Source organism: Trichococcus sp. TS_SC_9 (assembly GCF_056156325.1).
On sequence record NZ_CM149591.1, the window covers coordinates 805,755 to 863,425 of the forward strand.

Here is a 57,671-nt window from a genome sequence, read left to right on the forward strand (position 1 = left end):
CGATGACTTCAATATCCTCGTTCGCAGCTTTTTCCAATACGTTTGTCAAAGCAGAACCATCGATGGGGGCTATCACCAAAAGATCGACACCTTTCGTGATCATGTTCTCGATTTGCGCAATCTGATTTTCGACTTTGTCTTCTCCATATTGCAAGTCCGTTTTATAACCCAGCTTCTCCAATTCCGTCACCATGTTGTTACCGTCCGAAATCCATCGTTCCATCGATTTCGTCGGCATCGCAATCCCGACATAACCACTTTCTCCGGTAGAAGCGTTACCACTTCCGCAAGCTCCTAACACCAATGCAGATAACAAAGTTGCTGTTGCAAGGATACCTTTTTTCAAACTGAATTCCATTCCGAATTCCTCCACTGCTGATTATTTTTACATCTGTACCACACCAATAAAAATAACGCTTACATTAAATGGGTTGCCCGTTACTCGGCATCATTTCGCGAATCGTGGCTGGATGGTTTCATACCCTCCAGCCACGATTCGTTCCCATGATTCAAACCCAAAAATCTTAATGATGCACGCTCAAATTTCTGCACAAATAGACTGTTATTCTTTCGCCAATGCATGACACAATTCTTTAGTCGCTCCGTAAACTTGCGTATACAGTGCATATATTTTTTGGTAGGCTGCAACGTTTTCCGGAATAGGCCGTAAGACATCTTTGTAGGCAACAAATACGTCCGCGCAAGCAGTCACTGTCGGGAACCACCCAAGTCCGACCGCAGCCAACATTGCAGCACCCAACCCAGGTCCCTGTTCGACTTCCAGACAGGCGATTTCGGCATCGAAAACATCTGCTTGGATCTGCAGCCAATCCGGATTTTTGGCGCCCCCGCCAACGGAAACAATCCGCTTAAAGGATTTGCCAGCTACTTTCTCCATCAATACTTGCGAATCCTTCAAGGAGAAAGTGATCCCTTCCAGAACCGCTCGCGCAAAATGTTTGATCGTATGATTCGTGTCCATCCCGATGAAACTGCCGCGGATTTTGCTGTCGACATGCGGCGTACGTTCGCCGACGATATACGGGGTGAACAGCAAGCCGGCCGCACCCGGTTTGATCGCATCCATGCCTGCAAGCAGTTCTTCGAACGTGCTGTCCGGCGCGAATGTATCCTTGAACCAGTTGAGGCTGTGGCCCGCCGCCAAAGTGACGCCCATCGAGTAGTAGCCATCCTCAATGGTGTGATTGAACAGATGCAACTTGCCTTGGTAATCCTGCTCAGCCGAACCCTCGAATGCGAGGAACACACCGGATGTTCCGATGCTGGCCATGCCTGTCTCAGCATTCACGATACCGGCGCCAATCGCAGCGCAGGCGTTATCTGCCCCACCCGCAAATATTTTTACTTCCTTTTCAAAGCCGAAGCGATTCGCCAGTTCCGGCCGCAGGTTTCCGGTCATGCCCGAAGATTCGATCAATTCAGGCAGATAGGTTTCCGGGATGCAAAATTTTTCGAGAACAGCTTTAGACCATTCTTTCTTTTCAACATCCAGAAGTAGCGTACCGGCTGCATCCGAGTAATCCATATGCATGGTGCCAGTCATCCAATATCCCAGATAATCCTTTGGAAGCAGCATATGCCGCACCTTGTCCCAGATTTCCGGCTCGTTTTCCTGGATCCACAGAATTTTTGGTAAAGTGAATCCTTCCAACGCAATATTTTTTGTGATCGCAAGCAGTTCTTCTCCGAAAGCGTCGGTGATCGCCTTGCACTGTTCGGTGGTCCTGACGTCATTCCACAGAATCGCATTGCGGAGGACATTATTATCTTCATCCAGCACAACCAAACTGTGCATTTGGCCGGAGAAGCTGATTCCCTCCAATTGTGCAGTGAAGTCCGCAACTTCATCCTTCAGCCTGTCCAGTACATATTCGCAGGCCAGGATCCATTGCCCCGGATCCTGTTCGCTGTATCCGGATTTCGGATGGATCAGCGGATACTCTTTTTGGGCGGAAGCTACTGCCTTTCCTTGCTCATCCAGTAGCAACCCCTTCAATGAACTTGTTCCCAAATCTATTCCTAACACATACGCCATAATTTTTGCTCCTCTTCTGTTGCATCCATCAACCGAACGACTTCTGTATGGATTATACCAAGTAGTCGTTCAAGCGGGATTTGACGAATTCAAGATGGCTCGACTCTAATTTGATGTCTCCGTTTTGCAGGGAATACTCTGTCAATGATTCCAAAGTTTCTTTGTCCGACAAGATTCTTGCGCCAACGCCATCGTTGTAGCTGGCATAGCGTTTGTCTTTCAGGTCATCGAAGAAACGTTCCTCTTTCAACTTAGCAGCAGCTTTCAATCCTCGGGCAAAAGTGTCCATCCCGGCAATATGTGCCAACAACAGATCTTCCATCTCGAATGAAGAGCGGCGTACTTTGGAATCGAAGTTGATTCCGCCCGGTGCAATCCCGCCGTTCTCAAGGATTTCATACATAGCCAATGTCGTATCGTAGATGTTTGTCGGGAATTCGTCTGTATCCCAACCCAACAGCATGTCGCCTTGGTTGGCATCAATCGATCCTAAAGCGTCGTAGCAACGGGCTACATTCATTTCATGCTCAAATGTATGTCCAGCTAATGTCGCATGGTTCGCTTCCAGGTTCAGTTTGAAGTCGCCTTCCAAACCATATTTTTGGATAAAAGCCATTGTTGTTGCTGCATCGAAATCATATTGGTGCTTGGACGGCTCCATCGGTTTCGGTTCGATCAGGAACTGTGGTTTGTGGCCGATTTTCTCGCCGTAAGCAACCGCCATTTTGAACAAACGAGCAATATTGTCTTGCTCGAATTTCATGTCCGTATTCAATAAGGTCTCATAGCCTTCACGGCCGCCCCAGAAGACATAGTTTGCGCCGTTCAATTTCTTGCTGATGTCCAAGCCTTTTTTCACTTGTGCCGCTGCATAGGCAAAAACTTCAGCGCTATTGGAGGAAGCTGCCCCGTTCACATAACGTGGGTGGGAGAACATGTTTGCTGTATTCCACAAGAGCTTGATGCCGGTTTGATCCATTTTCGCTTTGATCAGGTCTGTGATCTCATCGATATTTTTGAAAAATTCTTCAAGGGAATTTCCTTCTGGGGCGATATCGACATCGTGGAAGCAGAAGAATTCAACATCCAATTTTTCCAAAATTTCGAAGAAAGCTTCCACACGGTTTTTTGCAGTTTCCATCGGAGTGGACCCTTCCCATGTGCGGATATTCGTAGGGCTTCCGAAAGGATCAGAACCGTCCTGCGTCATTGTGTGCCAGTAAGCGACACCAAAGCGTAAATGCTCTTTCATCGTTTTGCCCATCACGACTTCTGACGGATTGTAATGACGGAATGCCATCGGGTTCTCTGTGGTAACGCCTTCATATTTAATTTTATCTACTGTTGAAAAATAACTCATTTCTTTTCCTCCTCAAAAATGTTATCTTGTCTTTGGGTTAGTTCGCTCAACTAACTCATGAACATAATATAAACGATTATTTTTTTGTTGTCAAGCGCTTTCAGAAGATATATGATAGATAACGAAGGAAGAAGGAGTGGTTTTATTGATTCATAGCAAATACACAATCCGCGAAAACAACGAGGCCACCATTTTGAATGCAATCATTGGCCAGAAAGAAATTTCCCGCGCTGAATTATCCGTCCATATCGGACTAAACAAAGCTTCCGTGTCCGCGATCACCAAAAAACTGTTGGACGACGGATTGATCCATGAGGACCGGGTCGGCGACGCAGCCCGAATCGGCGGCAGGAAGCCCATCATGCTCACTTTCAATGGAAAAGCTGCGCTTACCCTTTCCTTGGATGTCGCACCCAATTACATAGAGGGGCTCATCGCTTATATCGATGGAAAGGTCCTTTATGAATCCGAAATCAGAGGCATCAAAGTTTCCTCCGCCAATGTCCTCGACTATATCACGGAAATGGTTGAAAAATTGACGCAACATGCTGTGGAAACGCCGCACGGCATCACTGGCGTCTGCGTTGCGATCCACGGACTCGTCAATCAGGAAGAAATCATCTTTACACCGAACTATACTTTGCAGAGCGATCTGAAGGCTCAATTGGAAGAAATTTATCCCTTTTATGTATATTTGGAAAATGAAGCGAATCTGGCGGCGCTGGGTGAATATACCTTCGGATCCATTTCGGACAGCGTCGTCAGCCTGAGCATCCATACGGGCATCGGAGCCGGAATTGTCGAAAATGGGAAACTGAGGACCGGGAAAAAAGGTATAGCCGGTGAAATTGGCCACAGCATCCTCTACCCAGACGGCCGTAAGTGTCCTTGTGGCAATGAAGGTTGCCTCGAACAGTATGCATCCCACCAGGCCATCTACAGCGAATTGGAACAGATGCTTGCGTTGCCGGACATCAATTCTTCCGTGGTGATCGAACGCTACAAAAAAGGCGATCCCATTGTCCAAAAAACACTTCGGACCAATGCGCATTATTTGAGCATAGCCGTTAATAATCTGGCGGTGATCTACGAACCAGATCTCGTGGTTATCAACAGTTCAATTTATTCGCAAATCCCTGAATTGATCAGTATTCTTAAGGGTGATCTCAAAGGTAAATTTTCATGTGGCACCAGTGTCGTCAGCAGCTCGCTCAAGAGAAAAGCGACCTTATTCGGGGGTGTGGCCAGGTCCACGCAGAACTTCCTGAACATTCAGAATCTGAAAATGAATACGGACAGCTGAAATCAAAACCACCCGTTATGTTGCTACGGGTGGTTTTGATTTGTTGTCTCGTTCTAATAGCCCAACCTTTTCAATTCCGCTTCCATACTGGAGTTCGTCGGCTTTTCCGCATTCTTCGTCCCCTGAACAGTCAACACACTCAACTTGTGTTGACTGTTCTGCATTCATTGTCCTCTGTTCAGCCGACACCATCGAATTGTCTCGACTGTTCTGCATTCTTCACCCTCCGTTCAGTCGACACTCCCGACTTCCGAACCCACCCTAAATTACCGGAAACCGCGAAAAAAGAAGGCACCGACGCTAATCGGCACCTTCTTCCCTCTCCATTTATGCTTTAAACAAGTACTTCCTCTTTCTTGACTGCGTTCATAACGCTGGCGGCTACGATGTCAGCCACGCCCGGAGTGAAGACATCCGGCATGATGTAGTCTACGTTCAGTTCCTCATCGCTGACGATGCTGGCGATGCCGCGCGCTGCAGCAAGCTGCATTTCGATCGTGATGTCTTTGGCACGGGCATCCAAGGCGCCGCGGAAGATCCCTGGGAATGCCAGCACATTGTTGATTTGGTTCGGGAAGTCGCTGCGGCCGGTGCCGACGATATAGGCGCCGCCTGCTTTCGCTTCATCCGGGAAGATTTCCGGTGTCGGGTTCGCCATCGCGAAGATGACCGGTTTTTCGTTCATGGTTGCGATCCATTCCTTCTTCAGGACGCCCGGCGCGGATACGCCAACGAATACGTCCATCCCGACAACTGCATCCTCCAAAGTGCCGGTCCGGAAGCTACGGTTCGTCACTTTGGAGATTTCCACATGGCGTTCGGCCAATTCAGGATCGGTTTCGGAAATGATGCCGGTGCGATCCACAACCATCAGATTCTTGATGCCAGCAGAAAGGAACATTTGGCTGATGGCGATCCCTGCAGCACCGCCGCCATTGACGACCACTTGAATCTCATCGATTTTTTTGCCTGTCAGGCGCAAGGAATTGTAAAGGGCAGCTAGAACAATGATCGCGGTCCCATGTTGGTCATCATGGAAGACCGGAATGTCCAACATCTCTTTCAAGCGACGTTCGATTTCGAAGCAGCGAGGCGCGCTGATGTCTTCCAGGTTGATCCCGCCGAAAGAAGGTGCGATGGCAGCAACGTGCGAGATGATTTCTTCAACATCCTGCGTATTCAAGGAAATCGGAACGGCATCCACATTCCCGAAGCGTTTGAACAAGGCCGCTTTGCCTTCCATAACCGGAATGGCTGCTTCCGGTCCGATATTGCCCAAACCCAGGACAGCCGATCCATCCGTTACGACGGCAACCAAGTTTTTCTTGGTTGTATAAGTATAAACGGATTCTTTGTTGTTCGCGATTTCCATACAGACAGCAGCGACGCCCGGTGTATAGGCGATGCTCAGATCTTCCATTGTTTCAATCGGCACTTTTGAGATGACCTCCAATTTACCGCCGAATTTTTTGCTGATAGCCAATGCTTTTTCATTTACATTTGTCATAATGAACACACTCTCTTTCTTCTCGTTTTAGTTTTTTGTTTTTATGTAGTTAGAACAGGAAACGCAATAAGGATGTCATGGAAATGACGGTGATGGCTCCACCTAAACGCGTAGCTACTTGGGCAAATGGCATCAGATTCATGCGGTTGGAAGCAGATAGGATGGCGACATCCCCGGTTCCGCCCATGCCGCTTTGGCAAGCCGTTACGATGGCTGCTTCGATCGGGTTCATGTTCATTTTTCCACCGACGAAGAAACCGGTCAGGACTACGGTCAACACGACTGAAATCACGACCACGAAATACTGCCAAGAAAGCATGCCGACGACGTCTTTAAGCGGGATGTACAACAAACCCAAGCCGACCATCAACGGGAAAGTGAAGTTGCCGGAAACGAATTTGTAAAGCTGTTTCGAACCTTTTTCAACATCTTTAGGCAACAGGCTCAAGTATTTGATGCTTGCAGCGATCAGGATCATAAGGACCGGTCCCGGGAAACCCGTAAGTCTTTCCAAAAGTCCGCCTGCGATGAAGAGTGTGCAGGCCGTCAATACACCTGCGCCCATCAATTTGATGTCCAGCGGGCTCTTGTCTTCCTGCATGGCATCGGCCATATCGTCGTCGCCGCCGAATTTGATCAATTGGCCCTTACCGCTTTTCTCAGGATATTTTTCGCCTAGGCGATTCAAAATACCGGAGCAGATGATCGCGAAGAAGTTACCGATGATTGTTGCCGGAATCAATTGTCCTACCAATTCTCCACTAGGGATACCGGTGATAGCGCTGTAGCCTAACGATAACGGCAGGATGCCTTCGCCGATTCCGCCGGCGATGATCGGTGTCACGATGTAGAAAAGCGTATGCTCAAAACCCAGTCCCAACAAAGTTCCGACTGAAGTTCCGACGATCAAAGCAGAGATCATAGCCACTGCCATCGGGATGATCATCCGGATCAAGCCTTGCACCAGAATCTTGCGGTGCATCCCCAGAATACTTCCGCAGACAAGACAAGCGATGTAGAAATACAGGAAGTTTGCTTCCCTCATCAGCATGTTCGCTGCATCTAGCGTATTTTGATTGAATATATTCATGAATACCATGATCGATGGCACCATAAGCGACAGGATGGCCGATCCCCCGAAATTCTTCAATCCCGGGATGCTTGCACCGATCCCTCCCAGTAGCCAACCCAAACTCAAGATGACTGCGAAACCGCCCAGCATGTTGACGGGCAATTCGCCCAGATACGCAGAAGTTATTATAATGGCTGACATCACGAGATAAGTCGGCAACGGAATCGCGCCTACCTTCGCATTCTTAAATCTGTCGAAAACCGTCAACTCTGAAATGCCCGGGAGCTGTTCAAGCTCCAATTCTTTTGTCGTGTCTCTCACTTTCCTTCTCCTCCTTTTGATTAACCGCAATCTTGAAGCGCTTTCTTTAACATGGTTTCATTATGCTACCGCTTACAGAATTAAAATAGATTATTTAATTAATTTAAGTGTTATTCAATTAATTAAATTGAGAACGCCTACTTTTCATTTGGTATAATGGCTGTGTAATAGGAAGGGAACATGGATGAATGATCAAATTGAAGCAAAAATGGAAAAATCAGCGCTTATGGGTGAAGCTCACCCTTATGGTATTGGTGACGGTGGCTCTGACGGTCAGCGTCCTGTACCTGTTGCTGACGAACCGCATCTATGAAGCGACGCAGAAGCAGGAAGAGGAACAGCTCTTGTCCATCGCCGAAATCGTGGCTGCACAGCCGTTGGTGATCCAAACGCTGAGCGACGGAGCCACCAATCCGGAAGTGCAGACCTATGCCAATCAGATAACCGAAACTTACCAGTTGGACTTCGTCGTGGTCATGACGATGGACCGCATCCGCCTGACCCATCCCGATCCGGAAAAGATCAATGCCCCCTTCCAGGGTGGCGATGAAGAAGCCGCCCTTTCGGGACAGGAGACGACTTCAATCGCGCAAGGTACGTTGGGCCAATCATTGCGCGCCTTTGTCCCCGTCTTCAATGCGGAAAACGTGGAAATCGGTGTCGTCGCAATCGGCATAAAGACGACAACGCTCACTTCGATCGCCCAGAAAACGATGCAGCCCTTCTCCGTCAGTTTCGCAGTCAGCCTACTGTTCGGAGCTGCCGCAGCAATTTTCACAGCTTTCCATCTCAAAAACCAAATGTACAACCTGGAGCCCATCGAGATAGCCCGGCTATTGGAAGAACGCAATGCGATGCTGGAGAACACGAAAGATGCCATCATCGTCACTGACAAGGACAACCGAGTCGTCCTTTCCAATCTGGAGGCCAAAAAGTTGTTCCGGCCGCTTTCATCGGATGGAACAACGGAGAATGGAGAGGATGGTGGGGAGGAAGTGGACAAGACCATCATCGGCATGCCCATCCAATCGCTGTTGCCTGTTGCGCAGGACCTAAAGCTGTTGACCGGACAAAACAAAACGACCGACCGGATTTATCATCAGGACGGCGTGGACTATTTGCTTTCAACCGCACCGATAACCGTTGCTAAGAAAGTCATCGGCCAGATCATCCTGATGCGTGATGCCACCGAGCTCTATCTGCTGACGGATCAGTTATTCAACGCGGCCACCTACACCACCACCCTGCAGACACAATCGCATGACTTCCTGAACAAACTGCATGTCATCTACGGTTTGGCGGATCTGGAGGAATATGAGGAACTGAACGACTACTTAAGCAAAATACTCGAACCGGAGCAGGAATTTTCGCATCGCATGATTTTCCTGGTCAAAAATCCCGTCATCGCAGGCTTCCTGATCGGCGAGCGCAGCAAGTTCACAGAGCAGAACTATCCGTTCATGATCGAAGTCTACCCGGATGTGCCGCCGACCACCGATCACACGGCTGTCCAGTGCTGGATCAACATCATCCGTTTCCTGGACCAATTCATTTTGGAAAACCGGTTGGCCGATGACCTGCAGATCCATTTCGGCTTCTGGAACGACCGGTTGGAGACCGTTTACGAAATACAGCTGGAACCCGCCACGAAGGTTCGGCTGACGGAAGAACTGCACGCGCCGGTCATTTCCCAACTGCTGAAAAGAGTGAACGGACAACTGGAAATCGAAAGCAATGAGCGCCGGGTTAAGATTTCTCTGAAGACGGCGTACCGAAAGGAAGGAAACTGATGGTCTATCATGTATTGATTGTGGAGGACGATCCGATGGTGCTGTCCATCAATCGTCGCTATCTGGAGAAAATACCCGGCTTTATCGTATCGGGGACTTGCGGCAGCTTTGATGAGGCCATCCGTTTGACCAGCAAGCATACTTACGATTTGCTGCTGGTCGACGTCAACATCCAAGGGAAGAGCGGCTTGGATCTGATCCGGGCACTGCGGAAACGGGATTACCCAGCCGACCTGATCATGATCACGGCAGCCGGTGAACAGGAAGCGATCCGCATCGGCCTGCAGTGCGGCATCATCGACTACATCCTCAAACCGTTCCAGTTCAAACGCTTCGAGAAGAGCATCGAAGCTTTCATTCAGCGCCAGGAACTGCTCAATACTCGTAAGCCAATTACGCAAAAGCAGTTGGATCAACTCCGATCGCTGGATAATCACCCTGAAGAGAAGGAAGATGACGCCATCGACAAGGGGTTGACCCCTTCGACGCTGACCATGATCATGTCCTGCATCGACCAACAGAAAGGCGATTTCACAGTGAACGACATCACCAGTCTGGCGAATCTTTCCCATGTGTCGGTCCGGAAGTATCTGCGCTATCTGGAGGACAAACAGGTCATCGAAATGCGGCTGGAATACGGGACGGTCGGAAGGCCGACCGCTTTTTACCGGAAAAAATAGGAGAAGCAGCTTCATCGGAGCTGACTGATCGGTTTCAGTCGTCAACTCCGGTGAGCGGATCCTCGCCGGAGTTGATGACTGGATTTCGTCCGGCTCCTCCGGGGAACAAGCCCTCGCAGGAGTTGGCGATCAGGTTTCATTCATCAACTCCGATGAGCAGGCCCTCACCGGAGAAGCCAACCCCAACAGTGGGTACACCACAAAAAAGAGCAGCAGCGAGGCATTTTTGCCTCGCTGCTGCTCTTTTTATTGTCTTGTGCAATGTCCGCATGCGTCAGCAAGCGAACCGGTTAGTCCTTAGACGGACAAATCTTCACCGTTGCTGGCGATGACTTGTTTGTACCAGTCGAAGGATTTTTTCTTCGTACGTTTCAGTGTGCCGTTGCCTTCGTTGTCGCGGTCGACATAGATGAAACCGTAACGTTTCTTCATTTCGCCTGTTCCCGCGCTGACAAGGTCGATACAGCCCCAGCTGGTGTAACCCAACAGATCGATGCCATCCAAGTTTACAGCGTCTTTCATGGCTTCGATATGTGCAGCCATGTAGGCGATGCGGTAATCGTCTTCGACATATCCGTTTTCGTCCGGCACATCGACAGCTCCCAAGCCATTTTCAACGATGAACAATGGTTTTTGGTAGCGATCGTACATCGCATTCATCGTGATGCGTAGTCCCAATGGATCGATCTGCCAGCCCCATTCGCTCGCATCCAAATAAGGATTTTTGACGGATTCAAAAATGTTTCCGCCTGTTTTTGCGTTCACTGCAGGGTCAGCTGAAGCTACGCGTGAAGAATAATAGGAGAAGGAAATGAAATCGACTGTGTTTGCTTTCAGGATTTCTTTGTCGCCTTCCTCCATTTCGATTTTGATGCCTTCGCGCTCCAATTTTTTCAGTGCGTAAGCAGGGTATTCGCCGCGTGATTGCACATCGATGAAGAAGTAGTTTTCACGGTCTTCTTCTTGCGCTTTGAATACGTCTTTAGGATCGCAAGTATATGGATAGTAGTTTCCAGCAGCCAACATACAGCCTACTTGGTTTTCAGGATCCACTTCATGCGCGATGCGGGTAGCGATTGCGCTGGCCACCAACTCGTGATGTGCAGATTGGAATTTGACTTGTTCTTCGTTTTCGCCTTCTTCGAAGTACAGACCGGCACCCATGAATGGCGCGTGCAGGATTACGTTGATTTCATTGAAAGTCAACCAATATTTAACCAGACCTTTGTAGCGGTTGAAAATGGCATGGCATAGATTCTCATAGAATCCGACCATTTTGCGGTTGCGCCAGCCGCCGTACTCTGTGATCAAGTGCATCGGGCAATCGAAATGCGTGATTGTCACTAATGGCTCGATTCCGTATTTATGACACTCTTTGAATAAGTCTTCGTAGAATTTCAGACCTTCTTCGTTCGGCTCTTGCTCGTCGCCGTTAGGGAAGATGCGTGTCCACGCGATTGATAGACGGTATGTTTTGAAGCCCATTTCGCCAAATAGTGCGATGTCTTCTTTATAGCGGTGATACATGTCGATAGCTTCCAACGCAGGATAGAAATGCTCATCGTCAAAATCGAACATTTTCATTTTTCCTGTGATGATGGCCCCTCTGTCCTTGCCGACGGGAACAACGTCAACGTTGGCCAAACCACGTCCGCCTGCGTTGTATCCACCTTCACATTGATTGGCAGCAGTAGCGCCGCCCCATAAAAAGTCTTCTCTTAAAGCCATTTGCCATCCTCCTCGATCTTTTATACATAAAAATTGAATACACTGTTCATTGTCTCCGCTTGCGCAAAGGCTTTTCGTAACCGCTACCATTTTATTGAATCTTTCCGGCATCGGTTACATTAATAATACTAACACTTTTGGATGGACAATGTAAATATTGTTAGACAAGAAGTCGAATTATTGTGGACTCACAGGCAAAATAGAGGCGAGCTTGTTTTTCTCCGGTGAGTGGGCCTGTCGCCGGAGGAGGAGACCAAAAAAGATCATCACCTCTGATTACAGCGGCTTCGCCGGAAGACAGCCGCACGCAATACCGGCTCCTCCGGCCAGCATCCGCTCACCGGAGTTGAGTTACCGGAGCTAGACGATTTCCTCAAATGATAGAGGCGCATCCACATCCCCAAACAAAAAGGCGCCCCTGTTAAAAGCGCCTTACCTATCAAAAATCCTTGCAAGCCTTAATCATTCGAACAGGCTTTCTCCGTTTGTCGCGATGACATCCTTGTACCAATGGAAGGATTTCTTTCTGAAGCGGTTGTAGGTACCATTGCCGAGATCGTCGGCATCCACATATACGAAGCCGTAACGTTTCGTCATCTGGGAAGTCGAAGCGCTGACGATATCGATGCAGCCCCACGAAGTGTACCCCATCAATTCGACGCCGTCCTTGATGGCCAAGTTCATCTGTTCGAAATGGTCGCGGAAATAAGCAATCCGGTAATCGTCCTCTACTGTGCCTTCTTGGGTCAGCACATCGGTCGAGCCGATGCCATTCTCGACGATGAACAAAGGAATGCGATACGTGTCATAAAGATCGATCAGGGAAATGCGCAGCCCGACCGGATCGACTTGCCAGCCCCACTCGGAGGTGTCCAGATATGGATTCTTCACGCCAGTCGTCAGGTTACCGCCGACTTTTTCGCGCTGGGACGCATTTTTCGATACGACCATTGACATGTAATAGCTGAAGGAAAGGAAATCGACCGTGTAATCTTTCAACAGCAGTAGGTCCTCAGAGGTCCTATCAATCTTGAAGCCATTCTCTTCGAAATAGTTCAATACATGCTTCGGATATTCCCCGAAAATCTGCACATCCGCGTAGAAATGATTGTCGCGGTTGGCTTTTTGCGCCATCAGCACCTCATCCGGATCGCAAGTTTCGGCATAGGTCATCGTTTTCGTCAGCATGGCGCCCATTTGCGCCCCCGGGATGATTTCGCGCAACTGCTTGGTCGCTTCCGCACTGGCCACAAACTGGTGGTGCAGCGCTTGGTAGATGGCTTCTTCGGCGGCTTTTTTGTCGGCGTATTTCTCTTCGACCACGCCGACCGTCGTGAACGGATGGCGGAAGACGCTGTCGATTTCGTTGAAGGTGAGCCAGTATGTCACCAGGTCCTTGTACTCGCGGAAGACCGTCTCGCTGAATTTGGTGAAGAAAGCGACGACTTCACGCGAAACCCAACCATCGTAGTTTTCCACCAGATATAGCGGCATTTCATAGTGCGACAGCGTCACCAACGGCTCGATGTTGTGCGCACGTAGCGTTTCCAACAGATCACGGTAATAATCCAAGCCTTTTTGGTTCGGCTCCGCTTCGTTTCCGTTCGGGAAAATCCGCGTCCAGGCGATCGAAACGCGCAGCACCTTGAAGCCCATTTCGCCGAACAAGGCAATATCTTCCTTGTAGCGGTGGAAGAAGTCGATGCCTCTTCTTTTCGGGTAATAAACGACATCATCGGTCTCTTTCGCGACGGCGATGTCCTCCAATGAAACGTGCCATTGCGACTTGTAGTCCTCGACAGAGATGCTTGGTTTGAAACGGGCGACATCGGCTACCGACATGCCCTTTCCGTCAACGTTCCAGGCACCTTCCGCCTGGTTGGCGGCGATGGCGCCGCCCCAGAGAAAATCTTTCGGATAGTAACTTTTCATTATTATGTCCCCTTTTCTGTTGTGGTTATGCTGTGCTTAGATTTTTTCTGTAGCAATTTGGCTTTCATTTTCGATTTCCGTTTCCTCCGCCGCAACCGTCACTTTATTGGCAGCCAAGACGAACGGCATGTACATCACGACACCCAAGGCCATGATCAGCATCTGCACGATGACGCCGTTGATGCCATAGCCAAGGAAAGCACCTACGCCAAGCGGAAGGCCGAACGGCACATCGACCGTGTTTGGCTGCAGGAAGCCAATCTGGTTGAAGAACAGCGCAATCGCCGTTCCAATACTGGATGCGAAGACGAACGGAATCGCAAACACCGGGTTCAATACTAATGGCAGACCGAAAACGACAGGCTCGCTGATCCCGAACAAGCCGGGCATGAAGGATACTTTAGCCACGGCCTTGTGGTCATCCCGCTTGGAAGCGATCAGGATGGCAATCAGCAGCGACAACGTCAATCCGGCTCCGCCAGGAACGATGAAGGACATCCAGAATCCCATTGTGACAGGATTCGTTGCTGGCTCACCGGCTTGGACGGCTGCAATGTTGTTAGCCAAAGCAGCGATCAATAACGGATTGCGGATCGGCGAAATAATCAAGCCGCCATGGATGCCCACTAGCCAAAAGATTTGGCTGACGATGACCAGCAGCATGATGCCGCCTGGGCTTTGGACCAATCTTTCCAACGGTGCCTGCACGATTTTGTAGATAAATTCATTCATGTACATGCCAGTGGTATTCAGGAACAATTGAGCTGCAAGTGCCACGATGATCAAGGTCACAAAAATCGGCAACAGCACGTTGAAGGAAGCAACGATTCCACCCGGAACGCTCGGCGGCATTTTGATGCGCAAAGCATTCACATTGGATAATTTCGTGAACAGTTCGACGACCAAGATCGTCAAGATCATGCCGATGAACAGGCCGGACGCGTTGGTGCTGGTGGCCGGCAAACCTTTGACGGCCTGCTGCACCCCATCGACTGTGGTGGTGAAGAATTGCGGAACTACAATGACGTATGCGATCAATGCGACCGCGCTTGTAATCAACGGGTTCGTATTATTGCTTTTTGCAAGATTAGAAGCTAAAAATAAAGGAATGAGCAGGGACATGATGTCCATCGTTGCGAAATTGATCGTGCTGAATGCCGGTGCCAACGCGGTCAGGAAGCTGAACGGCGCGAATTGGGCAAGTCCGGTCGTCGGGCTCGTCAGCAGCACATTGAAAAGCAATGCGAACGAACCGATGATGATGAAAGGCATGTAGGCGGTGAATGCATCCTTGATGGCGCGGAGATATTTGTTCCCCTCGACCTTTTCGGCGACGACATCGATCCCTGAGCTAAGTTTGTCCATGAAACTCATTTAAAATTCCTCCTTCAACTGTTCCAAGCTGTCTTACTTATGATCAACCTGTCCTATTCGAACAGGCTTTCTCCGTTTGTCGCGATGACTTCCTTGTACCAATAGAAACTATCCTTCTTGAGGCGCTTCAGCGAGCCGTTGCCTGCATTATCCTTGTCGACGTATACGAAGCCGTAGCGCTTCTTCATCTCGCCGGTGCCGGCGCTCACGATATCGATCGGTCCCCAATAGGTGTAACCCATGATCGGAACGCCGTCCTTCACTGCCTCGGCCATTTCGACCAGATGTTTCTTGGTGTAATCGATGCGGTAGTCATCATGGATCTTGTTGTCCTCCGTCACCTCATCGTTGCTGCCCATGCCGTTCTCCACGATGAACAGAGGTTTTTGATAACGATCATACAGTTCATTGCAGACATAACGCAGTCCCAGCGGATCGATTTGCCAACCCCAAGGCGTTTCATCCAGGTACGGATTCTTCTCGCCGATGATGCCGCCCGTGTTGCCCAGGATTTTCATGCCGTCTTTGTAGGTCGTGCTGCGGTAATAGCTGAAGCCAAGGTACTCACTCGGATAAGCAGCGATTTCTGCCAGATCGTTTTCGCCCATCTCGAGTTGGATCCCGAACTCTTCGAAAATGCGGTCGGCGTAGGACGGGTATTTCCCTCTCAGCATCACATCGCCGAAGAACAAGGAGCGTCTTCGCAACGACATCGCCCCGAAGATGTCCTCCGGTTTGCAGGTGTTCGGATAGACCGCGCTCAAGGAAAGCATGCAGCCGATCTGCGCTTCCGGCATAATTTCGTGGCAGTGCTTATTGACCCTTGCACTGGCGACGAACATGTTGTGGGAAGCCTGATAGATGACGCGCAGTTTCTCTTTTTCATCCGTCTCATCCAGAATTACGGCGCCTGCCGCAAATGGAATCGTGTGCATGTTGTTGATTTCATTGAAAGTCATCCAGTAGCTGACTTTGTCTTTGTAGCGTTCGAACACGGTATTGCAATATTTCTCGAACAGCCCGATCAGTTCTCGACTTTCCCAGCCATTGTATTTCTCTGTCAAAGCATACGGCGTTTCGTAATGCGACAAAGTGACGACCGGCTCCATGCCGCGTTTCAGCATCTCCGCAAACAGGTCATCATAGAACTGCAGCCCTTTTTCGTTCGGTTCCTCTTCTTCTCCAGTCGGAAAGATGCGCGCCCAAGAAATCGATGTCCGGAAAGCTTTAAAGCCCATTTCTTCCATATACTGCAGATCTTCTCCGTATCGGTGGTAAAAATCAATTGCTTCATGGCTCGGATAATATTTATCAGAATCTATCGCTTTATCCGGCTCGGTCAGGAATCCATTCGTCAATACATCGGAGATGGCCAAACCTTTGCCTTCTTCCAGATAAGCGCCTTCCGCTTGATTCGCAGCAATCGCTCCACCCCATAAAAAACCTTTTGGAAATCTACTCATTTTTTTCCTCCTCTAAAGCCTTTATTAATGCTATCATAACCATTAAGAGAACCGGCGTATATACTTCCGGACGCATTAGGAAAGCGGTTACAAAATTTGTTTTTATCCTGCCGTTTGCGTGTAACGGCATTACGGATCGTATGATATTAAATGAGGTGAACAGCAGAATGGACTTGCAGACGAAGCTTGCTTCGGAATCTTTTTCCGGAACGGAAAAAGCAGTAGTAGAGTATTTCATCAATCATTTTGACAGCGTCGTCGATATGACGACTTTACAGGTGGCAAAGCATACTTTTACGTCGAACGCCACCGTCGTCCGGGTCTGCCAAAAGCTCGGATACAAAGGATTCAATGATTTCAAACTCAAGTACCTGACGGAACAGAAATCGGACTCCCACTCGGCCCAAAAATTGGACGCCAATTTTCCGATCCAAAGCGGGGATAAAGTGCAGAAGATTGCAACCAACATTGCAGCATTGAAGGAAGCCGCCATCGCGGAAACAAAAAGCCTTTTGGATTACAACCAGTTGGAGAATGCAATCGCACTCTTGGATGAGGCCGAAACGATCAATGTCTACTGCTCCCATTCGACGATCGCCCATGCCAAGGAATTCCAATACCACTGCATGCGCATCGGCAAACGCGTGATCGTCGCCAGCGGTCCAGGCGAACAAGACTATTATGCCAGCCGTTCCAATGAAGAAAATGTGGCGATCCTGCTGTCCTATACCGGCGAAACCCGCGAAACGATAGGCGATGCCAAACTTTGCCGTTACGGCGGAACTAAGACGATCTCCATCACATCATTCGGCCAGAACAGTCTCAGCGAGGCTTGCGACTACAATTTCTTTATCCCGCCTTGGGAAAAGTACTATTCAAAAATCGGTCAGTTCGCTTCTTCCGCGGGTTTCAGCTATATCCTCGATCTTTTCTACAGCGGCATCTTCGAAAAAGATTACTTAGCCAACTACGAATACATGCTGGAGCATACCGGTCGGTTGAGCATGGTTCAGATCAACAAGAAGATGGGCGATATTTAGACGAGGCTTGATGGTTATCGTTTGCATAATTTTTGGTGTGTTATATACTGATGTCAGAAGGAAATGTTGGTATTGTACACATTGAGGTAGGTCCTTGGTAAGCAATCGTTTGTCTTGATGTCCGCTGGCAGTGTTCGCGTTGCCGCATGAAGAAGGAGGAACCAAGAATGGGAAAATTTTCTAGTTTCGTCAAAGGGATTATGATTGGCGGAGGAATCGCCCTACTATTGTCACCTAAGCCAGGAAAAGAAATTCGCAAAGATTTGGCCGACAAAGCCGATGAGACCTTGGACAAGGTGATGGACTACACCGATAAAGCCAAGGAAACTGCAAAAGAAGCCGTCGATCAAGCCAAAGAAATGGCCCAAGAAACGACAGACACGGTGAAGCAACAATTCGCCTCGAAGGCTGCTGAAGTTGAGGAAAAATTAGATGCCGAAACGGAAGCGCCCGTGACCGAGTCGGACGAACTCGATCCGATTGAGGAAGCAATGAAGACATTGTGAGTATATATAAATAGAGTGGAACAGGCATCCTTTCCGGATGGCTTTTCCACTCTATTTTTTAGCTTATTTCCGCTCTATTGAACTTTTTCTGCCACAGCAGTTTGCACTAAGCGTTCCTGCCATTGCGACTGTCTGCCATTTAGTACATCATCGATTCCGACGGCTGCATGGTAGCCCATCAGATCTAGCGCTTCATGCGTGATGATGGCGTTATGCGGTGTCATGATCAGGTTATCCAATTCGAAGAAAGGATGACCCTGCGCGATCGGCTCCTCCTGAAAGACATCCAGGGCGGCCCCATTGATGACGCCGCTCTTCAAGGCTTCATGGAGCGCCTCCTCGTTGATGAGTTCTCCGCGGGCGCAATTGATCAGGTAAGCGTTCGGTTTCATCAAGCGCAGCGTTTCCTTATTGATCATCTCTGTTGTTTCCGCTGTGACAGGGACATGCAGGGAAACGAAGTCGGATTTTGCTAAAACTTCCGTCCCGTAAAATAATAATATACCGCTTACAGCTACTTTTTGTTGTTCCGCAAAACAAAAAGCAGTGCGGCTTTACAGAAGGTATCTCAAAACTTAAAATGATTTCGAATACTTGATGCCGGTCAAGTTCTTTCCGGCGCATTCCGCTTATACTATAGTCATACCAGACAAATAGGAGGAATGAATCATGAGCCAAGCCGTTATCCAATTAGGACCCGTCACTTGCCCATCCTGCATCAAGAAAATCGAATCCGCCGTCAGCAAAATCGAGGGGGTCGAAACTGTCAAAGTGTTGTTCAACTCAAGCAAAGTCAAAGCCGCATTCGACGGCACCAAGACTTCAGCGAACGACATCAGTGAAACGATCCAAAAATTGGGCTACGAAGTCCAATCGGTCAAAGAATCCTAGCTTTTTTAGTAGGGGGCTATCTCATTTTTCGAGGCGTCCCCTGCTTTTTTATTTTTCGAGGGTTTCCGAAAACATGGATTCCTGATAGTTATTCATCTTTTCATCCAGATTCGGGCCATAACCATGGATTCCTGATAGTTATTCATCTTTTCCGCGCCCACCACATCACTCCCGCAAATTCAATTATTCCTGAACCGAGGGATATCAGTTGCTTTCGAAAAATAAGCGTGCTATCATAAAAACACAAATGAAAATAAGTTGTGCGATGAAGAGAAGAAGTACCTTTCAAGGTCATCAAAGAGAGCCTCAGTCGGTGAAAAGAGGCATGGTCAGGAAAGCGAAAATGCGTCTCGGAGCAAAATGATGCGTTAGTGTCATTTCGGTTTGTACCCGATAGCGTACAGAAGTATGGCTGATTTTGCGTACTTCATAAGGCACAATCCGCGAGGTTCGTGCGAATAAGGGTGGATCACGAAGAGCTTTCGTCCCTGTACTCCAAGCTTTTGGAGTATAGGGACGAGGGCTTTTTTACGTTCTCGGGATAGATAAATTAAAGGAGGAGTTCAAATGGACATCATTTCCATTGTCATTATTTTAGCCGTATTTGCGGCATTGCTTTTCGCACTTTATCGTTTGGGCGCCAAACACGTCAAGTTCTCAAAACGTGTTTTCATCGCGCTGGCTTTGGGGGTTATCTTCGGGGCTGCCATCCAGCTGCTATTCGCATCGGACAGCACAATAACAATCACTGCCATCGACTGGATCAACATCGTCGGTAACGGTTACGTCCGCTTCCTACAGATGCTGATTATCCCCTTGATTTTCGTGTCGATTGTGGGCGCGTTTACCCGCATTGAAGAAACCAAAAATCTGGGCAAAATCAGCGGATCCGTGCTCGGCACTTTGCTGGGTACAACCGCCATCGCTGCCCTTATCGGGTGGGCATCCGTCATCCTCTTCAATCTTGACGGCGCGCAATTCACGCAAGGTTCCGCTGAAACCGCAAGGATCGAAGCCTTGACTACCCAACAGACGCAAGTCGCTGACTTGACGATCCCTGGCCAAGTACTCAGCTTCATACCGACCAACATCTTCCAGGATCTGGCCGGTCTGCGCAGCACAAGTACGATTGCCGTCGTGGTCTTTTCCGCTTTCGTCGGGATCGCCTATATGGGCATCAAGAAAAAACAGCCCGAAAATGCTGCTTTGTTCAATAAAGGACTGCAAGTCATCCAATCAATCGTAATGCGTATCGTTACCTTGGTCCTTCGCTTGACTCCTTACGGAATCTTGGCCTTGATGACCAAAATGATGGCGACATCCAGCTACCAAGCCATCGTCAACTTGGGACTGTTCGTGGTCGCTTCCTATGCCGCTTTGCTTGTCGTCCTGCTGGTGCACAGCTTGATTCTCGCAGCAGTCGGCGTCAATCCGATTACCTACTTCAAAAAAGCCTTCCCGGTATTGAGCTTCGCATTCACTGCCCGTTCCAGCGCCGGCGCACTGCCTTTGAACGTTGAAACGCAGACGAAAGCCTTGGGTGTCGATGATGCCTCTGCCAACTTTGCTGCCAGTTTCGGCTTGTCCATCGGTCAGAACGGTTGCGCGGGCGTCTACCCTGCTATGTTGGCGACCATCGTCGCTCCAACTTTGGGCATTGATGTTACCAGTATCGGCTTTGTCTTGACGCTCATCCTGGTCGTGACAATCAGTTCCTTCGGTGTTGCCGGTGTCGGCGGCGGTGCGACTTTCGCCGCTTTGATAGTTCTGGGCGCGCTGAACTTGCCTGTCACAATCGCCGGACTGGTCATCTCGGTAGAACCGGTCATCGATATGATGCGTACCTTGACGAACGTGAACGACAGCATGCTAGCGGGCGTCGTTTCCTCCCGCAACATCGGGGAATTCGACTCCTCCATCCTGAACGACGACGCTGCCGTTGTTGATGGGGATGCGATTTAGTTTTTACTTCTATATATAATTCTCTGTCCTGGCGAAGGGCTCGGCTGTCTGCAATTTGCAGGCAGCTTTTTTTGTGTTCGGATGCCAACGAGCGGTGGCGTCAGTCAGGGCAATGGCTGCGCTCCTCCGGCGAGGCTCCTCAAACCGGAGAACAGTGGTAATGTGCAGGCTCTTCTCCTGCGAGCAGGTTCTCGTCGGAGCACAGCCCCCAACCAGTCGCACAACTCCGACGAGCGCCTCTTTACCGGAGCTGCGACCGCTCACCCGCGCGAAGAAACCCTCGCGTATTTTCCGCATCCAAAGCTTGACCCCCATCAAGTCGTTTTCCTCTTTTATGGCGTATGATTAGGCTATAGGAAATACAAGAGGAGGTCATTTACATGATCAAATGGATCCACAAATACAAAAACCGCATAACCGCACTCTCAGGAATCCTGATTGCGCTCGGCTTCATCCTGAAAACACTCGGATATGCTGCAGTTGCTGACTACGCCCTCATCGCAGCGACGCTCATCGCGGTGGTGCCGATCATGCACAAAGCCTATCTGGCGCTGCGGATGAAAGCTTTCAGCATCGAGTTGCTGGTGACGATCGCGGTCATCGGCGCGCTGTTCATCCGCGAATATACGGAGTCTTCCGTTGTGACTTTTCTGTTTCTGTTCGGTGATTTCTTGGAAGCACGCACCTTGGAAAAGACCCGCTCTTCTCTGCGCTCCTTGATTGACATGGCGCCTCAGGAAGCAACCGTCATGCATGGCACCGATCAAGTCATCGTGCCGGTCGAGGAAGTTGCTGTCGGGGATCGGCTGTTCATCAAACCAGGCGGCAAGATTCCGGTTGACGGCATCATCGTGAAAGGTCAGGCAGCCATCAACGAGGCCGCTGTGACGGGTGAAGCGATCCCGGCCTATAAATCCTTGGACGACAAAGTCTTTTCGGGGACATTGGTGGACGACGGCTTCATCGAAATGATTGCGGAAAAGGTCGGCGCTGACACAACTTTCGCAAAAATCATCGAATTAGTCGAAGAGGCGCAGGAATCCAAATCCAAGGCCGAACGTTTCCTCGATGCCTTCGCCAACTTCTACACGCCAGCCATTGTGGTGCTTTCCGTCATCGTTTACGTTTGGACGCGTGACTTGCATCTTGCCATCACTTTTCTTGTAATCGCCTGCCCTGGTGCGCTCGTAATTGGCGCTCCGGTATCGAACGTGGCCGGCATCGGTAACGGCGCTAAATACGGCGTGCTCGTGAAAGGCGGCGAAGTCATGGATCGTTTTTCCAAAGTCGATACGCTCGTTTTCGACAAGACCGGCACGCTGACGAAAGGCAAGCCGGAAGTGACCGACATCCATATCGTTAGTGCCATCGATCGCCAGGAACTGCTGCAGCTGACGGCTTCGGCGGAGCGCATTTCCGAACATCACCTCGGACAGACAATCGTGAAATACGCACATCAACACGGCCTGGACACTGCTACGCCGAAAGATGCGGAAGTCATCAAAGGCCACGGATTGAAAGCCACAATTGACAACCGTCATCTCGTCGCCGGCAACCGCAAACTGATGGCAAAGTCCGGAATCTCGATAAATGAAGCGGCGGAAGGCTATGCAGTCGCACGTGAAAAAACCGGTAATACCGTTGTTTTCGCAGCCATTAACGGTAAGCTTGCCGGGCTCTTTTCCATTGCCGATCAGATCCGTGAGGATGCACCGCAGGCTTTGGCCGAAATGCGCCGTAACGGCATCAAACAGATCATCATGCTGACGGGTGACAACCGCCATACCGCTCAAGCTGTCGCCGAACAATTGGGGTTGGACGCCTTCCACGCCGAGCTGTTGCCGGAGGACAAAGTGCGTTTCGTCAAACAACTGCAGGCAGATGGTGCTGTCGTGGCGATGGCCGGGGACGGCATCAACGATGCACCTGCCATCGCGACCGCCGACATCGGCTTGGCGATGGGCGAAGGCGGGACCGACATCTCGATGGAGACGGCCGACGTTGTACTGATGGCCGATAAGCTGATGCAGTTTTCACATGCTTACTCGCTGTCAAAGGCAACCATGCGAAATATGAAACAGAACATCGCCATTGCGGTAGCCGTCGTCATCTTCCTTTTGGCGGGCGTGCTGCTGGGATCCGTCCATCTCGCCAGCGGCATGTTCATCCATGAAGCCAGCATCCTAGCAGTCATCCTGAACGCCATGCGCCTGATCGGATTCGGCCGGAAAAATACTGCCGCATCAAACTAAAATTCGCATGCAGCCGTTGGATTGCGGTACAATTCAAATGACCGAACAACTGCATGACCTGTTCCGAAAAGGAGAATCCACCCTATGAACAATAACCAAAACGCGGCGCACAACTGCAGCGGAGAATGCGCCTGCAACTCGCACAGTTCCTGCATTTCGCTTGTGCCGATCTTCAATCACCTGGAGCCGGACCAGATGGACGAAATCATGTCCGTGACCAATCCGGCGACCTACAAAAAAGGCGAACTGATTTACCGCCCCGGCGGAGCGTCGGATACGCTCTACATCCTCCATTCCGGCCTGATCCGCATCTACCGACTGGCGGAATCCGGGAAAGAGCAGCTCGTGCGCTTCCTCAATCCGGGCGATTTCACAGGAGAGTTGGCCCTCTTCAGCGAATCGAAGCACGAAGCCTATGCCGAAGCGGTGAGGGAGACACAAGTCTGCCGGATGAAAAGGAGCGATCTGCAGCACTTTTTGTTGAAATATCCGGCCATCTCCCTGAAATTGCTGCAGGAATTCTCTAACCGGCTGGAAAAGTCGGAAAGACAGACGACCTACGTGGCTACAGAAAAAGTCGAAGCCCGTTTGGCCCTTTATCTTGCCGAATTGGCCACGAAGGACGGCGACACCATCACCCTGCCGATGTCGAAGAAGGATCTGGCTTCCTACCTCGGAACAACACCGGAAACGATCAGCCGGAAGATGGGTTCCTTGGAGGACCACCATTTCATCAAACAACTGAACCACCGCGAGATCGTCATCCTGGATCTCGATGGCCTGTTGTTTTTGTAAAACCGCTAGCGACCGTCTCGTATTGAGACGGTTTTTTGGTTTGCAAGCGCATGCGTCGTCAGATGTCGGCTGTTTGTGATGCGAAGAAAGTAGTTCAATCGACAAATTTGGGTTCTCTCGACTGTTTGCGTTGCGACACGAATAGTTCAATCGACAATTTAGAGTTCTCTCGGCTGTTCGCGTTGCGACATGAAAAGATCAACCGACAAATTTGGGTTCCGATCCCTTTTTTGTCGGATCACAACCGTATTCCGCAAGCGCCCTTTGTGGTAGAATGGGTTTACGAAAAAGGGGGAAATTTTGATGACAGAAAAAATGAAGCAACGGCTTTTGTTGGCCTTTGCCACGGTTGTAGGCTTTGTGATCGGCTACCTGAATCCGGCGACTTCCCAAGCGCTCTTGTCCGGCATCGGTTGGATTGCGGGAATCGGCATGTTCTTCCTCTTCCGACGCTCCAATAAAAACCCGACCCGGGATTATACAGCAAGCTGGGCCTATATTTTGATCCGCATGCTGTTGTTCTTCATCATCGGCGCGGCTTTGGGCAGCCTGATCCCTTATTACCAACAGATCATGGCTTTGCAGCAGCAATAGATCTTCTATTCATTTATAAATAAACAACCAAAAGGAGTATGCATGCAAATGGATTACGTCGCCATTGACTTTGAAACTGCAAACAGCCGTGGTGACAGCGTCTGTTCCATCGGCTTGAGCCGTTTTTCCGACGGGAAGGAAGTCGACCGCTATTACGCGCTCATCAATCCGCGCCAATATTTCAGCCGCGGGAATATCCAGATCCACGGCATCACCGAGGCCATGGTCGCAAGGGAACCTTCCTTCGACGAACTTTATCCGGACATCCGGTCTTTTATCGGAGCAGATCCGCTGGTGGCCCACTTTGCCCAATTCGACATGAGCTGCCTGCAGCAGACGATTGAAACCTACAAACTGCCGAAGATGCAGAATGAATTTTTCTGTTCCTGCAAGATGGCGCAGCGCATGCTGGACCTGCACAATAACCGTTTGCCGACCGTCCTGGACTACTTCGGCATGACAATCGATAACCACCATAATGCAGTGGAGGATGCTGTCGCCTGCGGATTGATCACCAGCAAAATGCTGGCGCAATACGATTACGACATCCAAGGCTTCCTGGATGAATACCAATACCGGATGGGAAAATTGTTCTCGCATGCTTTTGGAGTAGCGAAAGGCGGCAGAAACACCCCTGCCAAACGGGCAAAAACAGCCGCACCGCTGAAGCCGAAGAGCCTGCTGTTCGATAAGGAACACGTCTTTTACGACAAGCACGTCTGCTTTACCGGCCGTTTCCAAAAACTGAAGCGCAACGATTTGGCACAGCTCGTTGTCGATGTCGGTGGCCATTTCGATGCCAACCTGAGCTACGAGACCCTTTACCTGGTCGTCGCTGACAGTGATTGGCGCAAAATCGGCACACCGAGCGAGAGCCGCAAAATCCAATCTGTCCGTGAACTGCAAGGCAGCGGCCACAATCTGACCCTGCTTTCCGAATCGGATTTCCTGCGCATTTTTTTGAAGAAATGAGGTGACACGGATGAATATCTTCAGCAAAATGGATAATTTAGTGAGCCTGACCGAAAACGAGAAAATTTTGGTTTCCTATATAAAAGAAAATCCCGAAGCTTTCGTGAAGATGACTTCTTCGGAAATCAGCGAAGCCAGCTTCATTTCGAACGCAACGATTTACCGTTTGTGCAAAAAGATGGACCTGGCCGGCCTTTCCGAATTGAAGATCTTGGTTTCTTCTTCGGTGGGCGACTACCTGAAGGAAAGGACGACCTTGGATTTCAACTATCCAATCCACCCCAACGAAACCCAATACCAGATCACGCGGACGATGCAGGAACTCTATGAGCAGACCGTGGTGTCCTCGCTCAACAACTTGGATCTGGAGCAGCTGCGCCAAGCGGCTTCGTTGATGAAAAAGATGCCGGCCATCGACCTTTACACCTCCGCCGGGAATCTGTTTTTCGCGGAAAACTTCAAGTTTCAGATGCAGGAAATCGGCAGATTCGTCAATGTCCCGATAGAGGAGTATCACCAACGTCTGACGGCGGCCGCCAGCGATCCTTCGCATATTTCCATTGTTGTTTCATACGGCGGACGGGGCACGGTCATTCCAGAAATCGTGAAGATCCTGAAGAATAACCGATCGCCCATTCTGTTGATCACATCCACCGATGCCATTCCTTTCGCAGATGTAGCCACGCACCATCTCTACATGAGCTCGAACGAAAGTCATTACAATAAGATTTCTTCGTTTTCGACCAGGCTTTCCTTGCTGTTCCTGTTGGATTGCCTGTACACCAGCTATTTCAAACTCGACTACGAGCGTAATGTCGCACTGAAAATGGATTATTACAAAAAAATCAGCCGAATCACTTGGTGAGGATCATCGGAACGGCTGCGCCTTCTGAAAGGATCCTATCAGTGTTCAAACCATCCTGATGCAAGTTGTGATAGATTTCTTTCATTCGGGGCTCGGTACCTTTTTTCCCAAAGGGTTATGGCTTATACTGAGTGCATCCATAAGAGAGGCGCCTTCATTTTTGATGACAGGTTGCTCCTCCCGGCGTGAGATCGCTCAGTCAGTAAGCGCCGGAAAAAATGAATCCACCCTTGAGAAGAAAGGCTTTCAACCGCGTACTGCCATACGCAAAGAGGCCTTCTGCTCTGCGAAACCCGGACAAATTTGTTCGGGTTTTTGTTTATTTTTAGACCTGTTGATTAGCTTCTTGGTATAATAAGGGCGAAGGATTGCTACTGTTTTGTTTATGGAAGAAGGAATCGATATGTTTAAAAAGACTGGAGACAGATCCGGGGAAGTAATCTTGTACAGCGGTAGGATGAGTTGGTGCCGAAGCGAACAGTCCGCCCTGGATGGCTTTGGCTTTTTGACAGACAAGCAGCTCCGCTTCGACATGCCGGAAATAGCCAAAATCATGACAAAGATTTTCTTCAAACCCTTCTCAAAAGCCTTCGCTGATGGCATCTACGACATCGCTATTCCCTATGATGACATCAGGAGTGTACGTCCAGGCGCTTACGGCCTCCGCAAAGCGCTGATCATCGAAAGGAAAGACGGTACCCTCTTCAAATTCGCAGTCAATCACTATGATACATGGGAAAAAGCCATCCGGAAGCGCATGATAAAAATCGCGTAACAACTGAATCTATACCAAACGAAAGGGGCTGCCTCCAATGAGGCCGCCCCTTTCTGTGTTTTGTTGTTCGCGTTCGTGGCGGAATTCCCCGCCAAAATGGTTTTGACGGGCAATCGCTTGTTGTCCGCGGACGTTTTTCCCCGCCAAAGTGGTTTCGGCGGGTTTTCTGACTGTTATTTGAACTGATTTTCCCCGCCAAACCAGTTTTTGACGGGTTATTTCTGAGCATAAATTCAATTCCCATATGGAAAGCGGCTGCCTTTTTGCTACTCTTTGCTGGTCGCCATTTGTTTCTCTTTGTTGCCAAGAAATTCGTTCAGGAATGCCGCGGCGAGTATCAGTACGCCTCCCGCCAATTGAATGGGAGACAGGTCTTCTTTCAGGAATACAGCCGAGACCACAATCGCTGTCACCGGGTCTACATAGCTGAGTACAGCGAATGTCTGGCTCTCGACCGCCTGGGCGCCCGCAAACATCAGCACATAGGCAATCCCCGTGTGGATGATCCCCAAAACCAGCAGACTGGTGATGGATCCGCCAGTCAATTGTCCCAATCCGAACCCGGAAGTCAGTGCGACATAAGGGGTCAGGATTCCGGTGGCGATGACGAGCGTCAAAGCAGTCAAAGGGATCCCGCCAAGACCCGCGATTTTTTTGTTGGACATGATGGCCACCGCATAGAAAAACGCTGCAGCCAAACCGAATCCGATCCCGACCGGATGATTATACGTCCCCGCATTCGGGCTCACGCCGATGATCAGGAACATCCCGAGCATCGCCAACAGGACGCAAGCGATCTTCTTCGCGGTCAAGGATTCCTTGAAGACGAACGGCGCCAACAGCGTCATAAAGATTGGTTGGAAATAATAGCTCAAGGTTGCATTCGATACCGTCGTGTAGCGGAAAGCTTCAAACAGCAAGATCCAGTTCATGCCGACAGCAAAACCCGAAAGCAACAGGAACTTGGCATTTTTCCTCACCAATTCCAAAGGGATCTTTTCCTTGCGCACCACCAATGTCCCCCAGAGGAACAGGCTCCCCAAAGCGCCCCTGAAGAAGGCAACCTGATTGGAAGCCAAATCAATATTCTTAACGAAGATGCTGATCGTCCCGAATATCAGCATCGACAGCATCACTTTCCCTTTTCCTTTCGACACAACCCCACACCTTCCCTTGTTTGATGAAAATAGTACACCCATCATATCACAGAGTTTATCGGCCGGGACAGGTCTGACGCAAAAAAATACGGAACGCGCAGTACTTGCGTTCCATATTTTTTGAATGAATCATATGCCATTAAGCTCTTATTACGTGCGTTCCCCATGCGGGTTCATCCGAAACTAATCGATTGCCGCAGTGATGATGGAAGCCTCCCTGATTTCTTCTACTTTTTTTGGTTTCTTTGCCTTTTCAGGTTTCTTTTCAGCGAAATAACGGACAACGGATTCCCATCTAATAAAATTTTTCATGGTATTGCTCCCTCCTTCATGTTGAAACGCACATCTTGCTGGTTTACTGGTTACTGTTGCATTCGGTACAATGCTTCCCCAAGACGATTGAGCGTGTCTTCAATCACTTTGGTCGGCGCCGCCAAGTTGATGCGTTCGTAGCCTTGGCCTCCATCTCCAAAAATATAACCTTCATCGGTAAAGAACTGCGCTTCCTCGCGCATGAACTGTTCCAGTTCTTCCGGTTCTAATCCCAGAGTATTGAAGTTTATCCATTGCAGATACGTTCCCTCAACCAGGGGTGCGGTTATTTTGGGGAAATTTGCAGCGAAGAAGTCGCGCACCAGATGCTGATTCCTGTCGATGACCGGTATCAGATGGTCAAGCCACTGTTCCGCATCATTGTAAGCGACCCGGCACCCTTCCAACCCTAGCGTACCGACCATACCGCAGGCGACGCTTCCGAGCGCATCGGACAGTTTCTTACGCAAAGCCTCATTTTGAATGATGATGTTGGAAGTGCACAGCCCAGCCAAATTGAATGTTTTGGATGGCGAAGTGCAGGTGATCGTCCTTTCAGCCACTGCGTGGGAAAGTGTCTGGAAAACCTTATGTTCATATCCAGGCATGATCAGGTCATGATGGATTTCATCCGCGACAATGATCATGTCATAGCGCAACACGATATCCGCCAAGCGCGCCAACTCCTCTTCCGTCCACACCCTTCCGACTGGATTATGGGGACTGCAGAAAATAATCAGCTTGTTCTCTTTCTTACGGCAAAGATGCTCAAGCCCTTTAAAGTCGATCGTGTAATCGTCCGCGCGATTCAAGAGAGGATTCCTGACGACTTTCCGTCCCGCATTTTCGATGGCTCCAAAGAAAGGATAATAAACCGGCGTCATGATGATGACACCTTCACCCGGCTGGGTATACGCCCTGACTGCCGCATAAAATGCTGAAACGACACCAGGACTGGTCAAAATCCATTCCTTCTCCACCTCAAAATTGTGCCGGCGCCGTTGCCAATCGATGACCGCTTGATAGTAGCCTTCGGTAGGGACACTATAGCCCAGTATGTTGTCTTCCAAATATTCCTGTAAGCCTTTGGTGATCTCGGGCGCAGTCCGGAATTCCATATCCGCCACCGTAAGAGGCACCACGTCATCCGCTACATCCGGCATCCATTGATACATCTGTTGCCATTTCACGGAGCCTTTGTTTTTTCTGCTGAGGACCGACTCGAAATCATATATTTTTTTGTTTCCTTCAATCTCCATCCCATACACCATATTATCTCTCCCTTCCCACTCGTGTAAGATTTAATCACACAAGCGTCGGATCGGCACCTCGTTTATGAGTGCAATTCATTTATTAAACTAACTATAAGGGGATTTTTGGCCATTGTCTACTTTTCCATAACAAATCAGGTCACAAAACCTCACATGCCATTAAAATCCCTTCCCAAACCCCTATCCAATCGCTGCTCCTCCGGTCACCATTCCTAACATGATCTTTCACTAAAAAACAAAAAAGCCCCAATTACGCTATATTCGCGCAATCGGGACTTAGATAGTATTTTTCTTGGAAGACTTATTTGAATTCAATGAAGAGATAAAGATCTCCACCTGTGAAATCCGGTGTACGCTCCAAGGAATTGACCAAAATATTCATTCGGATCTGGTCATTTTCGGTAGATATCGTCGCATCCTCAGTTGTCAGATTCCCTTTGTCGAAGCCGGAAGTCGCAGCCTCCTCGAAAATGGTATCGTACACTTCGCGGGTATTATAGACGATCAATTCCTCTCCAGCCGCATCCTTTACGGTCAAGACATAATACGTGCCATCCAACCTTTTTTCCAATTGGTATGGTTGGCCGTTCACTTCAAAATCGGTAGTTTCGATGGGGCTCGTTTCGACTTCGGAATAGTAGAGATACTGATGGAGCATGACATCGAAATTTGCGATTCCGACGACGGGATCGGCATCCCAGTTCAAATAGACGAATTCTCCCTCGCCTTGCGGATATTCCGTTTCGGAATAAGTCATATCAAATCCGTAGGTATCGCTGAAATCACTGTAGACATTGAAATCGCTCGGCAAGTAGGCCACCTCTTTGTTGTAGCCCATGTTGTCGATGTAGGAGGCGACCTTGGTGATGACGATCTTATCGCCGATGGAAACATCGCTTTTCGGAACGATGGCGTTATCAACCAACATGTCATTTTCCATCAATTTCCGTTCCAAAAAGCCGATTTGGTTGTTCTTGCTGACGGTAAAGGCATCGATCGGCGGAATGATGGAAATGGCCGACAGCGCAAGCAAGGCGATGGCGATCAAACCGTTATGCTTCGGTTTCATGAAACTGAAGATCACGCCCGCTATCGTCGCGAAGATGCCGAACAGGATGACATAGTAGCGGCCATGCGTGACGCCCATCTCCCTGATTTTCAGGAAGGAGGCGATGGTCTGGAAGACAACGATCGGAATCAGGATCTTAGGAAAAATTTTGCGGAACAGGTCGGCAAACTTATTCTCGAGATTGCAGGCAAGGATATAGACGATGATGACGATGATCGCATAGGAAACAAGCAGCGGCTCCAAAAGATTGGTTGTCCAGAATTCGCCTCCGATATTCATGACGACATAGATCACGAGAATCAACGTATAGATGGCAGTCAAAGGGATGATGATGTAGGAAATCAGGATTTCCAGAAACCGCGGCACCATAAATTGGCGATCCAAAGTTTCCCCGCGCTTCGCCCATGCCTCATCCGGAATCATTTCTTCGCGTTTGCCCGGGTACTGCGGCGTCATCGACAAGAAATAGATCGGTGCGAACAAGGAAGCGACGATATTCATAAGATGCGTGAGGATCTTGAAATCGATATTGAAGAGCAGGTAATCAGTGGCGTAGAAAATAGCGCTGATTCCGGCTGTCAACACTGCTGAAAAAAGTATGGTAGTAAAGAAAGCTTTCATAGCCGACAAAAAACTCCGGTGGAAAGGCACTTTCACATTTTTGATTGATGGTATCCAAATAAAAGCAATCATGAGAGCGAACAGCGCCACACCCGTTTTGACATTTATGGCTATATTGTACTGCGTCTGCGGTCCGACCGCGAAGTAATAACCGATCGTGAGCAACACGGCTCCACCCATCAACAGATAGCGGGTGTTCAGTTGCGTATAGAAACGTTCATAAACCATTTGGCCGACTATGCTCAGCATGGCTCCCACCAAAAAAGTGAACAAATAGCGGGCATAATCTTCGCGCGGGTTTTCGATCATGAAGCTGTTCAACACTGCGACCGCTATCAAAAATAGCACGGTCAATGGAAAACGACTGATTGAGCGGCCCATTCCTTTGTAGGCCGTCCGCAATGAATCTTTGAATTTCATTTTTGCCACTCCTTTCTTACAATAGGGCTGATAGGAAAATAACGCTATCCAATCCTCTCTGCTTTCCTGCTTTTCTTTCGTTTATGCGTAAAATCGGCCCGATGGAACGTAACGGTTGCCATCGCGAGGAAGACAATGCCACATCCGAATACGGCAAGGCCGCTCATCCATGGCTTGAATATGAACCCGTTGAAATTCAACGCTAATCCATTTTTGACCATTTCGGCGTCCGTTCCGTTGTTTTCCAAGACGATCGCCCGAAAAAACATGGTCGTATAGGTCATGGGATTCGCATAAGACAGGTATTCCAAAAAGGTCGGAAAAAGGCTCACAGGAACATAGGCACCGGATAAAAAAACCAACGGAAGAACTACCGCCTGACCAACGATTTGGTAGGTTTGCGCATCCCGAACGATGGTGGCAACCCAAAGCCCCAAGGCAGAATAGACAATCCCTACCAGGAACATGGAAAGGAAGACCAACACGATTGTGTGCGGCTTTTCGAATCCTAGACCTGTGAACATCCCGATCACAAAAATGATGAAGCCTTGTAACGTCGCAATCAGGGCGCCTGCCAACAATTGTCCGACTGCTACCTGAAAACGATTGATGGGGCTAACCAGTATTTCCTTCATGTACCCTGAACTGATGTCCTCAATCGTAGTCGCCGCGATATTCAATGACGTTTGAAATACGGTGGCGATTGTCACACCCGCAATGACATGATTGACGGAATTTTCTTGCAGCTGACTTTGAAAAAGGGAGGACAATACATAAATGAAAGCGAAAGGCGTAAGAAAAGTAATCAGCAAGCGGATGCGGTTGCGCATAAAGTTACGCAGATTGCGCAAGCATAATGTCCAGACGACTCTCACCCCGCATCACCGCCTTCACGGATTTTTTTGCCTGTAATTTCAAGAAAAACGTCATTCAGGCTCCCTTTCGTAACCTCCAAATCGAGAATATCATCCTTCAATGAATGGATTGTCTCAATAAATCTTCCCATGTCATCCACCTCAAGGTGCAAGTATCCACCTCTCTTTTCATAACGGAACTCCTGCTGCAAGAAATAGATTTCAACTTTTCGGGAATCCTTCACCTTCAATACGGCCCGCGTTTTGGTATACCGTTTTTTCAAAGCTTGCGGGGTATCGTTGACGATGATTTTCCCGTCGTCCATGATAGCCACTCGATCACACACTTCCGCTTCTTCAATATAGTGCGTCGTCAAGAAAATCGTTATATTTTTCTCCTTCTGCAGCTTCATAATGTATTCCCACATGCGATTTCTTGTCTGGGGATCAAGCCCCGTCGTCGGTTCGTCCAAAAAAAGAACTTTCGGATAATGGACCAGCGCGCGCACGATCTCCACGCGACGCTTCATCCCGCCGGAAAGGGTAGAGACCAGGCTATTCCGCCATTCCAACAAATCAACGAGATCCAGCAGTATCCCAATTCGTTCCCCCACCTCATCCCTTGGCACCCCATAAAGGCTGCAGTGAGCAACCAGATTTTCTTGCACTGTCATCTGCTGATCCAATGTAGGTTCCTGAAAAACGATGCCTATCGCTTTGCGAACTTTTTTCTGTTGCTTAGAGACATCTTCTCCATCAATCAAAAGCACTCCCGAGGTTTTATCGATCATCGTACATAGGGCGTTAATTGTCGTGCTCTTCCCCGCACCGTTCGGACCCAGAAAAGCAAAGCTGCTGCCCTCTTCCACTTCGAAAGAAACATCCTCCACTGCAAGGTAATCCCCATAATATTTCGAAAAATTTTTCACATTAATTATGGCTGCCATCTCTATGCCTGCCTTCCCAACAAAATAAGGTGAGCGCATCCAACATTAGAACTGTTGCTGATAAAACGAAACGTCTATATCATAATTATGGATATCCATGCGCACCTTTGTCAAATTTTGCGATGCATTTAAGGGCTTAGCACTAAAAAAGGCGCCATCAAAAAAAGAGCATAGCCCGTGGCTGTGCTCCCTTGTGCTTACCGTTTGAACGGTCCTGTCTTCGCATCCTTCATCGCCAATTGGATGTAATCGATGGAAGCGTTGAGCTTGTCGGTTTCCCACGAATCCAAAGCAATCCCGAATTGCTTTTCTACACCGTTACGGCCGATCAGGCAAGGCATGCTCAAGGCAACATCCCCATCATGTCCGTACTGTCCGCGCAAAATCGTGCAGACGGGATGGACGCTCTTTTCATCCAGCATGACCGCCTGCGCCAAGGTGATGGCGGATTGCGCAACCCCGGCATTCGTCCAGCCCTTGCCGTTCAGCACATCGTAGGCCGACTTCACGACCGCCGCCCCGATTGCTTCGGGATTCAATATCTCCACTTCCGGGAAATGGGTTCCGAACTCTTCATAACGGATGCCGTTTATGGCTAGTCTACTCACCACCGGAAAGGCGGTAAATCCGTGCTCGCCCATCATATAGCCGGTCACGCTTTTGGGATCGACACCGTACTGTTGTGAAATCACTTTCCGTAGACGGGCCGAATCCAGCATCGTGCCCGTCCCGAAGATCCGCCCTTCCGGATAGTCGAATTCGCTGGCCGCGATATAGGTCACCGTGTCCAATGGATTTGTGATCAGAATGATGATGGCCTCTTTTGTATATTTTATGATTTCGCCCATCACCTCACGGATGACCGCCGCATTTTTTCCCGTCAAGGAGGCGCGATCCGGGATGGCATTCGGATTCTTATCATCCTTCAGGACACTCGGTCCGGCAGCGATAATGATGATGTCCGCATCCGCGCAATCGGCGTAATCCCCCGCGTGTACGTCCACATTGGACATATAGGTCAATGCGGTCGCATGCGCCTGATCCAAGGCTTCCCCATGGGCAACATCCTTCAGAATATCGATTGTCGCAATTTCCGCAAATAACCGCAATTTCATTGCGTCAGCCAATACATAGGAACCTACGTGACCCACACCCACCACAACAAGTTTATTTTTGTGCATCTTTTCCCCTCCAGTTCTCATCATACTTTCATATTAGCACCTTTTCGGTGATTTATCACATGTATTTCGTGAAAAAGGGCCCGTCATGGCGTCGGCTTGCAATAATCCGTCGGTCCGAGTACTATGGAAGCAACATCACTCAGAGGAGCATACGTTAAATGGAAAAGTTTGTGGAAGCTTTAAAACAAAAAATTCGCAGTAAAGAGGGTTTGTCGCCCAAGATGCAGGATATTCTGGATGCTTGCGTCGTGCTGTTCTCGACGAAAGGATTTTCCAATACCAGCACAAAGGATATCGCTAAAGCAGCCAACGTTGCTGAAGGGACCATCTACAAGCACTTCGGGACCAAGGAAAATTTGCTTTACGCTACGATTTTCCCGATTCTGCGCGATATCATCTCGACGGAAGCGCTCGCCCAAGTGCAGCAGTTCCGTAATTCAGCAGAGAATGCGCCATTTGAACGATTCGTGGAATTCATCGTGCGCAAGGACGTTATGATGCCGGAAGAGCATTTCCAGTCAGGAAAAATTTTCCTAACTGAAATGATGTACGACAAACAGCGATTCCAAGAGTTCAACACGATGATCCCCAAGGACTTGATAGATGGCATTTACGCAATCCTCGACGGCTACAAAGAAAAAAACGAAGTCGTCGATTGGCCCAATCCCGTTATTTGGCAATATATCATGAGCATCCTGTTCGGTAATCACCTGACCCATTACGTCCTTTTCACGGATACAAAGCGGGACAAAGAAGCCGAAATCGCATATTTGACCCAGCAGATCGTCAAAGGCCTCCGACCCGATAAGCAATAGCATTGACAGTCCCTTCCCGAATCGCTATACTTGACTAATCGAACGGTGAGTAAATACTCACTCATCGTCGTTTCTTTTAAAATAATAAGGAGGCATCGCATTATTATGGCTTTTGTCGAACTAAAAAATCTGAACAAATATTACCCGATCAGCGGCGCGGAAGATTTCCAGGCATTGAAGGACGTCAATCTTTCCTTAGACAAAGGTGAATTGGTCTCAATCGTCGGCGAATCAGGCAGTGGGAAGTCGACCTTGATGAATCTGCTGGGCGGTCTGGACAGCCAGTTTTCAGGCGAAATAACCATTGACGGCCAAAATATGAGCACATTCAAGGAAAAAGATTTCGTGAATTACCACAAAGAGAAAATCGGTTTCGTTTTCCAGAGTTTCAATCTTGTTTCCCACCTCAGCGTGCTGGATAACGTCACTTTGGCGATGACGCTTTCGAACGTCGACAAAAAAACCCGGGTGGCCAGGGCGAGAGAAGTCCTGAAGCAACTCGGCCTTGATGACCAATACAAAAAGAAACCCAGCCAGTTATCCGGCGGGCAAAAACAGCGTGTGGCCATCGCCCGCGCCCTGGTCAATGATCCGGATATCATCATTGCCGATGAACCTACCGGCGCACTGGACTCGCAGACAACGGATCAGGTGCTGGACATCATCCAAGATATCGCCAAAACCGGCAAACTCGTCATCATGGTCACCCACTCGGAAAAGGTAGCTGCCCGCTCCACGCGCGTCGTCACAATCGATGACGGAAAAATCATCGGCGATATCCGTCAAGGCGAGATCAACTTGCAGGACAACGCATTGGAACTGCAGCAAAAAATCAAAAGCAAGAATCTCACTTTTTTTGCAGCAATCCGCTTGGCCCTTCTTAATATGAAGGAAAAGTTGGCCCGGAACATCCTTATCGCTCTTGGCGGCAGCATCGGAATCATGAGCATCATCGTGATGCTGTCCCTTGGCGAAGGCGTCAATGACTATCTGACCGCAACGATGAATGCCAATGTCAATCCTCTGGTCAGTGAAGTCCAGATGCCCGTCGTCATCGAAACCAACAACAGTGAAAACACCGATTCATCCATGATGATCACGACTCCTACCGGGGCTGAGATACCCGCCGGCTCTACGCCATCGGGCCCACCTACGGGCGTAACGCAGTCCGATCCGTTCGAAGAAGAGAACATTGAGGAATTGCGGAATATTCCGCATGTCGCTGAAGTCAATCTGGCCTATTCTTCCTTTACGATTGGAAGCGATAATGTCATCTTTGAGGAGAATAAATACTCCTTCATGACTTTCGGAACAACCTCAGGCATGACCGATTCCAACATCCTTTTCGGGGCGTTTCCTGAAGAAGGCGAGATTCTGGTCACAGAAGGCATAGCCAATCAGATGGGTGCTACTCCGGAAGAAGCCCTCGGAAAAGAAGTGACTCTGGACGTTACCATAGACGGTGAGTCATTGGAAAAAAATTACATCATCAGCGGTATTTACACGGCCGGCCAAGCCATCGGCGCATTCGAGTCTGTATATATGTCGGCTGATTCCTTTGAAACATTGACTGCAGAGAACAATATGGAAGTGGAGCCAAATGTTGTCTACTTGGTATCTGACGATCCTGAAAATACCCAAGCGATCAAAGATGAAGTAGCCGCTCTAGGTTACCGCGGTTCATCCGCGGATGCCCTGGCTTCCACGTTCACCCAGATGTTGGATATCTTCACTTACATCCTTTCCGGGGTTGCCGGCATCTCCTTGTTCGTGTCCGCCATCATGATTTTGACAGTACTTTACATCAGCGTTGTGGAACGGACACAAGAAATCGGCGTCATCAAAGCGATTGGCGGCCGGAAGAAAGATATCCGCCGCATCTTCGTTTCCGAGTCCTTCCTGATCGGTCTGTTCAGCGGAATTCTGGGCGTAGGCATCGCCTACCTCATCACCGTTGTCGGAAACATTGTTGTGGAGAATCTTTTTGATACGGCCATTCTGAATATGACACCGGCGTTTGCGGTATTCGGCATCGTCACCAGTGTGATCATCAGCATGGTAGCCGGCCTGATGCCTGCCCAAAAAGCAGCCCGCCTGGATCCAGTAGAAGCACTTCGCCACGATTAAGAAAAAGGATACGATGAATTGCGGTAGGGGGCGAGCACTAAGAGGACAAACACAAAGCGGACGCTTTTTGTCCACGTGTGGTTGTCAGCTTAGGCGGAACCTCCTGCAATTCAGAGTTCAACTAGCAGGATGTGATGATTCGCGTTTAGATACCCGGACGTTGGAGTGGACAACAGGAGGACGCACTGTGACCGTACCGGTCAAGTGTATCATGTCTCTAAGCGATTAAAAATCGCAAGAGCCATGACAAAACGGGAGCGGTATCTGCGAATCAGAACTCAACTACAAGGATACGATGAATCCCACTCTAGAAATCGACCACTAAGACGAACCAAAAGAAGCAGCCGGACTTTTTGTCGGCTGCTTCTTTTGGTTTATTCCGCTAGGCGGATTTGCGCATAAAAGGCATTCATCTGATCGGCCAATTCGCTTTCTTGCATTTCATAGAAAATGCTCATCACATTGTACAAGTATCGTAACAACCAATCAAACGCGTCCTTCTTCAGGGTAACACCTTCCTTCATTTCTTGCTCGATCTCTTTATGCAACGCATCGACCCAATGATCCCCGAGGACAATCCGCACCCGTTGGAACTGCTCCCGAAAAAGCTGCTCGGTGGAAACTTCACCCTCCCCCGGCATCCACTTGTTGCGGTTTGCACTCCGGTAATACCGGGGGATGAAATGCTTGAAATAAGGGTCGGATTGTTGCAACAAGAAAAAAGCTGCTTCATATTTTCGATTGGCAATGTAGCTCTCCAACAAATAGGAAACCAAAATATCCCGAAAATCGCTCGACAGTTTACGGACCACCAAATCCTTGTAAGTATCATTGACAGGCACAATGTCCAACTTAGTATACAACGGCTGCCGGCTTGCACCCACCACCAATTCTTCGCGTTCCAACAGCTTATGTGCCTCTTCCTTCGCCCTGTCATGCATGCCACGGGATCGAAAAACGACAAAACGGACCCATTTCAGTAATGCGCCTTCTTCAGCAGTCAGCTGAATGTCCGGATTGCCATCCAAAACCACCGCAAAATTTTCTAATTTCCGGATCGTATCCTCATAATCATGATGCTCCCACTGGATATAACTCGCCTCATTCTTTTCGTAACGGAAGCTAATGAAAATCATTTGTAGCCACAGTTTTTTTATGTCAGAATAACTGACGCGATAATGTAACTGTTGCCGCAACACTTCTTCCATCTGCGCCTTGATTCTGGTCCGCTCCCATCCCGATCCGATTGCTTCAGCTTCAAACAACTGAACGAGTTCAATCGACTTCCTGACATTGTATTTGTTTTCTACCATTAATTTATTTACAATAGGCCTGAGAATGAGGTGCGACAACTTCACTTGATTCCTGAAATAAGGGAAAATAAAATAATCTTCATTCACCCTTTTCCGCAAAATCCCCGCATGCAAGGGTTGATGACCCAAAGGCCCGATTATCGGTGAAAAGTCCTTTAGCTCATATTCCCCTTCCATGAATTCCAAGTTTGCATGGTTGAAAGGATAGCCCGCTGGAAAATTCTGTTTGTAATAGAAGAGATACCATTCATGCGCTTCTTGTTCATTCAGCAACAGCCGATCCACGGAGATGTCCTCTTCCGCAAACCGCTTCGCAAACTGTTGCGCCTCATGGGATAATCGATAAAAGTGCTGCGTATGCAGAAAATCATGCAACGTATGCTCATTCACTGACACTTTCTCAGCCCGTACATAGTCATACATCGCGCAATAATACTCAAAAAACTGATCGTAATCACCTTTCATCTTCCACACCTCCGGACCGTAATCCCTTACAATTCTAAGTCCATTTTACCATATTGCCTAAAAAACAAAGCAAGAAAGCCTACGCGCCTGACCAATTTGGCTACCAAATACTGAAAATTGTGCAATTAACTGAAAGCTGAAACAAACATCCTACATAGAATTTATAAAAATTTATACAAATTCCGTTCAGTTGATATAAAAATGTTCAGTTATTTAATGACGTTTTCACGCGATGGTGCTATACTATACATGAAATACCGTTTATCGCATTAGGGTACAAATATACTACAGCGCCTGAGGAATCCCAACCCATAAGCATTTCCAGAAAAGTATCCCTTCCTGGCCTCTCCCGTCCCTCACTTTTTAATGAGTAGAAATCCCAGCATCCAGAAAATAAATATTTTTACATCAGCTATATTGCGAATTCAAATCATCTGAAATCGCTAAAAAACCGTCAAACAGGCTTCCAATTGCAAATCACTGTAATTATTTTGTTTTTGTTCCGATTTTTAATAAACAAAAACATACTTTATGTCGATTATGCTCCGACGATCTTTCCGTTGCCTTGGGAACGGAAATCCATGTTGAAGTGGCCATTAAATTGCACGCCAAAAAGGGATAGTGATCCTTCAGCCAGATACTTTTTTTGCAATCGGCCGCGATTGGGAGAAGCGGCACAGTTCCCTCAAGCCATACGCTTTAATGGCAAAATATTTGCCTCCTCTGTCGCATCAATAAATTGGGTTCGTTAACGGCAACATACTTTCCGCAATAAACTTATCATTTTTAGGCGCCAGTTTGTACATGTCAGATTAAATTACATACATATTACAAACAAGCCTTTTTATGACAAGGATTAAATTTTTATATTTTTATAAAATATACTAGACAAAGTAAAAAAATAGTATATTATTATTGTTATTGGCTCGTTCGGATGATATGGAATTTGAGTCAATTAATTTTCAAATTGTCGAACCGTTGCTATCAGATAGATTACGTTAGGAGGATAACTATGTATACCATGTCCAACATAAAAAACCTCTCCTTGAAGATTGTACTCGCTGAAAAGAATACAATCACATCGGCCCAACCTACAAACTACCAAAAATTCCCTTATGTTAAACTTTTCTACGTTACATCTGGGGATGTTTCTTTAATAATGAAAGAAACGACGGAAAAGCTTTCAAAAGATCAATTGATCTTATTGAATCCAAATGTAGAGTACTATTGGGACCTGACAGGAGATAAAGCAGCAGAGATCATCGAAGTCGGCATCCACGGTCTGGAGTTCTCAAAAATCGGAGACGCAGAAAGCGATTTCTCTTATTACCGCCACAACGACGGTGAAAAAGAAACCGCAACTTTCCTGAATTTATTGCTGGATGAAATGAGCACTCGCAACCAAGGCTACGAAGAGGTCAGCAAACGCTTCGTCGAGATCATCCTGATCCACTTGTTGCGTCTGGAAGAATTCTCGATCCGCAACTCGCTGAACAAGAAGAACCACAAAGAAATCCAAACGGTCAAGAATTACATGAAAGTGAACTACCACAAGAACATCACTTTGGATGACTTGGTGGATCTGGTCCACATCAATAAATTCTACTTGATCCGTATCTTCAAGCAGGAAGTTGGCATGTCGCCGATCGACTACTTGATCCATATCCGTATCGATGAAGCGCAAAAAATGTTGCGCAACACCAATATCGCAATCGCCGATATTGCACACTTGGTCGGCTTCCAGTCACCGTCACACTTCTCGAAAACATTCCGGGAATTGTCGAACTGCACGCCTTCACAATATCGTCGTCAAGGAAACCAATAATACAAAAAGAAGAAGCCGCTGTTTTAAGCGACTTCTTCTTTTTGTTCTTTCAATGCCCGCAAATAGTCTATCGCCTCATGCGGTCTGCGGAAATGTTGGATTTCGATGCCATCCGGTACCTGATCCAATAAGGCGACCAAGCCCGGGAGGTTGTTTTTGTTAAAGTTCCAAATGAATTTCATGAATTCCCAATCGAAGCGTTCCGGACAGCCTTCCCCCATATCTGGACGGGTGCGCTTGCGGTTCGAAACGATCCGCTTCAACGCGCGGTAAAGGCACAACCTTCTTGGGTAGTCGAAAAAGAAGACTGTATCCGCACGCTCCAGCCGGATCGGCAGGCTCCGTTGGTAATTGCCGTCGATTATCCACTTGTCCTCTTGCACAAGTTCTTTTTGGATTCGGTCCTGTTCCGCATCAGAGCGCAATTCCCAATCAGGCAGCCAAAAAAATTTATCGAGATGATGCAATGGATTGCCTGTCAACTGCTGCAGCTTGCGCGAAAAAGTGGACTTCCCCGATCCGCTGCATCCAATGACGACGATCCGCTTCATTACCTTCCCACTCCCGCTGTCCTTCATCTTCGCCAAACCGATCCCTCCTTTTGAACGAGACTTTTTCTTCTATCGAACAGTTTACCACAGCAGAAATGCAGTGAACAGTAACTGATGCGCCTCCGCAACTAATGGTATACTGGAATTAAAAAAAAGGAAGGAACGATGCAAGATGATACGCAAAGCCCGAAAAGAGGATTGCCCGGAACTCTACGACCTGATCCACGAGATTTTCGTTGATATGGAATTGCCGCTGCTCGATCTGTTGAATCCGGATGTCCTGAAAGCCGCGATGGTCCGGGCCATGCACGAGGACGTCTACCGGTTCAGCTTCCGGAACGGCCTCGTCTATGAAGAAAACGGAGAAATCCTCGGCTGTTGCTTCGGCTATCCGGGAGCAACCGAACCCATCATCGATGCCGCACTCCGGAACGCTTTTGAGGAAATGCACATCGCGGCGCCCAGACTTTTCCCCGACAGCGAAACGTTTGCTGGAGAATGGTATTTGGATTCCATCGTGACGAAGCAATCAGCGCGGGGGAAAGGTGTCGCCTACCAATTGCTGCAAGCACTGCCGACACTCGCCTCAGCTGCGGGTGAAACCGTCATCGGCCTGAATTGCGAAAAGGACAATCAGCAGGCAAAAAAACTCTATGAAAAAGTCGGCTTCCGGACAGTTTCCGAGCGAACGCTGAGCGGGCATGTCTATGACCATATGCAGTGGGACTTCAAAGGAATATCCTTTATCAAATAAAAAATCAGCCGCCGTCTGTAAAGCAGTCACGCTACTTATTTAAAAAATGGCGCCTCTTGGATTATCTTAATGTTTCAATCAGGTCCTTTTTAGCAGCTGCTGATGCAGGCATGACAGAGAAAATTAACCCTATACCAGTCGATACACTTATGGCTAAAAAAACAGTGGAAAATTCAATCGAAATTGGAATATCAATGATGGATCCAATGATATATGCAAAACTGATCCCCACAATATAGCCCACAATCCCTCCAAACAAGGTCAGTGTGACGCCCTCCAAAAGAAATTGCATCCGAATGGAATTTTGGGTCGCTCCCAGCGCACGTCGAATCCCAATCTCCTTTGTCCTCTCCGAAACAGAAATGTACATCATATTCATTACGCCTACACCTGCAATAAAAAGCGATATTCCGGCAACAGCGGAAATAAATACTGTGATCGTGCGGAGGATTTTACTGACCCCGTCCGTTAATAAGGCGGTGTCGAATACTTGATACTCACCAAAGGCTTTCATTGCGCCCTTTTCCTTGAGTTGTTCGATCACATCCGTTGTCACGGAACTAGGCGTGGCTCCCTTTTCCAATGTCACTGTTAAGGAAGATTTTTCAGTCGTGTCATTGAAATAGTGCAGATAGGTTTTTTTGGGAATTTGAATGTTGCTTTCTGGCATAGAAAATAGACTTTCTGACTCCGTGCCTTGATAAATCCCGATTATTTTAAATAGATGGCCCTCTAATTCAATCCCACGATCCAATGCATTTTCAGCACTTCCGTACATCTCTTTTGCGGTAACGGAATCTATCATAGCTACTTTATCCAGCGTTTCGTTTTCATACGCGGTCAGCTGGCGTCCGACAATGGGATCCTTACCCAGATTATTTATTAAAGAAACCTGCTTATTTTGTTTTTTGCCTTTGATGTAAATGCCTTTATAAATGTTCGAATAATCGGGGTCAGGGTAATTTGCGGATTTCACTCCGTCCACTTGCTTTACGGTTGCAATGTCCACATCAGTGAAATAATCCAAACTGCTATAGCTCAGACTATCGTTACTTGGGGCATAATTTACTTGTATGTTCACTTCATCCGATTCACCATTGGTTAAATTCTTTAACGTTTCTTTCTCGAATCCACGACCGATTGATAAAATAGTGATGACGGAGGCAATCCCAATCACAATGCCAAATATCGTTAACAGGCTTCGTTTTCTGTTTTTTAAGATTGCTTTAGTAGCGGTTCGCCAATTAACATATATGTTCATGGGCGTAACGCCTTGTCTTCAATAATCTCACCATCGCGAATACTTATTAATCTTGAACAATACGGGACCATATCAGGGTTATGTGTAACGAGAATAATCGTAACCTGATCTTGGGTATTCAAATCCACAAATAACTTCATAATTTCCTCAGAAGTATGCGAATCCAATGCACCTGTCGGTTCGTCTGCGATGAGGAATTTAGGTTGGTTAATCAACGCTCTGGCAATTGCCACGCGCTGCTGTTGACCGCCAGATAATTGTTTCAGGTGTTTATCTGCCTTATCGGATAGACCCACTTTTTTTAAAACAGCCCTTACCTTTTCTTCTGTTTGATGGAATTTATAGCCATTATAAAGCAAGGGCAATTCAACATTTTCAAAAACAGTATTATTTTCGATCAAGCTGAAATTTTGGAACACAAAACCTACGGTTTGATTCCGGATTTTGGAGAGGATTTCATCCGAAGAAGTCAATAGAGCCTCCCCTTCAAATAAGTACTCTCCTTCGAATTGTTTATCGATGAATCCCAGTAAATTAATTAAGGTTGATTTGCCCGAGCCCGATGGGCCCATAATGGCAATCATTTCACCTGGAGCAATCGCTAGATTAATATTTTTGAGAACATGCAGGCTTTCTTCGTCGTTCTGATAGTATTTATTCACATTAACCAAACTAATCATCTAATTCACCATCACTTCTTGGCCGTCTTTTAAGTCTTGAGATGGCTCGGAAATAATGCGGTCTTTTTCTTTTAATCCCTCTGTAACAACAAAAACACCGTCTCTATTTTCTGCCAGGATGGCTTGTTTTTTGACCGTTCCTTTGGAGTAAACAAAAACATACTGCTTATCCTCTTCGTTCAGGATTGCCTTTTTGGGTATACGCAGTTCATTAACGGGTACATAAATTTGGCAACTATACCCATATTGTAAGTTTTCTGATGGTTTTACTTTGAAGGAATAATTTGCCACATTAGATTGTGCCGTTGCAGTCCCCTCAGTAGCCGTAGACTCCGGTAATATACTGACTTCTGTAATCGTACCTGCAATTTTTTTATTACTGTTCAGCAATTGGATTTCCACAGCTTGATCTGTTGCTAAGTGTCTGTAATCATACTCGGAAACTAATGCTTTTATGATTGTGTCCTTACCTAAAATTTTAATAACGGGAACACGCGCATTTGTTTTCCCTTTCGGTTCCACAATGGCGGTTCCATCAGTTGTTGCTGCTACATTTGTTGTAATTTTATTCTGGGCAAGTTCGATATTTTGAGTGGCAGTGGATAAATCTAAGTTTGCGGAATCTAGTACCTGCTGCGCTTGTGAGATGACTTCTTCCTGAGAAGAAACAGCTTCTTTATACTGATCCATTTTAGCTTGTTCTTCTTGGCGAATGGTTTGACCTTCCATTGAATCGGCATCGGCATTATTGAATTCATTGAATGCTTCATTCAAACTATTTTGAATGTTTTGTTTTTTTGTATACGTATTGTCCAGATTTTCTTGCGCATTGTTCACCGCTAAAGTTAGTTTGTCGAGCGTTTGTTGCTGTTCCGTTATTTGATCTTGTACGGTTTCGTTTTGATAGACCATGACTACCGTGTCTGCACTGATTTCTTGATTATTGGTTACTAAAATGTCGGAAACCTGGCCCTTTGTCTGGTCAAAATAGAATTCCTCTACGTTTTGAGCTGCAACGGATCCATTAAAGATTAAATCATCGGCTTTTTTTATCGTTACCGCGTCATAGGAAGCCAATGTAGGTTCCTGCTGCTGTTTTTGTTTGAAAAAAAATGCTGTACTGATCGCTAAAATGGCGATCACTCCCCATACGGCACTGAATATTATTCGCTTCTTTTTGGACAGTGGTTTCATTTTAAATCCTTTTTTATTCGTTTGTTCTTCCTTTGCCTTGTTTCTCTTCATTCCTTACGCCTCTGTTTCGGCTTTAAACAGGTAGATTATGGACAAAATCGCCGGTAGGGAAACAAGCGCTTGTAGACCAATACTTACGATCGAGATCATGCTGGCAAATTCGGTAAATCCTTGAATTTCTATTTTGGGAGTGAACAGCAAGGAGTAGATAATCCCGGTTACGATCCAAAATAAATGCAGGTAGTAAGGCGTTTTTGCAGTTGCGACGCCTTCTTTTAGTTTTTTATGTGCAGAGATGAGCATAATCAGGATTGTAATCGAGATGATTACGCCGATAACGGCATAAGCTTTTGTTCCGATACTATTTGCTTGTTCATATAATTGCGTGGCTGAAGATCCGTAAACATCTTCTGTGTAGAGAGCTTTGTCAGGATTTAAAATCCCCCGTAGCCCTACAATTGACGTAAGCAGCCCCAGAGCTTTTAAAACTAATAACACCATATTCCAATTTTTAGCCTTTTTAAGATAATCCTGTTTGTCTTTTGTCTTCATTTAAGATTACACATCTTTTCATTGATATATTTTGATATTTGGTTGATGAGAGTTACCATTACTGATTTCAAGGTCAGCCGCATGGATTAGCTTTCATTTTTTAAAAAGTAGTATGTTCCAAAGAATATCGTAAGTATCATAAATGCGATTAAGTTAAACTGCAGCCTGGATAGTAAAACAATCATCGTCAGAGCCATTAAACTTGTAGTGATACTATTTCGATTGATGATTAGCATGACTATTAAACAAATGCATACCAATATTAATCGATAATCAAGTCTGTTAACTTGAAAGTCCAAATAAATCAGAAAAAAAGTAGCTAGCAATGCGAAAAAAAGCATCACCTCTGAAATTTTCATATGAGTGCCTTCCTTTCTTGATTTGTTGTTGAATTATAAGCCGAGTAACTAGCCTATATTTAACACGTACGTTGCAAGAATAATAACATTACCTTCAAGACAACTCTTTAAAATACTTTTTACAATAATGAGGGAGATGGGTCCCATTCCTGATATGTAAATTTATTGATTCCTTCACGCATCTTTATGTAAAAAAAGTGCTATAATAACAGTTGAAGACTCAAAAAAAGTGCAGTGAGTCTCCTTCTTAACGCTTTTAGTTTGTTAATCAGCAACCAGCATTTTTCTCGGCTTTATCTTCATAGGAAAATAATGGTGTTAAGACATTTACATGAACCAATACCTCCGTTTCAAATTGCCATAAAAATGACTTTAGAAAGCCCATGTTCCTAAAGTCAGTTTAAATGATTCCTATATCGAGAGGTATGAGTAAAACCGGCAACCCCCTATGTATTCATGGACATACTCACCTTTGAAAAGATAGAATATTTATTGGAAGACTACATACTGAACGTAAAATGAAAAAAAGGAGCGGCTGTATGGATAAAGTAATCGAAGAGAAGTTGAAAAAAATAGAGGAAAAGATACTGTTAAAGAGAAAGAATCCATTATTTGATATCGGGAAAAATGGAAACGTATCCTTTACGTTGAATGGTGAAAATAACTGGGTTCGAAAAATTGATATACAAGAATATGGGAACTTATAAAATTGAAGAGGAATATGATATAGCTTTAACTGCCTACTTATCAGAATTTAAGAAGAATTTTTCTTCTTCTTTTGTGGATCTCGTGCAAATGGAGTTGTCAAAAAAAAGTACGGACAGATTGTCGTTAGGGAAAGTTTATTTGTTTCTTTCTTTGGATCAAAATAAACCACATTCCCTTCCAACAAAGAATCAGATTGCGGTCAGACTGGATATTCTTTTTATTTTGTGTGATTACCTTGATGATATTTTAGACGGAGACAGTGTGATTGCTTTGCCAAAAAATGAGTTGCTCATTAACGCTATGTCTCTACTTTTTATATGTATAGGAGAGCTTTGTGAACTCACCAAAAACTATCTCGATGCCTCTAAAATATTATATTTTCTTACAGAATCAATAAATGGAGAGCGTTTCGATTTTTATTCAACACTTTCAGAAGATTCCTCTGTAGAAGTTTATTTTTCTAAGATGTTACAGAAATCTACTCCTTTAGTTCAACTGGTCTTCTACCTTGCTTGTCCTGAGAATGAACTTATTTGGAAAGACTGTGCACAAAATCTCTCTACTGCCTTTCAACTGCAAAACGATGCGCTAGACTGTATGGACACGAGCAAGTCGGATTTGGTTTTATTCAAGGAAACGCTTCCCTTTATAAAGGCCCTTGAATACGCAACTATAGATAACAATAAAATGTTTTTCACTATTGTTGAGAATAGAATAACTGATGAGGATTCTTTAGCTTTCTTAGCATATTATATGGAAGAATGCGGTGCGGTTGAATATTGTTTAAGAGCTGCCTCGCTTTACTTTGAAGAAGCTTTTCAAATTCTAAAGAATAATTCTAACATTTCTGTAGAAGTTTTTACTTTATTAAAGAGCTATTTAAAGGAGTAACATAGATTTGAAAATAATGAAAATAGCTGGCGTTACAATGCCTTGGCTTATTATGCTGACCTATATATTTTATTACCTAACCGCAATGGAGCACACGGATCTTATTTATCTCTTTATTGGCGCCTATATTTTTTCATTAGGGAGTTTTATTTATTTAAATATACCCGACTATCCTTCCTCATCCAAGTTTTATAATTTAACTACGATTATGGCTTTGATGTTCTTGTTTATTTACTCTAACGTCCCCTGGCTTAATTTTACTGGGTTATTGCTTTTGTGTCTTTGCCCAGTTTCGCTTTATTTGTTTCTATATTCATTTATTCAATCAGAAAATAGAAAACTATTTAAAATAAGTATGTTAATTTTAACAGGTAGTTCAATTTATTCGTTTTTTTCTTTTATTCTCAAAATTTATCCGGAATTCACCTTGCTGGTACTGTTAACTATTTCAACCACTACGAGCTATATAACTATATATAAGGAACGTAAACTGTTCTTTAGTTCATTAAGCTTTAAATTTTTAAGTTTTTCTGTTCTGTTGGCCTTTATTCCATTTATTGTTAGTTATTCTTTGCCAGCGGTCTTTTCGTCTGGCGTATCAGGCGATCCGAGGACAGCTTTATTAGTTTTGGTATTTCCGACGTGCATTGCCTGTATCTTGAGTTACATGAAGACGATTTCGTTACCGGATAGCCTTATTTTGAATATGGCAATAAATATTTTAAGCTTTTGTTTTTTTATAATCATTAGTTGGTTGGAAGTTTCTTTGCAAAACAAACTGATGGTCACGCTTCTTTTTTATTTCTTTTGTTATCTCTCTCACTTTTTAATTCAATATATTCAGCACTTAAAAAAAATGAGGGCCGAAAAAAATATTGAAGAGTTGAACAATGAAAAAATAGAACTCCTAAATCAGGTTACGTATTCTAATTTTATGAATAGCGTGTCCAATTTACTGCTGAATCGTTTGAAAGGTGAAACAAAAAGTTCGACAATATTAGTTATGATGCAATCGAACAATCAAAGGTTTGTACTTTGTCAGTCGGGAAGCAGAATTTCCCGAGCAATAAAAAAAGAACTCTTTTCGTCGCTCTCTTCAAAGCAAGAAGTAACTATACGTGGAAAAAATTACCATTATTTATCCGTTTCAAGATTTCACGAAAAGTTATTTGTCTTTATAGAAAAAACAGACTATTCGGTTGATTTAGATCATATAGAAGATATCCTGCATCAATACGAAGGGATTATTACGACTATCAGGAAAATGCATACTAACCAGCAAAAATATATTGATTCATCGCTAGGAACAACCGAATTATTACAAGCAAAACTGTTCAATAATCTTGAAAAAGAAAAAACAAAATATACGCATTACTTGCACGATAGCGTCCTGCAGTCCATTATCGGATTACATACCCTTGTCTCAAATCTTCATGGAGATGATGAAATAGAATCCTTGGTACGCATAGAGTTTTCAAAATTGATTCGATCTATACGAGATGAAGTTTTTAATATTTCTCCATCTACATTATATTATTTAAGTTTTGAGGAAAATATTCAAATTCTGATAGAAGATTTCAATCACAAGTATCCTGAGATAGAGTTTTTGTTGATTTATCAGTTAAATGAGGAACTACCCAAACACTTAGTAGCTCCTGTATATAGAGTTATTAAAGAGCTCAACGAAAATATTGGGAAACACTCACAAGCTACTTTTGGAATAACCAAAATACTCAACAGAAAAAATATTCTATCCATAGTCATTGAAGATAATGGAAAAGGAATACATGATTACTTTAAAATTGAAAAAAATTTATTTAAGGGGAAAGAGCATATCGGACTTCTTTCTATAAAAAATGATTTAAAGTGGTTAAATGGATCTTTTGAGATTTTTCCAATGGAAACAGTTAACCCTGGAACCATCATAGAAATAAACATTCCTTTTGAAAAAGGTGAAGCTTTATGAGAATACTGTTAATTGACGATCATCACTTAATCGGAAGAAGTCTGGAGATAACGCTTAAAAGTTATTCTGAAATATCAGATTTTTTTTACCTATCTGATCCAGAGAAGGCTCTTGAAGTTGTAGATTCCTACGTGCCATCCATCATCTTAATGGATATTCACATGGGCGAACACAACGGACTAGAAATAGGGAGCCAGATCCTGCAAAAATACCCGGTAAAACTGGTTTTTTTGTCAGGTTTTAGCTTGATAGAATATAAGGAGAAAGCTTTTAAAATTGGTGCTCATGGCTTTTTTGATAAGCACATCGAAGCAGATGATTTGGTGGATAACCTGAAAATCATTCAATTTGAAAATAAGAAACTTTTTCCTGAATTTAAGACTAGTGGACGTATCCTTTTAACAGACAGAGAAAAAGAAATTTTACAACTGATATCTCAAGGAGTTAAACAAACCGCGGTTGCATCTGAACTGGGAATTTCAGAGAGAACAGTTCGAAATCACATGTATTCTGTAAGTGAGAAACTACAAACGAGTACTGTTGTTGAATCAGTAATTAAAGCGATTGAATTGGGCATTATTAATGTTCGTCTACAATAATGCTAACTAATGTACGAAATTTCAGATCACATTAAGGAATGGCCTTTATTGTCACACTTGCACCATCGAAGGAATTTGTTCCATCGTATATTTATTCAAGGCTTAGTAAACTTCCAGAAGAAAAGAAGATAGAGTGCATAGAACAGATTTCAATATTTATAACTAATGCGATTACGATTATTACTGCCCGCGCTGAACGATTATATCAAATTGAGAATAATGAAATTTTCGTCCGAAGTTAGCGCGTTGGGAGAGGTTACGATGAAGCAGAAGGAGTTACACAAGGCCGTTATCCCTCTTCATTATAGATTCTGGGAATTCATGTTAAAAAAATAAGAAGGAACAAACAAATATTTCTGTTTGTCCCTTCTTATTTTTTACCTATCTAATCTTTTTCTCCATCTACATCGTATTGAGACTTTTCTTTTGATTTAAGTTTATTCCGTTCACGTCTAACTCTTAACAACTCAAGCAGCGTTAAAAATGATGCTGTATAGAATCCATAACCAATGAAATCTCTATTAATAATATATTCTATAGCAATTCCTATTAGACTTGCTGTAGAATATATTATTAGGACATTAAGATACGGATGTTTCTGATAAAATTTCTTATAAAAATTCATAATGTTTAAACCTCAAATCTGCCTCTTTATAAAGTTTTATATTTTGTTGCTATAGCTCTTCCAGCGATGTCCCGCTGTGGTAATTCAGTTATTTACTCCCTTTTGGATCGTAACAGAATGTTATTGAATGAAGTAAGGGATATAATACTACACGAACACCTCTTGTCTTTCGGACTAGGTATAGGAGAGATATTGGGATGAGTGTGCCACTCTCCTAAATAATTTAATTCTCCCTTTTTTACAATTGTTAAATCGCTTAAGTTAATGACAGTGATCGCGAGAGGTAGACCTTATTTCATTCAAATGTAGTAGAGTTACTTGATTCCAAAAACAAAAGCTAAGATTAAAAAAATAGCGAGAATGATGATGGAATCTATTTTAATCCTATTTTCTCTTTTCATTGTATAGAATATTTCCAGGATCAGTAATCCTAAAAATACTGCTCCTAAAAGGTATTGTGCCCAGCGGCTGTAAGGTATATCAGCATACTCACAAAGAATTAAGCTTATAAATATAAGCCCATAGAAGCGATTAAATTTTCTTTTCAATATTATCAATCCATTCCGTTATCTGAATAGGTTTTTAAAGATATCCCCTGACCAATATATCCAGTAAAGTTGCTGTATTTCCAGACTGTGGTCTTCACTTCAACATAAGTTATACCGTTCGTCCTCCAAGTTGTTTGGTTTACAGTGTAATAAACAGAGGGGAGGTTTGTACCAAATACAATGTTAGCAACTTCTATGGCCGCGGCATACTTCAAATTACCTTTGGTAACGAGAAATGCAGCTAAAGCTGAAACCGTTGAGAGGTTTACCTTTCCCGATAATACTCTGACTGTGCTTTTGGGGTAATCGCCTCCAACATACATCGTAGAGAATTTGCCCGGTTGAGTTGGAAATAATTGAGCATTTAGAGCTGGTAAATCTTCAGAAGAAATAATATAATTCTCTTCTACAGTATTAGAATCTTTTTCCAAAGTACTTGTGGGCGTATCGCATCCATAAGTTTAATATAGAAAAAATTATGGTGTACTAATTAATCAAAAAAATATCGGATTGTCATCCTGAATGATTCATCCTTTTTCAATATAAAATTAGTATACTATGTTACCCGAATTCAAAAATGAGTAAAAACGGCAAGTGTTCCCTATAAATAGATTTTATATATCAAATTCATTTGCGCATTGGTCGAATAGTAGCTCATAAACATAATACTCCCTTTCTGGTTGTGATAAGTATGTCTACTGGACTAATAGAACATATTTTAGAAAAAAAGTAAAATATCTGAATAAACAAAAAATCAGCCGCAGCGATTAATGCTGCAGCTGATTTTTATTGTTTCAGGTCAAAAAGGAAGGTGGAGCCTTTTCCCGGCATGCTTTCGACCGACAAAGCGATGCCGTGTCGATCAGCTATCTGCTTGGCGACAGCCAAACCCAGGCCGGTGCCCTGCTTGTTGCTTTCTTCGCTTGATTTGAAGAATTTTTCGAAAATATACGGTTGATCCTTTTCCGGAATCCCCGGCCCGTTGTCGCTGACAGCCAACCGGCAGCCTTCACCCAAGGAAGTCAACGTGATCCGGATTTCGCTCTTTTCGGCTGAAAATTTGACGGCATTCTCCATCACGGCAAGCAGCATCTGCCGCAGCCGGGTATAGTCCCCCATCAGCATGAACGCCAGCTGGTCTTTCGTGAAAGTCAGCGTAATCCCCTTTTCCCTGGCGATATAGCGGACGGAACGGATGGCATTCTCCACGACGTCCACAAAATTCAAGGAGCTCATTTCCATTTGATAGTCCGGGTTCTGCAGCCGTGACAGCTCCAGCAGATCGTTGATCATCCGCTCCAGATGGATGCTTTCGGTCAGCATCTGTTGGTGGTATTCATCGATTTTTGCGGGATCCTCGACCACATGATCGTTCAAGGCCTCCAAGGAACCGCGGATGACCGTGACCGGTGTGCGCAATTCATGGGAAATGCTCGTGATGAAATCCTTGCGCATCTTGTCCAACTTGGCGCTTTCTTGCGCGGCTTTCGCCAACTTGTCCGCCAGAGTATCGATGTTGGCTGCCAATGAACCCATTTCATCATTTTGGATGATCCCCGTCTGGGCTTCGTAATGGTTATCCGCCAACTGCTGTGTCGTTTCTTCCATCCTCTTCAGCGGCTGGATGAACCGTTTCGCCAACAGGACCGCTATCCCGACCGCGGCGATCAAAGCCAAAGCCAAACTGATCCCCAAAGTCGAAAATCCCGACCGCACGGCAGCCTGCATGTTTGCGATATAGTCGTGCAAAAGGACCGCAGCAATGACCTCCCCTTCTGAGGAGAGCACCGGTGCCCCGACCGTGATGGAGGTATCCTCCAATAACGGGCTGAATCCTTCGCTGAAGACGACTTCCCCTTTGAATACCTCGTCGACAAGCGCTAGCGCGGCGCTTGGTAGTTCCGCATAGGTGATTTCTTTTTTTTCCGGTCCCGACACTGATCGTCTCTGCGGATTGATCGACAATCCACACCTCGCCCATCGCGATATCCTGAATGGCCGTGATATAGGCGTTGTATCCGTTCACATTGTTGCGCCCGGTCGTACCCGTGGCACCACTTTGCGCGAGCAGGCCAGTTCCTGTTTGTTTACCGTTGGCACTGCCCTTTGCAGTGAGCGCAACCTCATCTAAAGCGGCACTCCCGTCTTCCAGATAATCGGCTACGCCGGCCGCGATCGCCTCAGCCCGTTCCTGCATATCCGCCCGATAAATTTCTTCGGTATGCCGGGTGAACAGCAGAAGGAAGGCCCCTCCGACAACCAAGGAAAACAGCAGGATGACGGAAGTGAAATAGAGGACTAACTTACGGGTGATCTTATACTTCATCAGGACTCACCTCAAACTTGTAGCCGACGCCCCAAACGGTTTTGATATCCCAGGACGGATGGGGAATTTGATCGACCTTTGCCCGCAGCCGCTTGATGTGCGAGTCGACCGTCCGATTATCTCCGAAATAGTCGTAGCCCCAAACGCTGTCCAATAAATTGTCGCGGCTGAAAACCTTGTTCTTGTTCGTCGCCAAAATCCAAAGCAACTCGATCTCTTTTTTCGTGAGATGGACTTGGTGCCCAGCAATTTTCACGATGAACTCATCCAGGCGGATTCCCAGATTTTCATGGACGTAGAGTTTATGGTGATCCTTATTGTCAGGTGTCTGATCCAACCGCCGCAGGATTGCCCGAATGCGCGCCATCACTTCACCCGGCGAAAATGGCTTGACGATGTAGTCATCCGCTCCGATATCCAAGCCCATGATCCGTTCAAAATCTTCCCCTCTGGCGGTCACCATGATGATGGGAACCGAGGAAACTTTCCGGATTTCCCTGCACACTTCGAAGCCATCCTTTTTCGGCATCATCACATCCAGCAAAACCAGATCGAATTTGCCTTTCCCGAATTCCTGCAGCGCCTGTTCGCCGTCATAGGCGACGACTGCCTCGTAGCCATCCTTTTCTGAATACTCCTTCAGGATGGCTGTTATCTGTTTATTATCATCCGCAATCAATAGCTTTACCATCGGAATCCCTCCTCGGGGAAATCATACTTGAAAAATATGGCAAGATTATGTTGTCACCCCGATAATACCATACAAATGTGCCGTAAAAAACACGCTTCTGCCATACTTTTTGATTATTCTTAGGTCAGTAAGAAATAACAAAAAAACATTCCAGGGGGAAACAAAAATGAACAAGACAAGAATCATGACGATCCTATCCGTTGCAGGCTTATTTGTTGGAGGAGCTGCACCGGTACTGGCAGCGAGCGACACGGCAGCCCAGAACGGCACTATGACCCAAGAGCAAATCAAGTCAGGCGAATGCACAAATGAAGGCGGAAAAAAACAAGGCAATGAAGATGCAACCATGAAACGTGCCCGCGAGAAAAGCGGAACGTGCGACGGGACTGGTACGCAAGCCAATCAGGATGGTAACCAAAACGGCACTGGCGAAACAGACAGCAACGGCAACCAATACGCCACGGGCGAGACAGACGGCGACGGCAACCAATACGGTACGGATGAAACGGACAATGACGGCAAAAACGGCGTCCGCGATCAATCTTGCCAAACTGAATAGCAGTCAACCAGCCAAGTAAATCGCATTGCACTTCGACATGAAGGCATCGCAACAAAAAGGGACGGTCTCGTAATGAGACCGCCCCTTTTTTGTGCATATTCGCCAACCAATTTGCAGTTGGAACTCTACAGATCCGGAAAACTAAGACTGCAAAAACAGTCTACAGCTCCGGCGAGGCTTTCGTTCGCCGGAGGAGCTCGGTAAAGAATGGACCCTTCTCCGATGAAGCTTCAGCTGGCCGGAAGACACCATCTGAATGTGGGATCAACTCCTGTGAAGCCTCCTTGGCCGGAGTTGGGCAACCCCACTACTTCTCCATGCAAAAACTCCTCAATCTATCCAATACTTCGCCCAATAACTCATGACCGCAAGCAGCGCCATGTAGGCGAGGAAAACGAAATCGTTGCCGGAAAAGCCAATCTCATAGTAATAGGTCCGCTTCACATTACCGGAAAACCGTTTCGCTTCCATCGCCACGGCGATGCGATGCGCACGCCGGATGCTGCCGGACAGCAACGGGATGGTGTAGACTTTCATCTTGAAAAGGATGCCCTGCAAGCCTTTAATCTTTTCGCTGCCGCGCACCTTGCGGGCATTGCGGATCGTTTCGAATTCTTCCGTCATGATGGGGATCAACCGCAGCGCAGCCATGAAGCTGTAGGCATACTTCGGATCCAAGCGCAGCTGTTGCATCAACGAATAAAACAAGTTGACCGGCCGCGTCGTCAATGCGAAGGTCAAACCCAACACCGCGAAGACCAATGCGCGCAGGCCGATCAGCATACCCCGCAAAAAACTTTCCTCGGTGATGCGGATCAATCCCCATTCGAACCAAAGCGTTTCGCCGTTTCCGAACAGGATCATGGCGGAAGCGGTCGACACGAAAATGGCGCAGAAAGGGATCAACAGCAACAAGATCCGCTTCAACGGCTGTCCCGTAAACAGCAGGAACAGGACCAAAAGCCCGATGCCGATCGCCGACATGCCCTCAAGGTTGCGGACAAACATAACCGCGATGCAGAGCAGCAGCGACATGCCCAATTTCAGGCTGGGATTGACACGGTGAAGCCAGGTTTCTTTCGTTTGTTTCCATTCCTTCATCCGCATATCCCACCTTCCAATTTTAAATCCGAGCAGAATTCTGCTGGCGCTCCCGGAGCAATCCCGTTCGTACTGCTGATTTCGCCATCAACTACTGTCCAAAACGTTGTTCCATAGTTCCGGGAGAGCACTTCATCGTGCGTCACCATCAGGATGACGGCGCCCTTTTTCCGGTAGCTCTCCAAAAATCCCAGCAAAGCGAAGGTGTTTTTGGAATCCAAACCGAAAGTCGGTTCATCCAAAAGGATCAGCCGTTGCCCTTGGATAATCGTCGCCGCTACACTCAGGCGGCGCTTTTGCCCCATCGAAAGTTGGAAAGGATTTTTCTCCCGCTGCCCGCTCAATTGGAAAAGCTCCAGATATTCCTCCACAAGCTTCTCGATATCCGAATTTCCCTTTCCGTCCATCCGCAACGAATAAGCCATCTCCTCATGGACCGTGTTCGCCACGAACTGGTACTCCGGATTCTGGAAAACAAATGCCACCCGTTCAGCCAACTTCTTCACTTTTTTGATCGGTTTCCCCCCCAACTCGTAATCCCCGCTCGTTTTGATGAACTGCATGACGGCATGGAAGAAGGTGCTTTTCCCGGCTCCGTTTTGGCCGCGGATAATGATCCATTCACCCGGATAGGCCGCCAGCCTTTCTCCGCGGATCTTTGTATCCCCGTTGCGGAAGCCTTTGAAATCGC

52 protein-coding genes (2 of these 52 cut by a window edge) are annotated in these 57,671 nt (G+C 46.6%); 22 read left to right on the forward strand and 30 right to left on the reverse strand.

Annotated elements, in window-relative coordinates; translation table 11 throughout:
- The 3 genes from chvE to xylA all read right to left on the reverse strand — a co-directional run.
- A protein-coding gene (chvE, locus tag AC0J5I_RS03700) for a multiple monosaccharide ABC transporter substrate-binding protein (protein WP_475303839.1) crosses the window boundary here: on the reverse strand, window positions 1-358 show its 5' end (the start). The gene continues 731 nt to the left of window position 1, outside the view; 358 of the gene's 1,089 nt are visible here — the first part of the coding sequence; its start codon is at window positions 356-358; its stop codon lies off the left edge, out of view.
- A gap of 204 nt (window positions 359-562) precedes the next feature.
- Window positions 563-2,056: a xylulokinase gene (gene xylB, locus AC0J5I_RS03705; RefSeq protein WP_475303842.1), complete on the reverse strand. Its 1,494-nt coding sequence runs from the start codon at window positions 2,054-2,056 to the stop codon at window positions 563-565.
- Between the two features lie 52 nt (window positions 2,057-2,108).
- Entirely contained in the window at window positions 2,109-3,416 is a 1,308-nt protein-coding gene (xylA, locus tag AC0J5I_RS03710; protein WP_475303847.1) for a xylose isomerase, read from the reverse strand.
- Between the two features lie 145 nt (window positions 3,417-3,561).
- On the opposite strand from xylA, the gene AC0J5I_RS03715 reads away from it, so the two are divergent.
- Window positions 3,562-4,719, forward strand: a complete 1,158-nt coding sequence (locus AC0J5I_RS03715) for an ROK family protein (protein WP_475303850.1) — start codon at window positions 3,562-3,564, stop codon at window positions 4,717-4,719.
- A 334-nt stretch (window positions 4,720-5,053) separates the two neighbouring features.
- On the opposite strand, the gene AC0J5I_RS03720 is transcribed toward AC0J5I_RS03715, so the two are convergent.
- Both AC0J5I_RS03720 and AC0J5I_RS03725 read right to left on the reverse strand, forming a co-directional pair.
- Window positions 5,054-6,226 carry an NAD(P)-dependent malic enzyme gene (locus AC0J5I_RS03720; RefSeq protein ID WP_107996064.1) on the reverse strand — a complete coding sequence of 391 codons (1,173 nt, stop codon included), beginning with the start codon at window positions 6,224-6,226 and terminating at the stop codon, window positions 5,054-5,056.
- Window positions 6,227-6,275: 49 nt separating this feature from the next.
- Window positions 6,276-7,574 carry a 2-hydroxycarboxylate transporter family protein gene (locus tag AC0J5I_RS03725; RefSeq protein ID WP_475305501.1) on the reverse strand — a complete coding sequence of 433 codons (1,299 nt, stop codon included), beginning with the start codon at window positions 7,572-7,574 and terminating at the stop codon, window positions 6,276-6,278.
- A gap of 233 nt (window positions 7,575-7,807) precedes the next feature.
- Here AC0J5I_RS03725 and AC0J5I_RS03730 point away from each other — a divergent pair, with 233 nt between their 5' ends.
- Window positions 7,808-9,409: a Spo0B domain-containing protein gene (locus AC0J5I_RS03730; RefSeq protein ID WP_475303857.1), complete on the forward strand. Its 1,602-nt coding sequence runs from the start codon at window positions 7,808-7,810 to the stop codon at window positions 9,407-9,409.
- The gene (locus AC0J5I_RS03735; protein ID WP_475303861.1) at window positions 9,409-10,089 is read left to right on the forward strand and encodes a response regulator; all 681 of its coding nucleotides are present in this window, start codon (window positions 9,409-9,411) and stop codon (window positions 10,087-10,089) included. The genes AC0J5I_RS03730 and AC0J5I_RS03735 overlap by 1 nt, the downstream gene beginning before the upstream one ends.
- 297 nt (window positions 10,090-10,386) lie before the next feature.
- Here the strand turns inward: AC0J5I_RS03735 and AC0J5I_RS03740 are convergent, their stop codons facing one another.
- The 4 genes from AC0J5I_RS03740 to AC0J5I_RS03755 form a co-directional block, all read right to left on the reverse strand.
- A complete protein-coding gene (locus tag AC0J5I_RS03740) occupies window positions 10,387-11,817 on the reverse strand; it encodes a 6-phospho-beta-glucosidase (protein WP_107996062.1) in 1,431 nt (476 codons plus the stop codon).
- A gap of 462 nt (window positions 11,818-12,279) precedes the next feature.
- Window positions 12,280-13,752: a glycoside hydrolase family 1 protein gene (locus AC0J5I_RS03745; protein ID WP_475305505.1), complete on the reverse strand. Its 1,473-nt coding sequence runs from the start codon at window positions 13,750-13,752 to the stop codon at window positions 12,280-12,282.
- A 33-nt stretch (window positions 13,753-13,785) separates the two neighbouring features.
- Window positions 13,786-15,123, reverse strand: coding sequence for a PTS sugar transporter subunit IIC (locus tag AC0J5I_RS03750; protein ID WP_475303865.1), 1,338 nt, complete (start codon window positions 15,121-15,123; stop codon window positions 13,786-13,788).
- Window positions 15,124-15,176: 53 nt separating this feature from the next.
- Window positions 15,177-16,586 (reverse strand): glycoside hydrolase family 1 protein, encoded by a 1,410-nt coding sequence (locus AC0J5I_RS03755; protein WP_475303868.1) that lies wholly within the window; start codon window positions 16,584-16,586, stop codon window positions 15,177-15,179.
- A 167-nt stretch (window positions 16,587-16,753) separates the two neighbouring features.
- Here AC0J5I_RS03755 and AC0J5I_RS03760 point away from each other — a divergent pair, with 167 nt between their 5' ends.
- On the forward strand, window positions 16,754-17,626 hold the full coding sequence (locus AC0J5I_RS03760) for a MurR/RpiR family transcriptional regulator (RefSeq protein WP_475303872.1): 873 nt from the start codon (window positions 16,754-16,756) through the stop codon (window positions 17,624-17,626).
- A 167-nt stretch (window positions 17,627-17,793) separates the two neighbouring features.
- Complete coding sequence (locus AC0J5I_RS03765; protein ID WP_159072204.1) at window positions 17,794-18,132, forward strand: YtxH domain-containing protein; 339 nt, start codon at window positions 17,794-17,796, stop codon at window positions 18,130-18,132.
- A 74-nt stretch (window positions 18,133-18,206) separates the two neighbouring features.
- Here the strand turns inward: AC0J5I_RS03765 and AC0J5I_RS03770 are convergent, their stop codons facing one another.
- A complete protein-coding gene (locus AC0J5I_RS03770; protein ID WP_107996055.1) occupies window positions 18,207-18,635 on the reverse strand; it encodes an NAD(P)-dependent oxidoreductase in 429 nt (142 codons plus the stop codon).
- A gap of 166 nt (window positions 18,636-18,801) precedes the next feature.
- Here AC0J5I_RS03770 and AC0J5I_RS03775 point away from each other — a divergent pair, with 166 nt between their 5' ends.
- From AC0J5I_RS03775 to AC0J5I_RS03810, 8 genes are all read left to right on the forward strand, one after another.
- Window positions 18,802-19,023, forward strand: coding sequence for a heavy-metal-associated domain-containing protein (locus tag AC0J5I_RS03775; RefSeq protein ID WP_107996054.1), 222 nt, complete (start codon window positions 18,802-18,804; stop codon window positions 19,021-19,023).
- Between the two features lie 567 nt (window positions 19,024-19,590).
- A complete protein-coding gene (locus tag AC0J5I_RS03780; RefSeq protein ID WP_107996053.1) occupies window positions 19,591-20,985 on the forward strand; it encodes an L-cystine transporter in 1,395 nt (464 codons plus the stop codon).
- Window positions 20,986-21,365: 380 nt separating this feature from the next.
- Entirely contained in the window at window positions 21,366-23,237 is a 1,872-nt protein-coding gene (locus AC0J5I_RS03785; protein WP_475303880.1) for a heavy metal translocating P-type ATPase, read from the forward strand.
- Window positions 23,238-23,321: 84 nt separating this feature from the next.
- Entirely contained in the window at window positions 23,322-24,032 is a 711-nt protein-coding gene (locus AC0J5I_RS03790; RefSeq protein WP_475303884.1) for a Crp/Fnr family transcriptional regulator, read from the forward strand.
- A 303-nt stretch (window positions 24,033-24,335) separates the two neighbouring features.
- On the forward strand, window positions 24,336-24,626 hold the full coding sequence (locus AC0J5I_RS03795; RefSeq protein ID WP_107996049.1) for a hypothetical protein: 291 nt from the start codon (window positions 24,336-24,338) through the stop codon (window positions 24,624-24,626).
- A gap of 42 nt (window positions 24,627-24,668) precedes the next feature.
- Window positions 24,669-25,598, forward strand: a complete 930-nt coding sequence (locus tag AC0J5I_RS03800) for an exonuclease domain-containing protein (protein ID WP_475303897.1) — start codon at window positions 24,669-24,671, stop codon at window positions 25,596-25,598.
- Between the two features lie 10 nt (window positions 25,599-25,608).
- Window positions 25,609-26,463 (forward strand): MurR/RpiR family transcriptional regulator, encoded by an 855-nt coding sequence (locus AC0J5I_RS03805; protein WP_475303899.1) that lies wholly within the window; start codon window positions 25,609-25,611, stop codon window positions 26,461-26,463.
- 403 nt (window positions 26,464-26,866) lie between these two features.
- Entirely contained in the window at window positions 26,867-27,238 is a 372-nt protein-coding gene (locus tag AC0J5I_RS03810; RefSeq protein WP_475303903.1) for a hypothetical protein, read from the forward strand.
- A gap of 266 nt (window positions 27,239-27,504) precedes the next feature.
- Here AC0J5I_RS03810 and AC0J5I_RS03815 read toward each other — a convergent pair whose 3' ends face one another.
- From AC0J5I_RS03815 to AC0J5I_RS03845, 7 genes are all read right to left on the reverse strand, one after another.
- Complete coding sequence (locus AC0J5I_RS03815; RefSeq protein WP_199903012.1) at window positions 27,505-28,395, reverse strand: DMT family transporter; 891 nt, start codon at window positions 28,393-28,395, stop codon at window positions 27,505-27,507.
- Window positions 28,396-28,578: 183 nt separating this feature from the next.
- A complete protein-coding gene (locus AC0J5I_RS03820; protein ID WP_256327902.1) occupies window positions 28,579-28,707 on the reverse strand; it encodes a hypothetical protein in 129 nt (42 codons plus the stop codon).
- 50 nt (window positions 28,708-28,757) lie between these two features.
- Window positions 28,758-29,978: a MalY/PatB family protein gene (locus tag AC0J5I_RS03825; protein WP_475303917.1), complete on the reverse strand. Its 1,221-nt coding sequence runs from the start codon at window positions 29,976-29,978 to the stop codon at window positions 28,758-28,760.
- A gap of 301 nt (window positions 29,979-30,279) precedes the next feature.
- On the reverse strand, window positions 30,280-32,088 hold the full coding sequence (locus AC0J5I_RS03830; RefSeq protein WP_475303920.1) for a DUF4153 domain-containing protein: 1,809 nt from the start codon (window positions 32,086-32,088) through the stop codon (window positions 30,280-30,282).
- A 44-nt stretch (window positions 32,089-32,132) separates the two neighbouring features.
- Window positions 32,133-32,963, reverse strand: coding sequence for an ABC transporter permease (locus AC0J5I_RS03835; protein WP_475303922.1), 831 nt, complete (start codon window positions 32,961-32,963; stop codon window positions 32,133-32,135).
- A complete protein-coding gene (locus AC0J5I_RS03840) occupies window positions 32,960-33,889 on the reverse strand; it encodes an ABC transporter ATP-binding protein (protein WP_107996043.1) in 930 nt (309 codons plus the stop codon). The genes AC0J5I_RS03835 and AC0J5I_RS03840 overlap by 4 nt, the downstream gene beginning before the upstream one ends.
- 197 nt (window positions 33,890-34,086) lie before the next feature.
- Complete coding sequence (locus AC0J5I_RS03845) at window positions 34,087-35,070, reverse strand: lactate/malate family dehydrogenase (RefSeq protein WP_475303930.1); 984 nt, start codon at window positions 35,068-35,070, stop codon at window positions 34,087-34,089.
- Window positions 35,071-35,228: 158 nt separating this feature from the next.
- Here AC0J5I_RS03845 and AC0J5I_RS03850 point away from each other — a divergent pair, with 158 nt between their 5' ends.
- Window positions 35,229-35,885, forward strand: a complete 657-nt coding sequence (locus tag AC0J5I_RS03850) for a TetR/AcrR family transcriptional regulator (RefSeq protein WP_107996041.1) — start codon at window positions 35,229-35,231, stop codon at window positions 35,883-35,885.
- A gap of 105 nt (window positions 35,886-35,990) precedes the next feature.
- Window positions 35,991-38,012 carry an ABC transporter ATP-binding protein/permease gene (locus tag AC0J5I_RS03855; RefSeq protein ID WP_475303937.1) on the forward strand — a complete coding sequence of 674 codons (2,022 nt, stop codon included), beginning with the start codon at window positions 35,991-35,993 and terminating at the stop codon, window positions 38,010-38,012.
- Between the two features lie 374 nt (window positions 38,013-38,386).
- On the opposite strand, the gene AC0J5I_RS03860 is transcribed toward AC0J5I_RS03855, so the two are convergent.
- Window positions 38,387-39,790 carry a hypothetical protein gene (locus tag AC0J5I_RS03860; RefSeq protein WP_475303939.1) on the reverse strand — a complete coding sequence of 468 codons (1,404 nt, stop codon included), beginning with the start codon at window positions 39,788-39,790 and terminating at the stop codon, window positions 38,387-38,389.
- 1,012 nt (window positions 39,791-40,802) lie between these two features.
- On the opposite strand from AC0J5I_RS03860, the gene AC0J5I_RS03865 reads away from it, so the two are divergent.
- A complete protein-coding gene (locus AC0J5I_RS03865; RefSeq protein WP_170100181.1) occupies window positions 40,803-41,615 on the forward strand; it encodes an AraC family transcriptional regulator in 813 nt (270 codons plus the stop codon).
- A 23-nt stretch (window positions 41,616-41,638) separates the two neighbouring features.
- Here AC0J5I_RS03865 and AC0J5I_RS03870 read toward each other — a convergent pair whose 3' ends face one another.
- Window positions 41,639-42,202, reverse strand: coding sequence for a P-loop NTPase family protein (locus AC0J5I_RS03870; RefSeq protein ID WP_475303946.1), 564 nt, complete (start codon window positions 42,200-42,202; stop codon window positions 41,639-41,641).
- Between the two features lie 136 nt (window positions 42,203-42,338).
- On the opposite strand from AC0J5I_RS03870, the gene AC0J5I_RS03875 reads away from it, so the two are divergent.
- A complete protein-coding gene (locus AC0J5I_RS03875) occupies window positions 42,339-42,920 on the forward strand; it encodes an N-acetyltransferase family protein (protein ID WP_475303950.1) in 582 nt (193 codons plus the stop codon).
- A 61-nt stretch (window positions 42,921-42,981) separates the two neighbouring features.
- On the opposite strand, the gene AC0J5I_RS03880 is transcribed toward AC0J5I_RS03875, so the two are convergent.
- From AC0J5I_RS03880 to AC0J5I_RS03895, 4 genes are read right to left on the reverse strand one after another with little or no spacing between them, the layout of a single operon-like run.
- Window positions 42,982-44,181 (reverse strand): ABC transporter permease, encoded by a 1,200-nt coding sequence (locus tag AC0J5I_RS03880; RefSeq protein ID WP_475303954.1) that lies wholly within the window; start codon window positions 44,179-44,181, stop codon window positions 42,982-42,984.
- Window positions 44,178-44,861, reverse strand: a complete 684-nt coding sequence (locus AC0J5I_RS03885; protein WP_107996034.1) for an ABC transporter ATP-binding protein — start codon at window positions 44,859-44,861, stop codon at window positions 44,178-44,180. Before AC0J5I_RS03885 ends, AC0J5I_RS03880 begins: the two co-directional genes overlap by 4 nt.
- The gene (locus AC0J5I_RS03890) at window positions 44,862-46,106 is read right to left on the reverse strand and encodes an efflux RND transporter periplasmic adaptor subunit (protein ID WP_475303960.1); all 1,245 of its coding nucleotides are present in this window, start codon (window positions 46,104-46,106) and stop codon (window positions 44,862-44,864) included.
- Between the two features lie 3 nt (window positions 46,107-46,109).
- A complete protein-coding gene (locus tag AC0J5I_RS03895) occupies window positions 46,110-46,607 on the reverse strand; it encodes a hypothetical protein (RefSeq protein WP_475303962.1) in 498 nt (165 codons plus the stop codon).
- Window positions 46,608-47,505: 898 nt separating this feature from the next.
- Here AC0J5I_RS03895 and AC0J5I_RS03900 point away from each other — a divergent pair.
- From AC0J5I_RS03900 to AC0J5I_RS03915, 4 genes are read left to right on the forward strand one after another with little or no spacing between them, the layout of a single operon-like run.
- Entirely contained in the window at window positions 47,506-47,673 is a 168-nt protein-coding gene (locus tag AC0J5I_RS03900) for a hypothetical protein (protein WP_475303964.1), read from the forward strand.
- Window positions 47,660-48,565 carry a polyprenyl synthetase family protein gene (locus AC0J5I_RS03905; RefSeq protein WP_159072201.1) on the forward strand — a complete coding sequence of 302 codons (906 nt, stop codon included), beginning with the start codon at window positions 47,660-47,662 and terminating at the stop codon, window positions 48,563-48,565. Before AC0J5I_RS03900 ends, AC0J5I_RS03905 begins: the two co-directional genes overlap by 14 nt.
- Before the next feature lie 7 nt (window positions 48,566-48,572).
- Window positions 48,573-50,531 (forward strand): sensor histidine kinase, encoded by a 1,959-nt coding sequence (locus AC0J5I_RS03910; RefSeq protein WP_475303966.1) that lies wholly within the window; start codon window positions 48,573-48,575, stop codon window positions 50,529-50,531.
- Complete coding sequence (locus tag AC0J5I_RS03915) at window positions 50,528-51,130, forward strand: response regulator transcription factor (protein ID WP_107996028.1); 603 nt, start codon at window positions 50,528-50,530, stop codon at window positions 51,128-51,130. Before AC0J5I_RS03910 ends, AC0J5I_RS03915 begins: the two co-directional genes overlap by 4 nt.
- Window positions 51,131-51,515: 385 nt before the next feature.
- Here AC0J5I_RS03915 and AC0J5I_RS03920 read toward each other — a convergent pair whose 3' ends face one another.
- From AC0J5I_RS03920 to AC0J5I_RS03940, 5 genes are all read right to left on the reverse strand, one after another.
- Window positions 51,516-51,755, reverse strand: a complete 240-nt coding sequence (locus AC0J5I_RS03920; protein WP_475303969.1) for a hypothetical protein — start codon at window positions 51,753-51,755, stop codon at window positions 51,516-51,518.
- A 92-nt stretch (window positions 51,756-51,847) separates the two neighbouring features.
- Window positions 51,848-52,030 carry a Mov34/MPN/PAD-1 family protein gene (locus tag AC0J5I_RS03925; RefSeq protein ID WP_475305512.1) on the reverse strand — a complete coding sequence of 61 codons (183 nt, stop codon included), beginning with the start codon at window positions 52,028-52,030 and terminating at the stop codon, window positions 51,848-51,850.
- 278 nt (window positions 52,031-52,308) lie between these two features.
- A complete protein-coding gene (locus tag AC0J5I_RS03930; RefSeq protein WP_475303971.1) occupies window positions 52,309-52,734 on the reverse strand; it encodes a hypothetical protein in 426 nt (141 codons plus the stop codon).
- Window positions 52,735-53,089: 355 nt separating this feature from the next.
- Window positions 53,090-54,241, reverse strand: a complete 1,152-nt coding sequence (locus AC0J5I_RS03935; RefSeq protein ID WP_475303973.1) for a sensor histidine kinase — start codon at window positions 54,239-54,241, stop codon at window positions 53,090-53,092.
- Window positions 54,242-54,618: 377 nt separating this feature from the next.
- Entirely contained in the window at window positions 54,619-55,320 is a 702-nt protein-coding gene (locus tag AC0J5I_RS03940; RefSeq protein ID WP_475303975.1) for a response regulator transcription factor, read from the reverse strand.
- A gap of 166 nt (window positions 55,321-55,486) precedes the next feature.
- Here AC0J5I_RS03940 and AC0J5I_RS03945 point away from each other — a divergent pair, with 166 nt between their 5' ends.
- Complete coding sequence (locus AC0J5I_RS03945) at window positions 55,487-55,879, forward strand: hypothetical protein (protein ID WP_475303977.1); 393 nt, start codon at window positions 55,487-55,489, stop codon at window positions 55,877-55,879.
- A 330-nt stretch (window positions 55,880-56,209) separates the two neighbouring features.
- Here AC0J5I_RS03945 and AC0J5I_RS03950 read toward each other — a convergent pair whose 3' ends face one another.
- Both AC0J5I_RS03950 and AC0J5I_RS03955 read right to left on the reverse strand, forming a co-directional pair.
- Window positions 56,210-56,980: an energy-coupling factor transporter transmembrane component T family protein gene (locus tag AC0J5I_RS03950; RefSeq protein WP_475303979.1), complete on the reverse strand. Its 771-nt coding sequence runs from the start codon at window positions 56,978-56,980 to the stop codon at window positions 56,210-56,212.
- Window positions 56,977-57,671 carry the end of an ABC transporter ATP-binding protein gene (locus tag AC0J5I_RS03955; protein ID WP_475303981.1) on the reverse strand. 793 nt of this gene lie beyond the right edge of the window, so 695 of the gene's 1,488 nt are visible here — the last part of the coding sequence; its start codon lies beyond the right edge, outside the window — the gene reads right to left on this strand; its stop codon occupies window positions 56,977-56,979. The genes AC0J5I_RS03950 and AC0J5I_RS03955 overlap by 4 nt, the downstream gene beginning before the upstream one ends.

Excerpts from the sequence above, each read along its gene's own strand:
- AC0J5I_RS03865 (WP_170100181.1), top strand. The coding sequence starts at position 40,803 with ATGTATACCATGTCCAACATAAAAAACCTCTCCTTGAAGATTGTACTC.
- AC0J5I_RS03795 (WP_107996049.1), top strand. The coding sequence starts at position 24,336 with ATGACAGAAAAAATGAAGCAACGGCTTTTGTTGGCCTTTGCCACGGTT.
- AC0J5I_RS03820 (WP_256327902.1), bottom strand. The coding sequence starts at position 28,707 with ATGAAAAATTTTATTAGATGGGAATCCGTTGTCCGTTATTTCGCTGAA.
- AC0J5I_RS03885 (WP_107996034.1), bottom strand. The coding sequence starts at position 44,861 with ATGATTAGTTTGGTTAATGTGAATAAATACTATCAGAACGACGAAGAA.
- AC0J5I_RS03900 (WP_475303964.1), top strand. The coding sequence starts at position 47,506 with ATGGATAAAGTAATCGAAGAGAAGTTGAAAAAAATAGAGGAAAAGATA.
- AC0J5I_RS03740 (WP_107996062.1), bottom strand. The coding sequence starts at position 11,817 with ATGGCTTTAAGAGAAGACTTTTTATGGGGCGGCGCTACTGCTGCCAAT.
- AC0J5I_RS03895 (WP_475303962.1), bottom strand. The coding sequence starts at position 46,607 with ATGAAGACAAAAGACAAACAGGATTATCTTAAAAAGGCTAAAAATTGG.
- AC0J5I_RS03810 (WP_475303903.1), top strand. The coding sequence starts at position 26,867 with ATGTTTAAAAAGACTGGAGACAGATCCGGGGAAGTAATCTTGTACAGC.
- AC0J5I_RS03890 (WP_475303960.1), bottom strand. The coding sequence starts at position 46,106 with ATGAAGAGAAACAAGGCAAAGGAAGAACAAACGAATAAAAAAGGATTT.
- AC0J5I_RS03775 (WP_107996054.1), top strand. The coding sequence starts at position 18,802 with ATGAGCCAAGCCGTTATCCAATTAGGACCCGTCACTTGCCCATCCTGC.
- AC0J5I_RS03840 (WP_107996043.1), bottom strand. The coding sequence starts at position 33,889 with ATGGCAGCCATAATTAATGTGAAAAATTTTTCGAAATATTATGGGGAT.
- AC0J5I_RS03950 (WP_475303979.1), bottom strand. The coding sequence starts at position 56,980 with ATGAAGGAATGGAAACAAACGAAAGAAACCTGGCTTCACCGTGTCAAT.
- AC0J5I_RS03905 (WP_159072201.1), top strand. The coding sequence starts at position 47,660 with ATGGGAACTTATAAAATTGAAGAGGAATATGATATAGCTTTAACTGCC.
- AC0J5I_RS03785 (WP_475303880.1), top strand. The coding sequence starts at position 21,366 with ATGATCAAATGGATCCACAAATACAAAAACCGCATAACCGCACTCTCA.
- AC0J5I_RS03915 (WP_107996028.1), top strand. The coding sequence starts at position 50,528 with ATGAGAATACTGTTAATTGACGATCATCACTTAATCGGAAGAAGTCTG.
- AC0J5I_RS03880 (WP_475303954.1), bottom strand. The coding sequence starts at position 44,181 with ATGAACATATATGTTAATTGGCGAACCGCTACTAAAGCAATCTTAAAA.
- AC0J5I_RS03755 (WP_475303868.1), bottom strand. The coding sequence starts at position 16,586 with ATGAGTAGATTTCCAAAAGGTTTTTTATGGGGTGGAGCGATTGCTGCG.
- AC0J5I_RS03875 (WP_475303950.1), top strand. The coding sequence starts at position 42,339 with ATGATACGCAAAGCCCGAAAAGAGGATTGCCCGGAACTCTACGACCTG.
- xylB (WP_475303842.1), bottom strand. The coding sequence starts at position 2,056 with ATGGCGTATGTGTTAGGAATAGATTTGGGAACAAGTTCATTGAAGGGG.
- AC0J5I_RS03830 (WP_475303920.1), bottom strand. The coding sequence starts at position 32,088 with ATGAAATTCAAAGATTCATTGCGGACGGCCTACAAAGGAATGGGCCGC.
- AC0J5I_RS03945 (WP_475303977.1), top strand. The coding sequence starts at position 55,487 with ATGAACAAGACAAGAATCATGACGATCCTATCCGTTGCAGGCTTATTT.
- AC0J5I_RS03790 (WP_475303884.1), top strand. The coding sequence starts at position 23,322 with ATGAACAATAACCAAAACGCGGCGCACAACTGCAGCGGAGAATGCGCC.
- AC0J5I_RS03860 (WP_475303939.1), bottom strand. The coding sequence starts at position 39,790 with ATGAAAGGTGATTACGATCAGTTTTTTGAGTATTATTGCGCGATGTAT.
- AC0J5I_RS03750 (WP_475303865.1), bottom strand. The coding sequence starts at position 15,123 with ATGAGTTTCATGGACAAACTTAGCTCAGGGATCGATGTCGTCGCCGAA.
- AC0J5I_RS03940 (WP_475303975.1), bottom strand. The coding sequence starts at position 55,320 with ATGGTAAAGCTATTGATTGCGGATGATAATAAACAGATAACAGCCATC.
- AC0J5I_RS03850 (WP_107996041.1), top strand. The coding sequence starts at position 35,229 with ATGGAAAAGTTTGTGGAAGCTTTAAAACAAAAAATTCGCAGTAAAGAG.
- AC0J5I_RS03800 (WP_475303897.1), top strand. The coding sequence starts at position 24,669 with ATGCAAATGGATTACGTCGCCATTGACTTTGAAACTGCAAACAGCCGT.
- AC0J5I_RS03845 (WP_475303930.1), bottom strand. The coding sequence starts at position 35,070 with ATGCACAAAAATAAACTTGTTGTGGTGGGTGTGGGTCACGTAGGTTCC.
- AC0J5I_RS03730 (WP_475303857.1), top strand. The coding sequence starts at position 7,808 with ATGATCAAATTGAAGCAAAAATGGAAAAATCAGCGCTTATGGGTGAAG.
- AC0J5I_RS03805 (WP_475303899.1), top strand. The coding sequence starts at position 25,609 with ATGAATATCTTCAGCAAAATGGATAATTTAGTGAGCCTGACCGAAAAC.
- AC0J5I_RS03760 (WP_475303872.1), top strand. The coding sequence starts at position 16,754 with ATGGACTTGCAGACGAAGCTTGCTTCGGAATCTTTTTCCGGAACGGAA.
- AC0J5I_RS03920 (WP_475303969.1), bottom strand. The coding sequence starts at position 51,755 with ATGAATTTTTATAAGAAATTTTATCAGAAACATCCGTATCTTAATGTC.
- AC0J5I_RS03720 (WP_107996064.1), bottom strand. The coding sequence starts at position 6,226 with ATGACAAATGTAAATGAAAAAGCATTGGCTATCAGCAAAAAATTCGGC.
- AC0J5I_RS03735 (WP_475303861.1), top strand. The coding sequence starts at position 9,409 with ATGGTCTATCATGTATTGATTGTGGAGGACGATCCGATGGTGCTGTCC.
- xylA (WP_475303847.1), bottom strand. The coding sequence starts at position 3,416 with ATGAGTTATTTTTCAACAGTAGATAAAATTAAATATGAAGGCGTTACC.
- AC0J5I_RS03825 (WP_475303917.1), bottom strand. The coding sequence starts at position 29,978 with ATGGTGTATGGGATGGAGATTGAAGGAAACAAAAAAATATATGATTTC.
- AC0J5I_RS03780 (WP_107996053.1), top strand. The coding sequence starts at position 19,591 with ATGGACATCATTTCCATTGTCATTATTTTAGCCGTATTTGCGGCATTG.
- AC0J5I_RS03765 (WP_159072204.1), top strand. The coding sequence starts at position 17,794 with ATGGGAAAATTTTCTAGTTTCGTCAAAGGGATTATGATTGGCGGAGGA.
- AC0J5I_RS03855 (WP_475303937.1), top strand. The coding sequence starts at position 35,991 with ATGGCTTTTGTCGAACTAAAAAATCTGAACAAATATTACCCGATCAGC.